52 protein-coding genes and 1 pseudogene (1 of these 53 running past the window's edge) are annotated in these 57671 nt (G+C 39.5%); 12 read left to right on the top strand and 41 right to left on the bottom strand.

Going from position 1 to position 57671, the window contains the following annotated elements; translation table 11 throughout:
* Window positions 1–174 carry part of the coding region annotated (locus tag GJV03_RS13645; RefSeq protein WP_289845651.1) for a CoA-transferase on the bottom strand (this coding region is incomplete at its 3' end). Its footprint begins 30 nt before the window's first position, so 174 of the 204 annotated nt are shown.
* A 251-nt stretch (window positions 175–425) separates the two neighbouring features.
* Here GJV03_RS13645 and pcaU point away from each other — a divergent pair.
* Window positions 426–1250, top strand: a complete 825-nt coding sequence (gene pcaU, locus GJV03_RS13640; RefSeq protein ID WP_154130296.1) for an IclR family transcriptional regulator PcaU — start codon at window positions 426–428, stop codon at window positions 1248–1250.
* 131 nt (window positions 1251–1381) lie between these two features.
* On the opposite strand, the gene GJV03_RS13635 is transcribed toward pcaU, so the two are convergent.
* The 10 genes and pseudogenes from GJV03_RS13635 to GJV03_RS13590 all read right to left on the bottom strand — a co-directional run bounded on the left by GJV03_RS13635 (window position 1382) and on the right by GJV03_RS13590 (window position 15669).
* The gene (locus tag GJV03_RS13635) at window positions 1382–2440 is read right to left on the bottom strand and encodes a carboxymuconolactone decarboxylase family protein (RefSeq protein ID WP_252720711.1); all 1059 of its coding nucleotides are present in this window, start codon (window positions 2438–2440) and stop codon (window positions 1382–1384) included.
* Window positions 2441–3081: 641 nt separating this feature from the next.
* Window positions 3082–4005: a bifunctional molybdenum cofactor biosynthesis protein MoaC/MoaB gene (gene moaCB, locus GJV03_RS13630; protein WP_004819905.1), complete on the bottom strand. Its 924-nt coding sequence runs from the start codon at window positions 4003–4005 to the stop codon at window positions 3082–3084.
* A 389-nt stretch (window positions 4006–4394) separates the two neighbouring features.
* Window positions 4395–4847, bottom strand: a pseudogene (locus GJV03_RS21755) (molybdenum cofactor biosynthesis protein MoaE); the annotation flags it as partial.
* Between the two features lies 1 nt (window position 4848).
* The gene (locus tag GJV03_RS13620) at window positions 4849–5091 is read right to left on the bottom strand and encodes a MoaD/ThiS family protein (protein WP_166783592.1); all 243 of its coding nucleotides are present in this window, start codon (window positions 5089–5091) and stop codon (window positions 4849–4851) included.
* A gap of 79 nt (window positions 5092–5170) precedes the next feature.
* Window positions 5171–6280, bottom strand: coding sequence for a GTP 3',8-cyclase MoaA (gene moaA, locus GJV03_RS13615; RefSeq protein WP_151956565.1), 1110 nt, complete (start codon window positions 6278–6280; stop codon window positions 5171–5173).
* Window positions 6281–6464: 184 nt separating this feature from the next.
* Window positions 6465–7100 (bottom strand): NTP transferase domain-containing protein, encoded by a 636-nt coding sequence (locus GJV03_RS13610; protein WP_056516309.1) that lies wholly within the window; start codon window positions 7098–7100, stop codon window positions 6465–6467.
* A complete protein-coding gene (locus tag GJV03_RS13605) occupies window positions 7097–9892 on the bottom strand; it encodes a nitrate reductase (protein WP_154130293.1) in 2796 nt (931 codons plus the stop codon). The genes GJV03_RS13610 and GJV03_RS13605 overlap by 4 nt, the downstream gene beginning before the upstream one ends.
* A 97-nt stretch (window positions 9893–9989) precedes the next feature.
* Window positions 9990–11615 (bottom strand): nitrite reductase small subunit NirD, encoded by a 1626-nt coding sequence (gene nirD, locus GJV03_RS13600; protein WP_004722164.1) that lies wholly within the window; start codon window positions 11613–11615, stop codon window positions 9990–9992.
* A gap of 92 nt (window positions 11616–11707) precedes the next feature.
* Complete coding sequence (gene nirB / locus GJV03_RS13595) at window positions 11708–14254, bottom strand: nitrite reductase large subunit NirB (protein ID WP_154130292.1); 2547 nt, start codon at window positions 14252–14254, stop codon at window positions 11708–11710.
* Between the two features lie 38 nt (window positions 14255–14292).
* The gene (locus tag GJV03_RS13590; RefSeq protein ID WP_004722167.1) at window positions 14293–15669 is read right to left on the bottom strand and encodes an MFS transporter; all 1377 of its coding nucleotides are present in this window, start codon (window positions 15667–15669) and stop codon (window positions 14293–14295) included.
* Window positions 15670–16100: 431 nt separating this feature from the next.
* Between GJV03_RS13590 and GJV03_RS13585 the strand changes: the two genes are divergently transcribed.
* Complete coding sequence (locus GJV03_RS13585; RefSeq protein ID WP_004722169.1) at window positions 16101–16688, top strand: ANTAR domain-containing protein; 588 nt, start codon at window positions 16101–16103, stop codon at window positions 16686–16688.
* Between the two features lie 3 nt (window positions 16689–16691).
* Window positions 16692–17684, top strand: a complete 993-nt coding sequence (locus GJV03_RS13580) for an ABC transporter substrate-binding protein (protein WP_151956569.1) — start codon at window positions 16692–16694, stop codon at window positions 17682–17684.
* Between the two features lie 179 nt (window positions 17685–17863).
* Here the strand turns inward: GJV03_RS13580 and GJV03_RS13575 are convergent, their stop codons facing one another.
* From GJV03_RS13575 to GJV03_RS13470, 22 genes are all read right to left on the bottom strand, one after another.
* Entirely contained in the window at window positions 17864–18298 is a 435-nt protein-coding gene (locus tag GJV03_RS13575) for an excinuclease (RefSeq protein ID WP_151956570.1), read from the bottom strand.
* Window positions 18299–18313: 15 nt separating this feature from the next.
* Window positions 18314–19534, bottom strand: coding sequence for a beta-ketoacyl-ACP synthase (locus GJV03_RS13570; protein WP_105713038.1), 1221 nt, complete (start codon window positions 19532–19534; stop codon window positions 18314–18316).
* The gene (locus GJV03_RS13565; RefSeq protein WP_004722179.1) at window positions 19534–20259 is read right to left on the bottom strand and encodes a 3-ketoacyl-ACP reductase FabG2; all 726 of its coding nucleotides are present in this window, start codon (window positions 20257–20259) and stop codon (window positions 19534–19536) included. The genes GJV03_RS13570 and GJV03_RS13565 overlap by 1 nt, the downstream gene beginning before the upstream one ends.
* A 13-nt stretch (window positions 20260–20272) precedes the next feature.
* Window positions 20273–20698: a 3-hydroxylacyl-ACP dehydratase gene (locus tag GJV03_RS13560; RefSeq protein ID WP_151956571.1), complete on the bottom strand. Its 426-nt coding sequence runs from the start codon at window positions 20696–20698 to the stop codon at window positions 20273–20275.
* Window positions 20695–21909: a beta-ketoacyl-[acyl-carrier-protein] synthase family protein gene (locus GJV03_RS13555; protein WP_151956572.1), complete on the bottom strand. Its 1215-nt coding sequence runs from the start codon at window positions 21907–21909 to the stop codon at window positions 20695–20697. The genes GJV03_RS13560 and GJV03_RS13555 overlap by 4 nt, the downstream gene beginning before the upstream one ends.
* On the bottom strand, window positions 21893–22489 hold the full coding sequence (locus tag GJV03_RS13550; RefSeq protein ID WP_105713041.1) for a DUF3261 domain-containing protein: 597 nt from the start codon (window positions 22487–22489) through the stop codon (window positions 21893–21895). The genes GJV03_RS13555 and GJV03_RS13550 overlap by 17 nt, the downstream gene beginning before the upstream one ends.
* The gene (locus GJV03_RS13545) at window positions 22489–23793 is read right to left on the bottom strand and encodes an NAD(P)/FAD-dependent oxidoreductase (protein ID WP_056516350.1); all 1305 of its coding nucleotides are present in this window, start codon (window positions 23791–23793) and stop codon (window positions 22489–22491) included. Before GJV03_RS13545 ends, GJV03_RS13550 begins: the two co-directional genes overlap by 1 nt.
* Window positions 23794–23802: 9 nt before the next feature.
* The gene (locus GJV03_RS13540) at window positions 23803–26133 is read right to left on the bottom strand and encodes a hypothetical protein (protein WP_171287890.1); all 2331 of its coding nucleotides are present in this window, start codon (window positions 26131–26133) and stop codon (window positions 23803–23805) included.
* Window positions 26108–26707 (bottom strand): outer membrane lipoprotein carrier protein LolA, encoded by a 600-nt coding sequence (locus GJV03_RS13535; RefSeq protein ID WP_228722807.1) that lies wholly within the window; start codon window positions 26705–26707, stop codon window positions 26108–26110. Before GJV03_RS13535 ends, GJV03_RS13540 begins: the two co-directional genes overlap by 26 nt.
* 57 nt (window positions 26708–26764) lie before the next feature.
* The gene (locus GJV03_RS13530; RefSeq protein WP_105713043.1) at window positions 26765–27184 is read right to left on the bottom strand and encodes an acyl-CoA thioesterase; all 420 of its coding nucleotides are present in this window, start codon (window positions 27182–27184) and stop codon (window positions 26765–26767) included.
* The gene (locus GJV03_RS13525; protein ID WP_105713044.1) at window positions 27174–28733 is read right to left on the bottom strand and encodes an aromatic amino acid ammonia-lyase; all 1560 of its coding nucleotides are present in this window, start codon (window positions 28731–28733) and stop codon (window positions 27174–27176) included. The genes GJV03_RS13530 and GJV03_RS13525 overlap by 11 nt, the downstream gene beginning before the upstream one ends.
* 2 nt (window positions 28734–28735) lie before the next feature.
* Window positions 28736–29662 carry an acyltransferase gene (locus tag GJV03_RS13520; protein ID WP_105713045.1) on the bottom strand — a complete coding sequence of 309 codons (927 nt, stop codon included), beginning with the start codon at window positions 29660–29662 and terminating at the stop codon, window positions 28736–28738.
* Window positions 29655–30410 (bottom strand): glycosyltransferase family 2 protein, encoded by a 756-nt coding sequence (locus tag GJV03_RS13515; protein WP_105713046.1) that lies wholly within the window; start codon window positions 30408–30410, stop codon window positions 29655–29657. The genes GJV03_RS13520 and GJV03_RS13515 overlap by 8 nt, the downstream gene beginning before the upstream one ends.
* A gap of 10 nt (window positions 30411–30420) precedes the next feature.
* On the bottom strand, window positions 30421–32109 hold the full coding sequence (locus GJV03_RS13510; protein ID WP_151956573.1) for an AMP-binding protein: 1689 nt from the start codon (window positions 32107–32109) through the stop codon (window positions 30421–30423).
* Between the two features lie 11 nt (window positions 32110–32120).
* Window positions 32121–32672, bottom strand: a complete 552-nt coding sequence (locus tag GJV03_RS13505) for a septation protein IspZ (RefSeq protein ID WP_004722203.1) — start codon at window positions 32670–32672, stop codon at window positions 32121–32123.
* On the bottom strand, window positions 32669–32917 hold the full coding sequence (locus GJV03_RS13500) for an acyl carrier protein (protein WP_004819854.1): 249 nt from the start codon (window positions 32915–32917) through the stop codon (window positions 32669–32671). The genes GJV03_RS13505 and GJV03_RS13500 overlap by 4 nt, the downstream gene beginning before the upstream one ends.
* Before the next feature lie 9 nt (window positions 32918–32926).
* Window positions 32927–33187, bottom strand: coding sequence for a phosphopantetheine-binding protein (locus GJV03_RS13495; RefSeq protein WP_004819853.1), 261 nt, complete (start codon window positions 33185–33187; stop codon window positions 32927–32929).
* Entirely contained in the window at window positions 33171–33998 is an 828-nt protein-coding gene (locus GJV03_RS13490) for a lysophospholipid acyltransferase family protein (protein ID WP_004722208.1), read from the bottom strand. The genes GJV03_RS13495 and GJV03_RS13490 overlap by 17 nt, the downstream gene beginning before the upstream one ends.
* Entirely contained in the window at window positions 33992–34615 is a 624-nt protein-coding gene (locus tag GJV03_RS13485; RefSeq protein ID WP_004722209.1) for a beta-ketoacyl synthase chain length factor, read from the bottom strand. The genes GJV03_RS13490 and GJV03_RS13485 overlap by 7 nt, the downstream gene beginning before the upstream one ends.
* A gap of 808 nt (window positions 34616–35423) precedes the next feature.
* The gene (locus GJV03_RS13480; protein ID WP_154130291.1) at window positions 35424–35957 is read right to left on the bottom strand and encodes a hypothetical protein; all 534 of its coding nucleotides are present in this window, start codon (window positions 35955–35957) and stop codon (window positions 35424–35426) included.
* Window positions 35958–36013: 56 nt separating this feature from the next.
* The gene (locus tag GJV03_RS13475; RefSeq protein ID WP_252720710.1) at window positions 36014–36466 is read right to left on the bottom strand and encodes a hypothetical protein; all 453 of its coding nucleotides are present in this window, start codon (window positions 36464–36466) and stop codon (window positions 36014–36016) included.
* Window positions 36467–36583: 117 nt separating this feature from the next.
* On the bottom strand, window positions 36584–37180 hold the full coding sequence (locus GJV03_RS13470) for a DUF4189 domain-containing protein (RefSeq protein ID WP_034614000.1): 597 nt from the start codon (window positions 37178–37180) through the stop codon (window positions 36584–36586).
* Window positions 37181–37644: 464 nt separating this feature from the next.
* Between GJV03_RS13470 and GJV03_RS13465 the strand changes: the two genes are divergently transcribed.
* From GJV03_RS13465 to GJV03_RS13430, 8 genes are all read left to right on the top strand, one after another.
* Window positions 37645–38106 (top strand): hypothetical protein, encoded by a 462-nt coding sequence (locus GJV03_RS13465; RefSeq protein ID WP_056516384.1) that lies wholly within the window; start codon window positions 37645–37647, stop codon window positions 38104–38106.
* Window positions 38107–38933: 827 nt separating this feature from the next.
* Entirely contained in the window at window positions 38934–39485 is a 552-nt protein-coding gene (gene fimA / locus GJV03_RS13460) for a type 1 fimbrial major subunit FimA (RefSeq protein WP_016539504.1), read from the top strand.
* 52 nt (window positions 39486–39537) lie between these two features.
* Window positions 39538–40023 (top strand): hypothetical protein, encoded by a 486-nt coding sequence (locus tag GJV03_RS13455; protein ID WP_105713048.1) that lies wholly within the window; start codon window positions 39538–39540, stop codon window positions 40021–40023.
* Window positions 40024–40042: 19 nt separating this feature from the next.
* Window positions 40043–40744 (top strand): fimbria/pilus periplasmic chaperone, encoded by a 702-nt coding sequence (locus GJV03_RS13450; protein ID WP_004722216.1) that lies wholly within the window; start codon window positions 40043–40045, stop codon window positions 40742–40744.
* Window positions 40745–40749: 5 nt separating this feature from the next.
* On the top strand, window positions 40750–43368 hold the full coding sequence (fimD, locus tag GJV03_RS13445; RefSeq protein ID WP_154130289.1) for an outer membrane usher protein FimD: 2619 nt from the start codon (window positions 40750–40752) through the stop codon (window positions 43366–43368).
* A gap of 11 nt (window positions 43369–43379) precedes the next feature.
* Window positions 43380–44390: a fimbrial adhesin FimH gene (locus GJV03_RS13440; protein ID WP_004722221.1), complete on the top strand. Its 1011-nt coding sequence runs from the start codon at window positions 43380–43382 to the stop codon at window positions 44388–44390.
* A gap of 9 nt (window positions 44391–44399) precedes the next feature.
* On the top strand, window positions 44400–44948 hold the full coding sequence (locus GJV03_RS13435; protein WP_004722223.1) for a fimbrial protein: 549 nt from the start codon (window positions 44400–44402) through the stop codon (window positions 44946–44948).
* A gap of 250 nt (window positions 44949–45198) precedes the next feature.
* A complete protein-coding gene (locus tag GJV03_RS13430) occupies window positions 45199–46293 on the top strand; it encodes an AraC family transcriptional regulator (RefSeq protein WP_154130288.1) in 1095 nt (364 codons plus the stop codon).
* Window positions 46294–46466: 173 nt separating this feature from the next.
* Here GJV03_RS13430 and GJV03_RS13425 read toward each other — a convergent pair whose 3' ends face one another.
* The 3 genes from GJV03_RS13425 to GJV03_RS13415 form a co-directional block, all read right to left on the bottom strand.
* Window positions 46467–47858 (bottom strand): amino acid permease, encoded by a 1392-nt coding sequence (locus GJV03_RS13425; protein ID WP_105713052.1) that lies wholly within the window; start codon window positions 47856–47858, stop codon window positions 46467–46469.
* 99 nt (window positions 47859–47957) lie between these two features.
* Window positions 47958–49523: a CoA-acylating methylmalonate-semialdehyde dehydrogenase gene (locus GJV03_RS13420; RefSeq protein ID WP_154130287.1), complete on the bottom strand. Its 1566-nt coding sequence runs from the start codon at window positions 49521–49523 to the stop codon at window positions 47958–47960.
* 53 nt (window positions 49524–49576) lie between these two features.
* Complete coding sequence (locus GJV03_RS13415; RefSeq protein ID WP_354666862.1) at window positions 49577–50959, bottom strand: aspartate aminotransferase family protein; 1383 nt, start codon at window positions 50957–50959, stop codon at window positions 49577–49579.
* A gap of 96 nt (window positions 50960–51055) precedes the next feature.
* Here GJV03_RS13415 and GJV03_RS13410 point away from each other — a divergent pair, with 96 nt between their 5' ends.
* The gene (locus tag GJV03_RS13410) at window positions 51056–51976 is read left to right on the top strand and encodes a LysR family transcriptional regulator (protein WP_154130285.1); all 921 of its coding nucleotides are present in this window, start codon (window positions 51056–51058) and stop codon (window positions 51974–51976) included.
* Between the two features lie 153 nt (window positions 51977–52129).
* Here GJV03_RS13410 and GJV03_RS13405 read toward each other — a convergent pair whose 3' ends face one another.
* The 5 genes from GJV03_RS13405 to GJV03_RS13385 form a co-directional block, all read right to left on the bottom strand.
* Complete coding sequence (locus GJV03_RS13405; protein ID WP_154130284.1) at window positions 52130–52438, bottom strand: hypothetical protein; 309 nt, start codon at window positions 52436–52438, stop codon at window positions 52130–52132.
* A 115-nt stretch (window positions 52439–52553) separates the two neighbouring features.
* Window positions 52554–53564, bottom strand: a complete 1011-nt coding sequence (locus GJV03_RS13400; protein ID WP_154130283.1) for a fimbrial protein — start codon at window positions 53562–53564, stop codon at window positions 52554–52556.
* Window positions 53561–56134 carry a fimbria/pilus outer membrane usher protein gene (locus GJV03_RS13395; RefSeq protein WP_154130282.1) on the bottom strand — a complete coding sequence of 858 codons (2574 nt, stop codon included), beginning with the start codon at window positions 56132–56134 and terminating at the stop codon, window positions 53561–53563. The genes GJV03_RS13400 and GJV03_RS13395 overlap by 4 nt, the downstream gene beginning before the upstream one ends.
* Before the next feature lie 135 nt (window positions 56135–56269).
* Window positions 56270–56998 (bottom strand): fimbria/pilus periplasmic chaperone, encoded by a 729-nt coding sequence (locus GJV03_RS13390; RefSeq protein ID WP_004722241.1) that lies wholly within the window; start codon window positions 56996–56998, stop codon window positions 56270–56272.
* 79 nt (window positions 56999–57077) lie between these two features.
* On the bottom strand, window positions 57078–57611 hold the full coding sequence (locus tag GJV03_RS13385; RefSeq protein ID WP_154130281.1) for a fimbrial protein: 534 nt from the start codon (window positions 57609–57611) through the stop codon (window positions 57078–57080).
* Between the last annotated feature and the right edge of the window lie 60 nt (window positions 57612–57671).

Raw genomic sequence — 57671 nt, 5'->3', positions numbered from 1 at the left:
GCCATTGCCTGCATTGTTATTGACAATCACCAGATCTTTAACGCCAAGTTCAATCAGCCCATCGATCAGCTCTGCGGGTTGTCCTGCTGTTCCAAAGCCACCAATCATAATGGTTGCACCATCTTTGATTTGTGACAGAACCTCGGTCAATGAGGTGGCGTTTTTATCAATCATCTGACTACTTCCTGTACTATGAATCACTCATTTGTTTCATCCTAGAAACCGATGAAACATAAGTTGAGTGTTTTGTTCGGATTTCTTATCTTTATTCTTGATAAATTTTATATTTACTTCTAGGCTTAAAGACAGAATTTGTTCGATCATCATTTTTTATGTTCGATGATCGAACATTATCCCACTAAAACAGTCTGATTTTGATTGAGTATAATTTTAATGCAATTGGCTTTAAAATAAGGATCTGCGTTATGGATAATGAACACAACAAAACCACCCGATTAATCCATCATGCTGAAAATAAAAAGATCATTCGCCATGAAGATTTTATTGCAGGGATTGCAAAAGGTTTGGCAATTTTGGAATGTTTTGGGCCTGAACGACACCGCTTGAATATCAGCACTGCGGCAGAAAAAACCGGAATGACCCGTGCAGCAGCGCGTCGCCAGTTACTCACATTAGAATACTTAGGCTATTTAGACTTTGATGGACATTACTATTATTTAACCCCGAAAATCCTTAAATTCTCTGGTGCTTATTTAGATGGCTCCCCTTTACCTAAAATTTGCCAACCCTTATTAAATTTATTGACCAATCAAACCTCACTGATTTATTCCGTCATGGTGCTAGATGGTTATGAAGCGATTACCATTGCACGTAGTGCTGCACACCAACAAACAGACCGTGTTAATCCATATGGCTTACATTTAGGTAATCGCCTGCCAGCACATGCAACCTCTGCGGGGAAAATTTTGTTGGCGCATTTAAATGTCGAAGAACAAAAACAGTGGCTGACCCAGTATCCATTAAAGCGTCTTACTAAATATACCTATACTGACAGTGAAGCCTTTATAGAATTACTGCATGAGATTAAAGAACAGGACTGGTGTTATTCCTGTGAAGAACATGAATTGGGGGTGCATGCTGTAGCCGTTCCAATTTATGACTCGAATGCGGTTGTTGTTGCCGCACTCAATATTGTCTCTCCTACCATACGTACAACCAAAGATTATTTAATTACGCATATTTTACCCTTACTGCAAGAAACAGCGCGGGATTTACGCCAAGTGATTTAATGGCTATTGAGATAACAAATTCGAAGGAGTTTCAGTGACGCTTCCCTGATCCATCTATAACGGCCGTGCATTTTAATAGGTCAATTCATCGGCATCAATGCAACTTGAAAATATCATAAATACTTATGGGTTTAATTGTTTTGATTTTTCATACGCTCTGCTAATACTTCTTTGAGTGCGTGAGTTCCATTTATGGCTGATGGGAAACCTGAATAGATGGTCATCAAAAGCATGATTTCTTTTATTTCAGTTTCGGTCAGTCCTATGTTTAGACCCGCATTAATATGAAATTTCAGTTGTGGTTGCGCTGTCCCCAACGCAGTTAATGCAGAAATCGTGGCGATTTGTCTGTACTTTTTGCTTAAACTATCTCTTGAAAAAATATCAGCATAACCATATTCAAGCGTGAATTTTACCAATTCAGGTGAAAAAGTATTATAAGCAGCTTTTAATCGTTCAACTTGAAGACTGTCCAAGTTAGATAATTCTTGTTCACCTAATTTTAATCGATTGGTTGGCTTGGCTTTGCTTGCTGTTTTTCCGATTTCATCGTTAATGCCGTGTTTTTCTCTTTCTAGCAAAACTTCTTTTAAAGCATTCATTGCATTGATGCTACTTGGAAAACCTGAATAAACAGACATTTGTAAAATCACTTCTTTGACTTCGTTAATCGAACTCCCAGTATTTAATGCCCCGTTTATATGAACTTTTAACTGTGGTTGCGCATTTCCCATGGCTGTCAATGCGGACACAACCGCAATTTCTTTGGATTTCAAGTCAAGCCCATCTCTTGAATAGACATCGCCGAAAGCATATTCGATGATATATATTCCTAAATCAGGCGAAATATCTTTTAGGCTATTAATAACTTTTTCGCCTGCTTCTCCATCAATTTCTTTGAGTTTGTCCCAACCTCGTTTATATCTGTTTAGCTGTATTTCATCTTCAGTAGGCTTTGCAGAATTATTGGTTTTTTGATTGCTCACACGCTCTACTCCTAAAATTTGATCACCTGATTTAGTCCCATCAAGATAAAATTTTGCCGACTCAGCCAAGAGCCCATCAATAACAGCTTGTTCAACAGCTACTTTAGAATCGATAGGATGAACAGCAGCTACAGCCTGTGCAGATACGATTGTTCCAAAATATAAAAAAGTTAAAACAATAGTGAATCGTTTGAATAACATCATTTTTTCCTCTTTTTAATATGGTTTAAAATAATGAAGCGATAGTCCCTCTGAGAATAAAATGATTGCTCATCATCGTTTTGTATGGATCTATTGTTGTTCTTGCCCAATATCGACCAAATCACTAAATATTGGACAATTTCATTCAAAGTTAAATGTGGATAAGCTGTTGTCGTTACATCATTGTTATAATCAGCCGAGCTTGGATAGTATCACATGCATCAATGTAATATTTATAATTACTACTCAATAGCCTAATCTATGTTTATAAAATATGGATATTTTTTTTGATTCACTTCATGTAATCACATGCTTTTAATGAAAAATATATAATTTCTTTTATCCAAATCCAAGTTTAATAATTTTTTATTATGTAGAATAATTAAAAATTTAATCACACTAGACAGTGTTCATAATGACAAAAGTGATTTATGGCTGAAAGTGTTTTCAATGTCGAAATAACAAATTCGAGGGAGTTTCAAGGATGCTTCCATGATCCATATACATTACCTGTGTATAGAGTACTAAGGTGAATGGAATAGTTTCAGCACCTAGATTTTGAGTGTGAATTAGTCACTGCAAGGCTTGATCAACTGAGATCAAACCTTTGTCTACCCCTCAATCATAAACGATCACAACCTGATTTATTGATAGCCGCCAACATGTGGAATGTTTTTTTGCACATCAAACAGATGGACCAAGGCTGGTAGAATCGCAATCAATGACTCTTTAGCGCCTTGGCGACTGCCCGGCAAAGTAATCACCAAACTCGTGTCAATATAGCCTGCAATGCCTCGACTAAGTGCCGCATAAGGGGTACGTCTCTGACCAAAACTACGCGAAGCTTCCATTAAGCCGGGGATTTCGCGTTGGAGTAAAGGTTGAATGGTCTCCACCGTTAAGTCTTTTGGGCCTAGTCCTGTTCCACCAACCGTCAAAATCAGCGGATAATGATTTTTTTGTTGTTCAATTAACGCCAACAACTGTTCTGGAGAGTCAGCAATCACTTGATAGTTCACTTGACTAAAATTGGCTTGTTCAAGAATTTCTAAAACATTTTGCCCTGCTGTATCAGGTTTTTTTCCTGAAGCAACGGTATCTGATAAAACAATCACTGATGCAGATAAAGTCTGTTTGAGCGTTCGGGTAAAATGCGATTTACCGCCTTTTTTCAGTTGTAATTTACATTGGTCAAGGCATAAGTCTTCAGGTTCGCAGTGTGGTTTAAGCATATCATATAGAGTTAAGCCTGCTAAACTGACTGCGGTAAGCGCTTCCATTTCTACGCCCGTAGGACCAATGGTTTCAACCGTTGCAATAATTTCAACATGTTGTTCATGTAATTCATATTCGACATCTGCACGATATATCGGTAAAGGGTGACACAAAGGAATCAGTTCATCTGTGCGTTTTGCTGCCAAGATTCCAGCAATACGTGCCGTTTTTAGTGCATCACCCTTTTCAGTATTTCCTGTGCGTAACAGTTCTATGCAATGTGCAGGCGCATATAAAATTCCTGTTGCTACTGCTGTCCGATAGCTATCTGCTTTCATCCCTACATTTTTCATTGCCTGTTCCTGATATGGCGGTATTTTTTACATGACAAAACATACTTTGTGAAGAACACACTTTGTGAAGTTTGCTCGATATGTTTTTACATATGCCATTGATAAATTGTCTGTTCACACTGTTTGCTTAACAACACTTGCTGTTCAGCTTCATGATTCTTTTGTTGACTACTGTATTCTGAATACGTGTGCCCTAAATGTGTAGATTTGGAATGATGTGCAAAAGAATGATTGTGCTCAGAATGTCGATGCGCTGATTGCTGCGCTTGAGAATGATGATGCTGAGGTTGATTGTGCTGAGATAAATGGTCATCAGAAGCGCCATGATCATGCTCACAGTCATGGTGGTGAAATGAATCTTTTTGTACTGAATGATCTTGTTCCACATCATCTTTTCGAATACAACAACCCGCAACATACTGGCTACTGCCATCCAGATAAAATTCTTCTTTCCATACGGGAACCTCATGTTTTACCCGTTCTACTGCTTCTTCACAGGCTGCAAATGCTTCACGGCGATGCGCTGCATAAGCAATCGCAATAATGGCTTTTTCACCGATGTTTAAAGCACCAATACGATGAATAACCCGTACATAAGCCACTGCAAATTTTTGTTGAATCTCTTGCTCAATTTGGCGAATCATTTTTTCTGAAACAGGCGCATAGGCGGTATATTTCAGTGCTTTGACCGCTTTGCCTTCATGATGATTACGTACTGTTCCAATAAAGATGCCAATGCCACCGCATTCAGGAAAGTCTTGAATCGGGTCAAAACTGTCTTGAGTTAAGGCTGTATCCTGAATTCTGTTGAATTGTTTAAGCGTCTGTTCAAATGTATGCATATCAACCTCCCGCAACAGGTGACAGTAAAACCACAGTACTGTCCGCTGTTAATAAGGTCTGACGTGGGATAATCTCTTCGCCTATTGCACATGCACAACGCTCAAGCATGTTTCCTGCATGTGGATAAGCGCGTACCACATAATCCAAAACATCCGAAATCCTCATTTCAGACTCACATTGCAGAGTTAAATCAGTCGGCAGTAAACGTTCAATTGCACCAAAGCATTCAATTTTTACGGTCATGTGCTGCTGGATATCTTTGAATTGATTGGCAATGTTTGCCGAGTCTGGTGTATTTGGAATAGTAAATTGATCTGACATATTAACCTCCAATCATATACATACTGATTTTTCGAGATGATGAATGTTTTGATTTTGGCTGTTGATAAATCTCATCAAAGCCTTGTTTTTTCTGCCAAATATAATCAGACAAAGTATCTTGTAATTGCCTATGCTGTGGCGAATCTAATGTTATTGGCGAATATACAGCTGCATTTGGTGAACTGGTTTGCGCTAATCGGAGAGGCTCTAAAACAGGTGAATCTTGATTCAGTGCCTTAATTTGTGCTTTTAGGCTGATCCCCTTTGGCGCAAATAGACAATTATAAAAATCACCTTGTGCGGTTAAACGCACACGGTCACATGTGCCACAAAATGAATTGGTAATGGTCGAAATGATGCCAATCGGATAACCATCAATAAAATACTGCCGTGCAGGCTCGGAAGACTGTCCTTGCTGTAAAGTGACAACAAAGTCCTGCTGTAATTGAGCTAAAATTTCTTGCTCACTGACAATATTAGTTTGCGACCAAAGACCAGCACCATCCAAAGGCATAAATTCAATAAATCGCACGGTAAAATGGTGTTGAATCGACCAGTGTGCTAAGGGCAAAATCTGATCATCATTGATGCCTTTGATCAATACAGCATTGATCTTGATCTTAAAGCCTGCTTGTTGTGCTGCGACAATGCCCTCTAACACGGGATGTAGTTCTTTTTGAGTCAGTGCCTTAAATTGTGCTGGATCTAGACTATCCAGACTGATATTCAAGTCATCTAAACCCGCTTGTTTTAACTGGCTTGCGTATTGTTTAAGATAGTGTGCATTGCTGGTCATTGAAATACGTTTGAGCCCCAGCTTTCTTAATTTTTGTAGCTCATCAATAAAGTGCACCACACCTTGACGCATTAACGGCTCACCACCAGTGATCCGAATCTGTTCAATGCCATGTCGCACCATAAACTCACAAAACACATAAAGTTCTTCAAAACTGAGTAAATCGTGTTTTTTCATCCATTCAGGATGTTCGGGCATACAATAGACACACTTAAAATTACAGCGATCTGTCACTGAAATTCGGAGTTTACGCTTGCTACGACCATATTGATCGACAAAAGCCGTTCCCACTTCGTATTGTGTCATTGCATTCATTTACACATCCCAAGCACGATTTAAATTCAAGATTGTTTAAAACTTAAAATCTGCGCTATTTTATTGATCTTGAAATTGCAAAAAGTGTTCCAACTTTGATCATTCACCAATGTGTTTAAGCTAAAACCTGCTCGAATTCTCTCAAAAATAGAGATTTGCAAAAAACGAGTCCAAACCAAGCCAATCAATGTAAAAACTTGAGCTGTTGATATTGCTGTAATTCATCCAAAGAATTGATGCTGTGAAAAAACAGTGCATGATTTTCAAATAACGCTTCCTGAGCGTGCAAATCAGAAAAACATGCCTTTAAACTGCGTTGTCCTTGTTCAAGATGAGTGCAGATTTGATTTAAAGCACTGCGCTTTAACAAACAAAATGGATATAAGGCTTTGCCATTGATATTGACATAAGCCACTTGTGCTAAGGGATGACCCGCTAAAGCCATATGTAAGCTTTCAATAACCTCAGGCGGAATAAATGTCACATCACAGGGCACAAAAAGTACATAGTCAGATGTCACATAAGACCAGGCACTTTTTATTCCCATCAGCGGACCATAAAAGCCTTTTTCATCATCCTGATAGCAATACAAACTAGGAATAAGTTTTTGATAAATTGAATAATCACGGTGGCTATTGACCCAGACCTGCGCGACTCGATTTTTTAGTTGTTGGTGGATCTTGATCAATTGAATTTGATCATCGAACTTCTGTAATAGTTTATTGATTCCATTCATACGCCTTGCCTGACCACCCGCAAGAATGACAAGATCAGTTTGTGGATATTGCTTGGCTTTCTTGGGTTTTATAATTCTTTTCATTGTGTAAGCTCCGCTTGACAGGCTTTAATCAATCCGCGAATTTCAGGTAGACATGAACCACAATTACCGCCTGCTTTTAGACATGCAGTCACTTGTTTTTCATGATTGATATTGTTTTCTTTAATGGTTTGAATAATTCGATTTTTGCCTACCTTAAAGCAACTACATACCAATGGCCCTTCACTATTGCCCATCGACATGGCTTGTCCAGCAAGTAACGCTTTACGATGCATCGCACTTAAACGATCACGTTTAAATAAACTGGCAACCCAATCACGATCAGGCAACAAGGCTTTGGGTGCAATATATAAACTTGCAATAAGGCGACCTTCTTTTAACACCACACTATGGCTGATGTGTGCAGTTTGATCTTCCAAGTTCAACCACTCAAAACTCTCATCTTCAAAGGGTAAGAGTTGTTTGAGATGTTGGGTAGTTTGGGTAAAACGACGACGATCCGCCAATTCATAGCGTACTGCTTTGGCGGTCTGAATTTTTGTCCACCACACCGTATTTTCGATGCTATTTTTAACAATGTGTTCATACCCTTCGCGGACATAAAATACCCCTTGCCACTGAGTATAAAATGGCTGAATCATCACAGGGGTATGTTTGAATTCTGGCTCGCCTGAAATTGCATCTACCACTGGATTGACCACTTTGCCAATACGGGCATCCGAAGCAAATTGATCATTCCAATGAATCGGGGCGAAAATTTGTCCACGGCGGATATTGTCACTGAGTACAGCACGCAAGACACAATTGCCCCAAGCCGATTTGATTTCGACCAATTCGCCTTCTTTCAAGCCATATTTCAATGCATCATTGGGGTGAATTTCACAAAAGGGTTCTGCTTTATGGGTGCTTAAATTGGCAGATAAACCTGTACGGGTCATGGTGTGCCACTGATCTCGAATCCGCCCTGTATTGAGAATTAAAGGATATTCAGTATTGCTTTGATGGACTGGATCTATCGCCATCGTGGCAATAAATTTAGCTTTGCCATCTGCATGGCTAAACTGCCCCTGTGAAAACAATTGTGCGAATGCATGCTCAGCCTGATTGCGCATGATCACTGGCCATTGAATGGGCGCCAATTGATCATATTCATCCAATGAAAGATCAGTTAAACCTTGTAAATTGAAATAACGAAAGCTTTGTGTATTTGATCGCGTATTAATCTCTGCGTTTTGATACGAAGATAACTGTGCATGTTCTTTAAAAATCTCGTGGCTATTTGCAAAATCAAAGCCAGTAAATCCAAGCTTTTTAGCCACTTGTGCCACAGCCCACCAATCCGCTTTGGCCTGCTCAGGTGGGTCTAAAAAAGCACGTTGTCGTGAAATACGGCGTTCTGAATTGGTGACCGTACCATCCTTTTCCCCCCATCCCAATGCAGGTAAGAGCACATCGGCAAACTGAGTGGTGTCGGTATCTTTGCAAATATCAGAGACCACAACAAACTCACAACTGTTCAAAGCACGTTTAACCTGATCGGCATTGGGTAGGCTGACCACCGGATTGGTCGCCATAATCCAAATAGCTTTAATCTTGCCACTTTCCACTGCTTCAAAAAGATCAACGGCTTTTAATCCAACCTGTTTGGCAATACTTGGACTGTTCCAAAAACTTTGCACAAGCTGTTGATGTTGTTGATTGTCTAAGTCCATGTGTGCTGCCAGCATATTGGCCAGTCCACCTACTTCACGCCCGCCCATTGCATTGGGTTGTCCTGTCATTGAGAACGGTGCTGCGCCCAACTTTCCAATTTTACCCGTCAACAAATGACAATTAATGATGCTATTGGCTTTGTCCACACCACGTGAAGACTGGTTTACCCCCATTGAAAATAGGGTCATGACTTTTTCAGTTTGGGCAAACTTTTCAAAAAAGAGCTGGAGTTTTTCTAGCGAAATTCCTGTTTTCACTGCAACATCTTGGATATCTGTTTCAGCTTGCGAACTTTTTAGTGCCGTATCTAGCCCTTGGGTATGTGCCTCAACAAATGCGCTATCCGCATAACCCTGTTGATATAAATATTGTAATAGCCCATTAAACAAGCAAACATCTTGACCAATCAGAATAGGCAAATGTAAATCAGCTGCTTCACATGTGGCAGTAAAGCGTGGATCTATCACCACCACAAATAAATCACTTTGCTTTTGTTGTCTTAATTCTTTGGCTTTCATGATGCGTTGATACATCACGGGATGACACCATGCTGTATTTGAACCGACCAAAATCACCATGTCAGTATGTTCAAAATCATCATAACTTGCAGGTACTAGATCCTCACCAAAAGCACGCTTATGTGCGGCAACCGCCGAAGACATACACAATCTTGAATTGGTATCGATATTGGCTGTGCCCAAATAGCCTTTAACGAATTTATTTACCACATAATAGTCTTCCGTCAACAACTGACCCGAAACATAAAATGCGACACTGTCACGACCATATTGCTCGATATAGTGTTGGAATTTAGTGGCAATTAAATCTGTTGCGCTATCCCAATCTGTGACTTGCTGATGGGGATGACGCCCAAGCATCGGATGTAAAACACGTGTGCCCAATCCCAGCGTATCGGCTAAATTACTGCCTTTAATACACAGTTTTCCGTAATTCGAGGGATGATTGACATCGCCAACCACAGACACTTTTGGTCCTAGCGTGGTGTCTTGCACTGTTGCTGTGACACCACAGCCTACACCACAGTAAGGACAAGTGGTTTGTGTGCTTGTGATCTTATGTTCTGTGGAGCTAGGCAGTTCCATTACAGGGATACTATTCATTGCTGCTGTGCTCCTCAATGCTATACATTCACTTGAATATGGCTTTCATTTTTAATCGCCCCCTCCTGTTAAGATGAAGGGGGTTAAGCGATATAAATCAGCCTGCTTTTTTTAATGCAAAATCCCGACCAAATAACAATTTATTGCGAATCGAAGAAATTGGGGTTTGATCAGCAATCAACTCAGCGTACCAAGTGCCATCCTCTGTATCACCAAACAGTACCGCACCAACGACTTTATCCTTTTGAATAATAATGCGTTTGTAGATTTGACGTTTTTCATCATTCAGAATAATGTCTTCGAAATCTTCTAGAGGTTGACTGTTTTCTAAATCAATGCGGCCTGCTGAAAAAACATCACAACCACTGACTTTTAACTGGGTTGGAACAGTCGGTGCTTTAAAGGTCAAACTGCCGTGTTCGGCCAAATGTGATGCACAAATAAAGGCTTGACCCCATAAAGGTTCGACCAAACCAAAAGTTTGGTTACGATGCTCAATACATTCACCCACTGCATAAATACTTGGATCATAGGTTTGCATGGTGTCATTGACCAACACACCGCGATTACAGCGTAAACCCGCACTTTGTGCCAAAGCCATATTTGGGCGAATACCCACGGCAAAAACCACCAGATCTGCATCTAAAAGGGTGCCATCTTTTAACCGAACCTGGGTAACATGACCATTTTCACCGAGTAATTCTTCTGTATTGGCTTCTGTGATGATCGGAATGCCCTTTTGCTCAATTGCTGTTTTCAACATTTGACTGGCTTTAGCATCAAGTTGGCGATCCATAATGCGATCCATCAAATGCAAAACCGTCACATTCATACCACGTTGCTTTAAACCATATGCGGCTTCTAGCCCCAATAGACCACCACCAATCACCACGGCATTGTTTTTAGATTTGCAGTAGTCGAGCATATTATTGACATCATAAATATCACGAAAGCTCAACACGCCATCCAAATCTGAGCCTTTGACTGGTGGAATAAATGGTTTTGAACCCGTTGCTAAAATCAAACGGTCATAGCTCACCACTAGACCTTTTTCGGTATAGACTTGCTTACGGGGACGGTCAATACGTACCGCAGCATCACCCGCAATAAAACGAATATTTTTATCGGCATACCATGAATGGGGATGTAGCATAATGTCGTCAATGGTTTTATCCCCTGATAAGACAGGCGACAGCATAATCCGGTTATAGTTACCCCAAGGCTCCTCACCAATCACCGTCACCTCATAACGATCAGGTGCCATATCAAGCAAATCTTCCAAGCAACGCATCCCTGCCAATCCGTTCCCCACCAGAACTAAATTGATTTTTTCCTGAGCCGTACCATTATTGGTGATATAAGTTTTTTGTGGCGTTGGACTGACCCAGACACGGCCATTTTCAATTTTGCTTGGAAAAACCAATAGTTTTTGATCTTTGTCTTCTAAACAACGGCCTGTTGCTAAACTAAAATGTTGCTTATAAATCGGTGATGCAACTACACGTTCACCTTGTAAATCACCAATAATTCCACGTGACATGACAAAGGCTTTGCTAAATGGGTCTTGGTTGCTCAGCGCATATACACGCTTTTCACTGCCTACCCGAAAAATAGCCACTTGTTGTTGTCCCAGTAATGCGCCTACACCTGTATTGGGCGTAATGTCTTGCAATGCACAAATATCCAGCCAATCGAGTTCATTCATATCTTTTAAAATGGTCATTGTATTTATCCTTTTAACAACGTTGATCAGATCTTCCACGAGACTTGTTTTTAAACTGTGGAATAAGGCCAATAAAGCAAGTGTTCATATGCTTATGCTTCAACTACAGGAATACGGCTCTGATCACGTTCTGATTCAGTTTTTGGGCGAATTTGCCCACGGACTTTGGCAAACTGAATATGTGGATCTTGCTGTTGCTCAGCTTTGGCATTAATAAAGGTCACAAAACGTTTACGTACTTCAGGATCTTCCACCGCAGTGCGCCATTCGTCTTGATAAGTGCCTACCACATGGCTCATTCGACGTTCAAGTTCAGCAGCAACCCCTAAGGAATCATGCACAACAACATCTTTAAGATAATCCAAACCACCTTCCATATTGTCACGCCATACTGAAGTCCGTTGTAAACGATCCGCTGTTTGGATATAGAACATAAAAAAGCGGTCGATATATTGAATTAAAGTTTGCGTATCTAGGTCAGAAGCTAAAAGTTCTGCATGGCGAGGTTTCATTCCCCCATTGCCACAAACATATAAGTTCCAGCCTTTTTCAGTGGCTATCACCCCAACATCTTTGCTTTGTGCTTCGGCACACTCACGGGTACAGCCCGAAACTGCCATTTTTAATTTATGTGGGGAACGCAAACCTTTGTAGCGATTTTCAAGGAAGATGGCTAAACCGACCGAATCATCGACACCATAACGACACCATGTGCTCCCAACACAAGATTTAACGGTACGTAATGACTTGCCATAGGCATGACCAGACTCAAAACCAGCATTGATCAGCTTTTCCCAAATTTCTGGCAATTGATGGACTTGTGCTCCAAATAAGTCTACCCGTTGCCCACCGGTTAGCTTGGTATATAAACCATATTCTTTGGCAATCTGACCGACTGCAATCAAACCATCTGGCGTCACTTCACCGCCTGCCATACGTGGTACAACAGAATAAGAACCATCTTTTTGAATATTGCCTAGATAGTAGTCATTACTGTCTTGCAACCCAGCATGATTTGAGGTGAGAACAAAGTCATTCCAGCAAGATGCCAAGATATTGGCCACTGTAGGTTTGCAAATATCACAACCTAAACCATGCCCATGTTGTTGAATCAAATCATCAAAGCTTTTAATTTCATTGACCCGTACCAAGTGATACAACTCTTGGCGTGAGTAAGCAAAGTGTTCACAAAGATGATTATTGACCGTTACCCCTTGGCGTTGTAATTCAGATTTTAAAACTTGGGTCACTAAGGGTGCACATCCACCACATGCGGTTGCGGCTTTGGTACATTTTTTTAACGCACCTAATGAGGTCGAACCCTCTGCAATTGCACTACAAATATCTGCTTTAGAAACGTTATTACATGAACAAATCGTGGCACTGTCTGGCAATAAATCTACACCACTACCTCCCGCTTTTGCTGAAGATTGTGCATAGCCCGGCATGATTAAACTTTCTGGATTTTCAGGTACAGCCAATCCATTGAGCATCATTTGCAATAAGTCGTTATATTCTTTGGCGCAACCGACCAGTACCGCACCTAGTAATTGGGTTTTCTCTGCATTGACCACGATCTTTTTATAGACCATTGCATCTTCATCGGCATAGAAATAGCTCAATGCATTTGCAGTCATGGCATGCGCATCGCCTACCGATGCCACATCGACACCCATCAGTTTTAGCTTGGTGCTCATGTCTGCGCCAACAAATGTAGGGCAACTTTGTTGCATCACATGTTTTGCCGCAATCCGTGCCATGTCATAACCGGGCGCCACTAAACCATAAATTTTATTGTTCCATAATGCACATTCACCAATTGCATAAATGTCTGCATCTGAGGTTTGGCAGTAATCGTTGATCACGATACCACCACGCTCACCTAAAGCTAAACCACTTTGGCGCGCCAATTCATCACGTGGGCGAATCCCTGCTGAAAATAGAATAATATCTGTTGCAAGTTCTGAACCATCTGCAAACTTCATCACATGGGTGCTATTCACACCCTCTTCTATAGATGAAGTGGCCTTTTGGGTATGGACTTTCACGCCTAAATTTTCAATCTTGGCGCGTAAAACTTTTCCACCCAAATCATCAATTTGTACTGCCATTAAACGAGGTGCAAATTCAACAACATGGGTTTCCAAGTCTAAATCACGAAGCGCTTTGGCAGCTTCCAAACCCAACAAACCACCGCCAATGACCACACCCGATTTTGCCGATAAACTCGCTGCCCGAATCGCATCCAAGTCATCAATGGTACGGTAAACAAAACAGTTGTTACGGTCGTGACCTGAAATTGGTGGAACAAAAGCATAGGAACCCGTCGCAAGCACCAATTTGTCATAGCTAATCACATCGCCATGATTGGTGGTGATGGATTTATTGCAGGTATCTATATCAGTAGCTTTGGTGTTTAAGCGCAGGTCGATACCATAAGCATCGGCAAAGTCAGCACGACAGAGGGTTAAATCTTTTGCAGACTTCCCTGTAAAATATTCAGTCAAATGTACACGGTCATAAGCTAAACGGGGTTCTTCTGCCAAAATCGTGATTTCAACTTCATCACCTGCATGTTCCAGCACAGATTCAATAAATTTGTGCCCAACCATTCCATGACCAATCATCACTAATTTCATATCGATTCTCCTCGATTGTTTTTGCTCTTGTTATTCAATTAAGTCGCACTGTTTTGTTTAAGACTTACAGCATTTTGTTCCATGCTATTTCGCTCAAGTACCGCAGCTTCAAATAACTTTTGCTCTTTCTCTTTATGTTCAACCGAAAAACGGATCATCAATACACAACTTGCAGCAATCACCACCAGACCACCTAAAACCATCAGCGTCGTTTGAATATCCAACATGCCTTTTAATAAGAAACCAGCAGCAACAGCACCGACATTACCGCCTGCACCGATAATGCCAGCCACACCACCCAAAGCATCGCGATCAATAAATGGAACCAGTGCATAGGTCGCACCGCAAGCCATATGGGTAAATAAAGCAAATACTGTCATGACCAAAATCGCCAGAATTGCAGTATTCATTTGAGAAAAGACAATCAGAAATACGCCTTCTAACAGGATCATGGCAAACAATACTTTAGTACGACCATCGAGACCTTTTTTAGTCGCCACCTTGTCTGAAACAATACCGCCAAGTGCACGGGCAAACAGTGCCAGTAAACCAAAAATCCCTGCGGCCATACCCGCTTCTTTTAAACCAAATTTGAAATGATCCACATAGTACATTGCGACAATGTTGTGAATAAAAATTTCGATACCAAAACAAGCAGCATAAGCACCAAATAGAATCCAGACACGGTAGTTTTTTGCAGCATGTATTAAAATCGCCATACCACCTTTTTTATCACTGCCTACATGCAGACCTTGCGCACGAAGTTCTTTAAAATCACCTTGTGGGCAATCTTGAGTAAACTTCCAATACATTGCACCGACGATTAACATCATCACACCAGGTACAATCAGCGCAATTCTCCATCCCATGGCTTGTTCAACACCAAACATCACCAATGCAGCAAGCATCAATGGCATCAAGGCTTGAGTTGCTCCACCACCCGCATTGCCCCAACCTGCGGTGGTTGCATTTGCAGTTCCCACCACATTTGGCGCAAACATAATACTGGTGTGATATTGCGTGATGACAAAGCTGGCACCAATTGCACCAATCAATAGACGGAAAAATAAAAAGGATTCATAACTATTGGCAGATGCCACACCAAATACAGGGATACTGCCGATAATCAGTAATGCGGTATAGGTTTTACGAGGACCGTATTTATCGCATAAGGGACCGACAATCAGACGTACTAAAATCGTGATGGCAACCGCGGCAATATTGATATTGGCAATTTGATCTTTAGTCAGATGGAATTCACCTGCAATAACAGGCATTAACGGCGCACAGGCAAACCATGCAAAGAAACAGACAAAAAAGGCGAGCCAACTCATATGGAAGGCTCGCATTGCTGCGCTGCTAAAATTGAAAAGATGAATTTTTGTCGCTTTTTTCGCATCTAAATTTGAAGACATAGCTTCGATCTCCTGAACTGAACGCATATAAGTTGCTGTTATGCACGAGGCATATCAGTAACGATCAGAACGGACGTCGTTGGCCGTCTTACAAATTTTGAAAGTCTTCTTTGACTTGGATTAAACCAATGCATAGTTCATGCCAGTTTTATATTTTGGCTATATATTTTTTTATTTTGCTTGAATACTCAGTACTTATGATTTAATGGTCGTGCATAAATAGCGCAATCAACCATCATGTTTTCTGTCTGTGTGGATAAAATGTAAATCATAAAACTGCATGTTTAGGAGGCAAATTGCGTCAATAAAGTGCATCACTTTTCTTTAACATCCTGCGACTATGATTTTAAACAGCAAATTTAATCCGAGATATTGGCATCTAAATTGCTTATATGCTGAAAGTTCATGTCAGGACAAATCTGAGTAGCGACATGCCAAAATTAAGAATTGCCCTGATCGATGATGATATAGAGCGGGCATCTTTTATCAAATCATCTTTGATCGAACATGGTTTCGAGGTGGTCGCATGCCTGATGATTGACCATTTAAACAGTACAGATCTTCAACACTTACATGCCGATGTGATTTTGCTGGATATGGACCATCCACATCGAGATATTATTGAAAGCTGCGTAAGTCAGTTTGATTTGCCCACTGTGCTTTTCACTAAAAACTCGCAAAAAGACACCATCAAAAGTGCCATTGAAGCAGGTGTAACTGCCTATATTGTCGATGGTATTGATCCTGAAAAACTGGAAAGTATTTTAGAAATTTCGATTGAGCAATTTAAAAAACATAAAAAACTCTTGAAAGATCTCAATGAAACCAAATGCAAACTAGCAGACCGAAAAGATATTGAAAAAGCCAAAGTGATGCTGATGCAGATGCATCAAATTGAAGAAGAACAAGCCTTCAGTTTGTTACGAAAAAATGCCATGAGTCACCGTATCACCATGGGGGAAATGGCAAGAAAGTTAATCGATGCTCAAGCCTTGCTACAAGCTAATTTCAAGGAATAAACAATGAACACACTTGAAACCACGGACATTCAATTAGGCTATATTCCTTTGCTGGATTGCACTGCGATACTTTGGGCACAACATCAAGGCTATTTTACCGAGCAAGGCCTCAATGTTACGTTGGTGAAAGAACCTTCATGGGCCAGTTTACGTGACCGTTTAGCTTTTGGTATTTTAGATGCCGCACATTGTCTTTCTGCCATGCTTCCTGCTGCTGCAACAGGCAATGATCAACTGGGTATTCCCTTACAAACCTCATTGGTGTTGAGTACCAATCGTGCATTTATCAGCTTGAGCCAAAAATTGTGTTATGAATTAAAAATTCACATGCAAGATAGCGCTCAAGAGTCAGCAGCAAAAGTGGTTCAAGCCTTAAAACAAGGCGATAAAATACAACTGGCCCATGTGTTTAAACAGTCCATCCACCATTATTGTTTAAGAGAATGGTTGGCTTTGGCAGATCAAGAGCTAGCCAAAAAATATCAACCATCCACACTGCCCCCTTCCTATATGGTGGATGCGATTTCATCACAACTCATTGATGGATTCTGCGTCGGTGAACCTTGGAATATCCAAGCGCAGATTGAAGGTTATAGTTATGTGATTGCCGAGAGTAAACAGATTATTCCTGAAGTCGCGGATAAAGTTTTGGCGACCACCCATGAATGGGCAAACAAACATCCGAATACCTTAAATGCATTGCAGACGGCGATTCAGCAAGCACAGCATGATTTAAGCACCTTGCAATCACTACAACCCATATGGCACATGTTGGAAGACAGCGAGATTATCCGCTTCAACTGTTCACATTTGGTGCATACCTATGCGTTTCATAAAATACAAAATATTATTCGCTCTTTTGGTACACAGGACCGACCTAAATCAGATGATTTTGAATGGATTATTCAACAAATGTGTAAATGGGATAACTTAGAACTGGATACGGCACAAATCAAAAATATTTCGACACAATGTACGGGACATTTAAATGAATAGGCTGGTGATTTAAATAAACTTAACTAAAATCAATATTTATTTAATCGGTTTGTTAATTGAGTATCAAACGAATGAATTTTTTAATCGTAAACTATTATTTTTAGAATAGATTCAAAAGTATGAGCCAATATCCATATCTTATTCTAAAAGATTACTAGACATTGGCACATGTTTACAGCTTAGAATTTAACGATATCGCCTTTTAAAGCCACACTCGCAAGTGCTGTACCTTTATAACATTGATATGTGGTGGTGTTTTTTGATTCATTTGCTTTGAAATAGCTCACAATATTGGTCACTGCATTAGCACCTTTATCTTTTGCTGCGCTTTGCAATTGGATTAATGCTGAACGTAATACATGATCACAAGCCTTTTCCGCAGACTTTCCAAAACCATTGGTTTTTTTATTGCTAACAACCGCTTTTTCTAAAACTTGACCGCCAGATTTAGTTCCAGCAAGATAAAATTTTACCGATCCATCTAAAAATCCATCAGCCACAGCTCGATCTACAGCTTCTTTAAAATTGAGATTATGGACAGTGTCCGCAGCTTGTGCAGAGGCGATTCCAGCAAAGCATAAAGTTGAAACAACAACCAAGTGTTTAAATGACATCGTTTTTTTCCTCTTTTAAGTATGTTTTAAAATAATGGAGGTGTTGATCCCTCCGAATGCAAAATTATTGGTCATGATGGTTTTTGCATTCATATCTCGTGGCTCTCGCACGATATAATCCAAATCACCACATAATGGGTCAATTTCATCCAAATTTAAAGTATGGATAAACTGTTGGCGTTGCAGCATTTCTATACTCAGCCAAGCTTCGATTGCACCACATGCACCAAGAGTATGTCCAAAATAACTTTTTAATGAGCTGATCGGTTTTTTACCAAATATACGTGCAGTGGCTTGAGTTTCTGCAACATCGCCTTGATCTGTCGAAGTCCCATGTGCGTTAATATAATCAATCTCTTGCGCAGAAATTGCGGCATCTTTAAGTGCCATGCGCATACATCTTTCCATCATTTCTGAATTTGGACGAGTGACATGCTCACCATCCGTATTGCTGGCATAACCGATGACTTCTGCATAGATTGTTGCACCACGTGCCAGTGCATGTTCATATTCTTCTAGCACTAAACAGCCAGCACCTTCACCAATTACCAAACCATCACGATTTTTATCAAATGGACGTGGTGTTTTTTCAGGTGTATCGTTCATCCCACTGGTGGCTAACAACACATCAAATACTGCTGAACCTGTCGCGCTGAGTTCCTCAGCACCACCCGCAAGCATCAGCTTTTGTTTACCTAATTTAATCGCTTCAAATGCCTGTCCGATGGCCATTGAACCTGAAGTACAGGCACTTGATGTGGGTAAGGTTAAACCTTTTAAACCAAAATAAACCGTCATATTCACAGCGCTGGTATGTGACATCATTCGGATATACGTGGTCGCGTTTAACTGACTCATGTCGTTGTCTATGAGCATTTTCCCAAACTCTTTGACTGCATCGACACTCCCCGCAGAGGAGCCAAAAGCAACCCCAGCATCGCCACTTTTCAAAATAGGATGATCGATCAAGCCTGCATCTGCCAATGCTTTTTCAGCACAAATCACCGACATCAATGCAACTCGTCCCATACCTCGTGTCACTTTACGATTAAAATGTTTAGGGATCTCAAAGTGCGCTACTGGGCCTGCAATTTTGCAACGTAGATCGGTATAAATATCCCAATCAGGCATCACACGAATGCCATTTTTTGACGCTTGGAATTGGGCAAAAACTTCATCTGCCGTTTCACCCAGTGAAGTGATTCCCGACATTCCCGTCACAACAACACGTTTCATTAAATCAGTCCCCCATTCACCGAAATCACTTGCCGAGTAATATAGCTTGCGTGATCAGAACAGAGAAAGTTCACCGTATGCGCCACTTCATCGACCTGTCCCATACGTTGTAATGGAATCATTTTTAAAGCATGTTCTTTTACTTCTTCTGTGACCATTTCCGTTTCAATCAATCCCGGTGCAACGCAATTCACCGTAATTTTTCTTTTTGCCAGTTCTAAAGCCAAAGCTTTGGTCGCACCAATCAATCCCGCTTTTGCCGCACTATAATTGACTTGACCACGATTCCCCATAATGCCAGAAACAGAAGAAAGCGTCACAATACGCCCGCCTTGTTTTAGGCGAATCATCGGCATCACTAAAGGTTTTAATACATTATAAAAACCATCCAATGAGGTTGAAATTACTTCATCCCAGTCATTGTCGGTTAAAGCTGGAAATGCGCCATCATGGGTTAAACCTGCATTTAGCACCACACCATAAAATGCACCATAAAGCTCGATATCTTGTTCCAGTATCTGTCGGGTGTTTTCACGTTGTGTGACATCAAAAAGTAGCGCATAACTGTTTTGCCCCAAAGCTTGGATTTCAGCGACCACTTGCTCAGCATCAGCACGTCTAGAACGTGCATGCACCACCACATCAAATCCAGATTTTGCTAAAGCTAAAGCAATTGCTTTGCCAATTCCTCGACTAGATCCCGTCACTAATATTCTTCTCGACACACTTAATTCCTACTTATTGCTCAGCTTTCACAGGTGGTTCATAAACACTTAAAATTGCGCTAATTTTATGTTCTTCATAGCTTATTTCACAAGAGAATTGTGCCAAGCCTTCATGTAAATATTGTTGTTCAGCTCGAATGGTCAATGTTTTACCAAATTCAAAATAAGCCAAAGGTAAATTTAATTTGCGTGTTCCGAGCAAATAACCAATTTGTGGCGTTTGCCCCATTTTTTGTCCTTTTGCTCCAGCAAAGGCACTAATCGTTTGTGCCATGAGTTCAATAGTACTCCAAGTCGGCAAACCATGTTCATCACTAAACATCAATTCAGGTGTAATGGTTAGGTTGGCAAGTGCAAAATTCTCACCTAACTCAAGCAGTTGATCAACAAAAACCATCGGTTTTTCATGCGGAATAAATTGAATAGCATCTAAACTCATCTGATTTCAGTTCCAAAAATAAGGCTGACATTACTACCGCCAAAGGCAAATGAATTACTCATCACAAAACGCACAGGATCAGATTGAGCAGTTTGAGTTAAATCATCCTGTTCAACGTAATGCTGATCATCCAATTCAGGGTCAATCATGCCATTTTGATGAAGGGGTAACCAGTTTTGATCTTTAAGCACTTGCGTACAAATATAGGCTTCCAATGCACCCGCAGCACCCAAGCAATGTCCGGTTTTATGCTTAGTGCTACTTAATGGAACAGCATAGTCCTGAAAGACCTGTCGAACTGCTTTAATTTCCATATCATCATTGTGCGTGGTTGCGGTGCCATGCAAATTAAGGTATTGAATATCTGAAGCTTTTAACTGTGCCTGATCCAGTGCTTTTTGCATTGCAGTTGCAGCACCTTTGCCTTCTGGATGCGGTGCAGAAATATGCCATGCGTCCATAGACTCCCCCGCAGAAATCAACATGACCGGTGCTCGTTCTTTACTGAGTAAAAACAAGCTTGCGGCCTCACCAATATTGATCCCATCACGCTGATATCCACATGGGCTACAGATACCTGCACTCAAATTTTCCAAGCTATTAAAACCATTTAAGGTCAGTTTAGCGAGGGTATCTACGCCACCCACCAATACAGCATCGGCAAGGTCTGCATTAAGCAAACGTTGCCCACTGGCAAAAGCTTTGGCACTTGAAGAACAGGCCGTAGAAATCGTATACGCAAGACCATCCCAGCCCAAATAGATTTGCAAAGCTTTGGCGAGATTACCCATTTCCTGTTTTTGCTGTTGAATCACGGTCTCAGTTTGGCCTTGAAAGTAGGCTTTTAATAAGGGTTCATTGTCCGAAATACCTGACGTTGAGGTCCCAACAATGATTGCAAGCCGCTTTTTATCAAACTTAGCCACATAGTCACGTAACTGAGATTCACATTGTGCAAGCGCAGTTAAGGCAAAACGAAAATTACGCGAGTCATAGTTTTGCAGCGCAACTGGAATATCGCTACATAACGGATGTGCATAAGCACCCACCCATACAGGCTGATCAAAAATCAAAGATTTATTCAGTGTTAAACTGTTTTCCAATGAGGTCAATTGTGCCTTGACCTGTTCAGGATGATCACCTAAAGCAGATAAACTGGCTGAACAATGAATGCCTACAGCGGGATAATTTAAATCAATCTTTTTTGTCATTTTTTTGCAGATCTTCCACTTCACTTTGCTCTAATGAATTGTCTTTCAAAGTATTTTCCACAGGACTAAAGATCATTTGATAAGGAACTTGCAGATTATCCAACTCAATATGATCAGCACGCGTTTTTATCGTTAAAACATTTTTTTGATCGATCTCAATTTCAGTCTGATCAACGCCCTGTTTCACTTTAACATTTTCTAAATGATTTTTTGCAAAATCAGGATAAGTTGCAAACAGAATATCTCGAACCACAAAATCAAAGGGTAACAAACGCATCGGTTTTATCCTTTCATGCACCTGCACTTTTTGACCATCGAAATCCAGTCTAAACAGTTGCTGTCCAGTTAAGCTTAATGCAAACATTTGCAAGTTTTTTGCCTGTTGTTCTTGGTAGAGTAAAAAGCTAAAACTTTGATTTTTCCAGACGACTTCAACTTGATCTTGACGCTGATAATGCGCCAAGGCTGGATCAGCAGACCAAACCACAGGAACCAGACCTTGTGGCTGTGGATACATATTTTGACAGGCACCAAGCACTAACAACAGACTGATGCTCATTGCTTTTAACCAAATTTGCATTATTCGCTCTCAAGTATTTTGCTCTGTTCCAGATCCTGACGACAATACTCAGCCAAGGTATTTAAGCGTTGTCGTGCATTGCGATAGATTGGATTAGTTTCATCCCAAGCATAACCCGCCAATAATGACGCAATCATACGACGGATTTTTTCATTTTGATTTTTTGAAAATACCACATCTTGAAACTCACCGTCGTACCATGCTTCTACATACGCGCGAAATACTTTGATTCCTTTACGCAAAGGTTTTTCATATTCTTGCATCCAGTCCACTTGCCCACCTTGTAAGACTTGATCGACTAAAGGTACCGCCAAACTTGAAGACTTGAGTGCAATGGTCACCCCAGATGAAAATACAGGATCTAAAAATTCACCCGCATTGCCCAGCAAAGCAAAATTGCGCTGTGCTAAGGTTTTAACATTTGCTGAATAGCCCACCAAAGTACGGATTGGCGTATCAAACTTCATATTACGCAGAACATGCGACAAACTCGGTTCATCTGCAAGAATATCTTTAAATAAAGCCAATAATGCTTCAGGCTCATCAGAGATATAACCATAATGATCAAAGAAATCCTGTTCAGCAACAATCCCAAATGAACAGCGACCATCCGCAAACGGAATTAACCAATACCATCCACGATGATCTTTTTCATGTACCGTAATCAGGATTTTATTTCGGTCGAATTCAGGATCATCCAAGATCCCATCTTCAATATGACTAAACACCGCACGGCGTACTGGGAAATTTGAAGGGCTTTCCAGATCTAGAAGTTTCGGCAAAATACGACCGAATCCACTGGCATCCAGTAAAAATTTAGCCTGAATTTGATAGATATTTTCCTGCTCATCTTTAACCGTTAATACAGGATGATCAAGCTCTACATCAACTGCAACAACCTCATGTCCAAAACGAATTTCAGCCCCATATTGTTCAGCTTGCTGTGCTAAAAGATGGTCGAAATTGGCACGTCTAATCTGCCATGTCGTTCCAGGACCTTCACTAAATTTTTGAGTAAAATCGTAGTAGCTGCGTTGATGACCACGTAAAAATGCTGCCCCATTTTTAAATTGAAATGCATATTCTTCAACATGTTCACGTACTGTTTCTAATAAGCCCGCCTCTTCTAAAAACACCATACATTGTGGCAAAAGTGATTCACCGATCGAAAAGCGAGGAAAATGCTGCTTTTCAATGATCACCACTTGATAACCTTTGTGTCGAAGCAGTGCTGCTGCGGAACTTCCCGATGGTCCTGCCCCGATGATCACCACATCTGTTTGTTGTAAATCTAAACCCTTCATGTATTCACCTTAATGTTCAGTTCTTTGACTGATTAATTGATTTTGATTTAATTTTGAGTCTGCCGGCGTAAACAGCGTGGCATAGATAAACGAAAAAATTACCCCAAAAAGGACCGTTAACCCAAAACAATGTATTGCATAGGTATGGCTTAACGCCAATAAACCGAATCCCAACAACGTCGACATCATACAGAGAAATAATGCCATCCCGACCACATGCGGATGATCGTGCCCTTGACGGTAGAAAATGGCGTAATCCACACCAATCCCTAAGATGAGAAAAACCCCCATTACACTAAATAGATTAATCTCAACGCCCATCCATGCCTGTAATGCAAAAGTGCTCATCAACGCCAAAGTCACAGGCACCATCAAAGCGAACACCGATTTAATCCCATAGATCAGCATTAAACCGATCGCTAAGGCAATTAATGCATAGACAAAAAGATATTCAGCTTGGATACGATGGTCTTGAAATAAGCTCGATAAATTATGTACAGGACGAACCAGCTTATTCTGCTGATCTTGCAAAGCCTCTACGGCTGTTACATCTTTTATGCCTTGAATCAAAATCAATCTTTGCTGCGGATTAACCTGTAAAAATGCCAAAGGGTGGGCAGCAAACTGATCTAAATTTAGCAATGTTTGTTGAGACAATCTTGCTTGCCAACTCAGGACATCTTTCGGATCAAGTTGCATCGCGCTTGCATATTCCACCAGTACTGATTTTGGAATTTTCTGTAGCGCTTCAACATTCTGCTGTTGCTGTTCCAGCGAAGGAATCGTTTGCCCGATTGCTTGAAACCCGTCAATTTTGCCCTGTTGTTTTAACTGAGAAAGCGCATGGATTAAGTGTTGTTCTTGCCTTGCAAGATCCTTTGCTGAATTTGCATAAATTGCAAAATAATCACTGCCCTGCGCTTGCCCAAAACGCGAACGGATATATTGATCTTCCTGCTTTAAATGTTGATCCATGCTTTGCAAATTACGCACATCATCATTACTTTTGATCAGCAGCAAACTTGATCCTGAAACCACAAAGATCACAAAAATCAACAGATAACGCTTTGTTGCGTGCGCTAAAAAATAATTACGCCATGTGCCAATAAAGCTTAATCTGCGTATTGCTGGTTCAGCATTTAAGGCAGGTAAACGCGGTAGTAATAATAGACTGGTGATCCCTGCAGCAGTTAAGCCCACCATTGAAAATACGGCAATCTGCTTAAAGCCCGGAAAAGGTGTAAAACTTAAAAATAAATAAGCCAGCAATGTGGTTGAAAGCCCGATCAACAAACTGGGTAAAATCGGCTTTAATACGGCAAATCCATTGAGATGTCGTTGCTGTGATTGCATCGCCATAAAGTAAAAGGAAAAATCGACACATACCCCAATCAGACTTGCACCAAAAACCAAAGTCATCAGATGTATTTCGGAAAATATCCAGTGGGTTACCGCAAAAGCCACCATTGACCCTGTGGCAACTGCAATAAACTCGGTCAACATCGGGCGAATAGAGCGGAAACCAAACCAGACCAAAAGCAAGACACCGATACTCGAACCCACGCCGATTGTAGAAATTTCATTCTTTGCAGATTGGGTACCAAAATGCGAAAAAACAATTGTTCCAGTCCAGTGCGGTTTCACCCCGATCTTGCTCAATTGCTGATTAACATTAGTCATCCATTGGGCAGTTTGTTCTTGATACTCAATATCATAAGGACTTTTTAAAAGTTCTAAATTAAATAGTCGAGAATAGCCTTGCTCATCAGAAATTGTGGCAAAACCATCTTGTATTTCGATATTTGAATGCTGTTGCAGGCTTGCAAGCCCCATGGCATAACGTGGAAATAATAACAATGGATCTTGTTGAAGCAAGCTTTCAGTGATTGGCATGCCCGGACTCATGATTTGCATCAAACTTTGTTCAGTCAGTGCCGCATAATCTTGTTGTTTTAAGATTGCTTGATCTTGCGAACTAATTAAGCCTGCATGATGTGCATATAAAGTCTTGGCAAAATCTTCAGTATCAACTTGCGCTTTTAATGGCTTAAACAAATTCGACTGTTGGACACCAGCCCTTAATATCTGTGTTGCTTGCTCAATTTGTTCAGATGATTTTGCATCAATCACCAAGAACACTTTATTGTTCAATTGCTCACTGACATAGTGTTCGGTTTGCTCAAGCTGTTTGTCCTGCTTTACTTTTGGCAGTAAAGCAAAAATATTGGTCTGGATGTGAATGCCTTTTTGCATCCATGTAAATCCCAGCCCGATCGCAATGATGACTAAAAATATCAACCAAATTGCAGTGAGTTTATTTTGCCAATTGGAAAAGTGCATTCTCAGACGCCGATAAAGTTTGAGGTTGAGCCGTCTGCTGACTAAAATTAATAATCGTCATATTATTGGCTTGTTCAGTAATCACAATACGATTGACATAACGTCCACCTTGCGCATTCACTTTGACAAACAATTTTTTAAACAACGCGCTTTTCGGGGTCAATGTGACATCCCAAGCTGATGTTGTGTAATTGGCTGCAACCACATTAAAATTTTTGGCTAAGGCAGTTTCATTACCTGCCATTAACTGTAAAAACATAGTCGCCACTGAACCATATTGACTATTATCAATCTCAAGTTGACTCATTGTTCGCTGGGTTTTTTGTAGCAACTTCTTTGGGGTAACAATCAAATCTGCTTGAACAGGTTTTTGAATCTGCCAGATCACCCCTTGGCTTTTGGAAAATAAAACCTGCCCATTTGAGCTAAAAGTTTTATTTAACGAGGTAAGCTTTTTTTGCTGCTCAAAATGGGCGCGAACTACAGGTGTTTGGGAAAGCTGTTGAAAAATTTGCCCAACTTTAGAACTTTCCGCATAACTTGCCAATGGAAGTGCCGTCACAACCATAAACATCATACTGGTGATGATCAGTTTGATTTTATTTTTAAAATTCAACATTTTTCATGCCCCCTATTGGGTCTTAAATTCAGACCATGCATACAGGCGGTCTAAAAATATTTGTGGTGACTGAAAGCACATTTCTCGAGTTTCTATCTCAACTGCCACCTGACTGGTAAAACCTCTGGTGAGGCGTTTACCTGATTCTGCATCAAAAATCTGGTACTCGATTTTCAAACGGTTTTCCCATTCTTTTAAAGTCGCACGTACTCGGATATGCTGCCCAAAAATAATACCTTGCGCATAACGGACATAACTTTCAATCACTGGCCACGCATAACCTGAATCTTTCATTTGATTATAGTTATAGTCAAATTGATCCAGCAATTTGCAACGTGCAATTTCAAAATATTTGAGATAATGCCCATGCCAAACCACATTCATGATATCGACATCATGAAATGGAACATCAATAATGACATCAGCATACATCAGCGTTCTCCTGCTTGTGCTGCAACAGATTGCAGTTTAACAGGCTGAGATTTTCAAGATGATCGACAATCGCTTGCAGTTCTTTTTGCAATGGACGATCTTCTTCAACAAAATGAAATTCTTTCAGTACCCATTGTCTAAATAGACCCAACACTGGGCTTAATTGCTGTGCCAAACCTCTCAGTTCAATTGCTTGAACCGCAGCACAGCTCAATGCAGCAATCACTTGTTCAGTCAATAAAATCACCCGACTAGCATCACGTGCGGCAATCGTGCCCATACTGACTTTATCTTGATTATGGCATTCGGTTGAACGTGAAAAAATTGAAGCAGCAAGTGTTTGCTTAAGTGCTTCGGCAGTCCAAGCTGACACCCCTATCTGTACGGCTTTAAAGCCATGATTGAGTGGTAAGCGATCGGTTTTAGCACCAGTCAAATTACGTGGTAACCCATGATTCATTTTATGATCGACCAACTGTGCAAGCTGACGATCCATCAAATCAGCAATATTGGCAATCATAATTTTTAAGCTATCCATAGCCTGTGCAATATGTCCACCATAGAAATGTCCACCATGTAACACGCGTAAATTGATCGGATCAATTAAGGGATTATCATTACTTGAGTTCAATTCATTTTCAATAAATTGTCTAAGCCAAGTTTTAGAATCTTCAAATATTCCAATAATATGTGGTGCACAACGCAGCGAATAACGATCTTGCAAACGTGGACTTTGATGCTCTGTTTGTACTTTATCGTTTAACCATTCACGCAGTTGCTTGGCAATCTCCTGCTGACCTGCATGTGGTTTCTGAGCAAATAACACCTCATCAAAATGGCTTGGATTGCCCTCTAATGCCAACACATTTAATGCTGTAATTAAAGTACTTGCCAAACTAATCTGCTCAGCTTTTTTATAATTTAAACAGGCCATTGCGGTCATTACCGCAGTACCATTCATAATGGCAAGTCCCTCTTTGGGTCTGAGTGCCAAAGGCTGTATCGCATATTCAGCATAAACATCCGCAACTGCAACGATATTACCTTGATAGTAAACATCCCGTTCACCGACCAATGCCCCTGCAATATAGGACAATGGGGTTAAATCACCACTGGCGCCGACTGAACCTTCTGAAGGAATCACTGGAATAATATTTTCATTGAGCATCCAAACCAAACGCTCAAGTAAAGCATGTGATACCCCTGAATAGCCACGTGCCAAAGAGCATAATCGAGTTACCATCACAGCACGAGCAGTGATCAAGTCCAGATTTTGCCCTAAACCACAACCGTGAAAACGAGATAAATGCAAAGGCAACTCATTGACCTGATGTGCAGGCACTTCAACCAAACAAGAATCGCCATAACCTGTGGTTACCCCATAGATGACGCCTTCTTCTTGTAATAATTGATCGAGAAAATCAGCACCTCGTTGAATCAATGCCTGCCAACTTTCAGACTTAGGCAGCGCCACTTTGAGCTGTTGATTTGCGACAGCAACAACCTCTTCAATTGAAAGTGGTTTTTCTCCGATGACAAGTGTCTGCATTTTTATTTGTTCCAAAAATTATAAAAATTAAACCATTGATAAGGTGCATCTACGCAATGCTGTTCGACCAGTTGAACATAGCGTTGTATGACTTCAGCTATGGCTTGGTTGCGGGTTTGTCGCGGAAAATTAAGTTTTTGAGCGATTGAATGGATATGCACATGAAAGTTGTCTTGCTTGCGATAACAGAAAACCGCCAATATCGGAACTTTCAGTAAACTCGCTAAAATCCAAGGTCCTTGCGGCCAAGCGGACTCATCAGCTAAAAATTTAAGATTTTCGACACGTTGCGATTGAACTGGAACGCGATCTGCTGCCACGATGATCCACTCACCCTGATCCAGTTTCTCCTGCAAAAGAATCGCAGTATCAACGCCAAGTTCATCAACCGAAATCAGATGCACATCGGCTTTTTGATTGAGCTTTTTAAGAAATTCATTAAATTTACTGGCATGCTTTTGATAAACCAATACATTGATTTTTTGCTGATGATCAGATTTGATCGCACGTAGCAGTTCGATATTGCCAAAATGCGATACCACAATGATCGCACCTTTTTTATAATTTTCCCGAAAATGCGCATGCCCATGCAAAATCAGCTTTTCTTCTGCGACTTTTCCCAGCCAGCCTTCAATTTTATCCAAAATGCACTCACCAAATGTCATCAAATGAATATACGAATGACTCATATTCGGCTGATATGAAAATGGTGACTTTTCTTGAGCAAAATGATGCAACTTTTGTAAATAAAGTAATGAAGCCTGACGCGCTGTACGAGAAAAGATCCAGTACCACATGATGATGAAATACAGCACCAGCTTACACAAAAAACGCCCACCAAAACGATAAAAGCAAAGCATTAACATCAAAGGTAACATTCCACCCTTTTCTTTAAGCTCACTCCATCGTTTTGTATGTGATTCAGTCATGTGCTGAACCTTTGGTTTTTTGTGCCAACAGTTTAGGTAAGCGAATCAACATGCCTGCAAAAAGTCGCGCATGTGCTTTACTGAGTCCTAAATTATCTTTCCACAAATTAAAATGTGAAATACCTTGTTCTGGATAAATCACAGCAGTAGGTACGTTGATAAACTGAACTTGTTCCCACTTTAGACGCACTAAAATTTCACTGTCAAAACCCATGCGTGGTTGGAATTTTGCTTGATTGAGGACTTGAATGGTTTGATCAAGTGGATAAATACGAAAACCGCACATACTATCTTTGATTTCAAGTGACAAGCTATTAATCCAAACCCAGACATGGGTGACATAACGACCATACAAACGCTTTTTCGGCACCGTTTCATCAAAGATCGGCTGTCCCAAAATCATTGCTTGAGGATGTTGTGCTGAGATGGTGATAAATTTTTCAATATCCTGCCAATCGTGCTGCCCATCTGCATCAATTTGTAAAACATGTGTCCAGCCGAGATCTTGTGCTTGATATAAACCTGTCATCACGGCCTGACCTTTGCCCTGATTGGTCGCATGCTCAACCAGATATACATTTTTATGCTGCTGCGCCAATTCTTGCAACAAGGTCGAACATTCAATATCACTACCATCATTGACCAAAACCACTGGCAAACCATAAGGGTGAATATAGTCCAGTAATGCTTTGATATAATGCGGATGGTTATACACAGGAATCACAAAACCCAATCGATATTGCTGCATCATCTGTCTCCTAAGCGTTAACCGTAGTAGCAAAAACCAAACGTCCTGATGCTAAAGACTGTTCAGCCTGCTGCAATTGAAAACTGATTTTATCTGCTTTACGCTCAAGTTTAAGCAAAACCACGGCATGCGGTTGGATCAATTCCTGAAACTTAATTTGTTCCAATGCTGTACACCAATCTAGATCAGCCCAGATCTCTTTAGCGAACTTTTGAATAAAAGCAATTTGCCCAACACCAGGATAAATCGGTTGACCAGGAAAATGCCCATTAAAAGCAGCCAGTTCAGGAATAAACTCTAATTTAAATTCTGCGCTATTGGCATCAATATGCGATGCTAAAACCACGGGTAAATTTAAGTTTTCAAATAATGATTTCATATAATTTTTATTGAGCTTTGATTGGGAGTTTTTCGGTAATTGGCTTAAAAAACGCCACTGCCTCGGTATCGCAATATATTCCAATTTATCTGCAAGTTGTTGTTTTATTTTTGCGACAAATGCACGCTTATGACTGTGTCTAAGTTCTAATTGAGCTTGTTCAGACAATACCGCCACACATGCCAAAATTTGTCGATGATCCTTTTCAAAGATCAATGTATGACATTCACTGACTTCTGGCAATTCAACAATACCACTTTCAATAGAATCAAGACTTAAACGCTTTTCTTCAAGCTTAACAATACGGTCTAAGCGACCTTGAAGCTGAAACTGACTTTTTCGATCATCAGGCACAGACACTTCGACTTTATCTGCGGTATAGATCCAATCATTGATATACGCATGTTGAGTCAAGACACCCAGTTCACCTGCATCTGTAACGCTAATTTCGACATCTGCAAACGGCGTCCAAAGCGCCTCATCTTGTGTGCGATAAGCAATGCCACCCGTTTCGGAACTACCAAAAATTTCGGTGATACTGGCATTGAGCAGTGGACGCACTCCAGCATCTAATTTACCACCTGAAGAATAAACCACTGAATGCTGTTCAAGTAATACATCAGAGGTCCAACGTTTTAAAAGTGCTGGGCTGGAAACCACATAATGATTTGAACCAAAATGATCGTGACTTAAATGCTGTAACTTTTTTTGTGCTTCAACCACATCTTCAGGAAATGCCAATTGCGGATTATAAAAAGCTCTGCCACTGGCAAGTGGCCAAAGTAATTTAAACAATAGACCATAAATATGTTGATGACTGACTGTAGCAAGCGCCAGTGCATTTTCTGCTAGATCAAAACTTTGATCTAAACCTTGTACTTCATTAAGCAGCTGTTTTAGGGTGCGCGGAATCTTTTTAGGTTGCCCTGTAGAACCCGAAGTATAAAAAAACACTGCTGCACGATTTAAAAATGCATCATTTAGATCAATGTGTTGAGTATCTTCAACCACAGGATTAATCTGTTTATATTGTCGTTCAATAAAATAAATATTCTGAGCTGCTAAGCTTTTTTCCAAATCACGCACACGATTTGGCGGGAGAATAACCTGTTTATCCGCAAGCAAAACTGCAAAAAATAACACTAAAAAATCATAACTGTCATTTTGCCACAAGGCCCATGCACTTTCAGTGGATTGTTCAATGTGTGTTTTTTCACTCAACACTTCCTGCCAAAATTGGGAAAATGTTTTGACACTAAAATCAGAGGTGATACACAGACATTTTTCAGCATGAATGTGGCTTTGAAAATGACACAACATAAGCGTTTATTTTAACTCGTATGATTTTTAGCTTGATGAATTTTTCGCAGTACAAATTCACCTGCAAATAACAAACCCATCAAAAGATAAGAAATAAAACCATTATAAAGTACCCACATTTGGGTACTGCTAAATAACACTGTATAAAGCGCAATACAGGCATTTAAAATAAAAAAGCCACACCAAACAATCGTAACTTTTTTGGTCCAGATCACCCCAGACTCGGGCAAATCAGGTTCAACCAAACGTGCAAAACGCTCAATCATTGAGGGTGGTTTGATTAAGGTGGTCGCAAAAATTATCAACGCGCCCACACTCATCAATACTGGATACAGCTTTAACCAAGCATGATCTTTTAAAATCAAACTCAGCCCACCACAAATAATGGCAAACCAAGTTAATGGCCACATAAGATCACTTTTTTTAAAAAATAAGCGTGATCCACCGAGCAGAACCAACAAAGCACTCACCCAAATAAAATGACCATGCGCTAGGCTGTAGCCCACGATAAATGGGTAAAGTAGAAATAAGACGGTGACTCCACTGCGGATCAAATGCTTCATTCTGCAGACATATTTTGAATCACAACCACAACATCTTGCACTGTTCTGACATTTTTAAAATCTTCAGGTTTAACTTGCTTACCGGTTAATTCTTTAATTTTAACAACTAAATCAATAGCGTCGATGCTATCAACATCCAGATCAGAATACAGGTTTGACTCAAGCTGAATATCAGCAGGTTCAATTTCAAATAGTTCTTCCATCCACTCACGTAGATTTGTTAAGACGATTTCTTCAGATAACATAACGACCTCTTAAGCAGCGCGTTGCGCTTCAACCAAGTCCACTAAACTTTGCACAGAGGCGAAATGTTGCTTGGTTTCCTGTGATTCAGCATTTAAATGAATGTTATAGCGTTTTTTCAAAGCTAAACCTAATTCTAGGGCATCAATAGAATCCAGCCCTAATCCATCACCAAAGAGTGGTGCATTGGTATCAATATCTTCAATTGAAATATCTTCCAATGCCAGCACATCAATGATCATTTCTTTTAACTCATCAGCAAGATTGCTCATTTGTAGATAACTCTTGTTTAATTAACGCTTGATTAAATAAGTTGTGCAAAAAATGATTGAGCTGTTTCACCTGTTTTGAGTTAACAGCAGCATCATCCAATATATCGTGTACATGTACCGCATCTAACACTTTAATCTGAATGTGAAATGGTTCATTTGGAATGTGATACCACTTTTCATTTTTGGTCAGTGTCGAGGGCGTGCATTCTATCAAAATCGGACGAATTGGAACATTCGCTCGAATCGCAATATTTGATGCACCGCGTTGGAACTCATTCAGTGAGGCACCTCTTTCTGTTCGTGTCCCTTCTGGAAATATCAATAATGAGGCTGCATCTTTTTCTTGGAGTTTTTTAACGCAGTCCAAAATAAATTGCTCAGATCCCTCATTTAAAATATAACCTGCACTACGTACTGGCCCCAATGTAAATGGATTGCGCCAAAGTGCTTTTTTTACAATACAGTTGGCCTTTTCCATTAAGCCAATCAAAATCACCACATCAATCAAGGTTGGATGATTTGCAATGACTAACTCTTGACGGCTATGGGCCAGCTTTTCCAAGCCTTCGACCTCATAGGTCATGATGCCCAATTTAACCATCATTTCAGTAAAGCCTTTAAAGCTATATTTAATGGCTTTTTGCGCACGATCTTGTCTTTTTCTTGTATCAAATGTGCTCACTTTCACCAATGGTGCAACCACACCACCAATCACAATTCCGCCCAAGCCAAAACTTGCAAAACTAAAACCTGTAGCACCAACACGCCAAGCGTAATTTAACTTTTTCTTTACTTTATTGATATTTAGCATTTGACCCAAGCACCCTTTTCCTTCAGGTTTTGATTTTGCCAAAACGCATTAAAATCTTGAGCTTCTAAATATTTGCTTTGTTGCGGTTGCAGATTTTCTACAGCGATTTTTAAATTGGCATTTTCTAAACTGACCACTCCAGCCAATGAAAAAGCTTTAAAATTCTGATACTCATCGTATATTTCAGGCAATGCTTGGTCATAATAAATCACCAAGGCATTTTTAGCATTGTGGTGTGTTTTTAAATAAGCATAAGCTTCTATTAAAGCTTCAGACCATGATGCTGCCAAACTGGTCGCGAGCGTATCATCTTGACAAAATATAGAATACAAACCTGAAACTGCATTATGTACGGAAGTTGAAAAAAGTGTCGGAGATGGGGTCTGGTCTGAAAGGACATCTTTTAAAATTTTAAGTGTTTTTTCTTCATCGCCATATTGTGAGCTCCAAACAATATAGTCGACCTGAATCCCCTGCAAACTTTGAATTGCACTATTCAGTGCAATTTTAGCAATACTTGATAACCGTCTACGTTGCATCGCAGGAATTTTTTCAAGTGCTAAAAATGTATCACCATCTTCGCTCAAGGTGAGCCTAGAAATATTTAATTGAAGCATGTTTTATTCATCAACATCAGCTAATTTAATTGGCTTAAAAAGCCTTCTTTAGACAAATTATAACATTTGAATAACAATAAATACAAAAAATACAATTGAACTTTGTCCAATAATTAGTTCCTTAATTAAAAGATCCTCTTGCAACACTATTTTTTACTGCAACAGTTTATTCAATCCCATTTCATCAAGTGGCGTATTATACTTATAAAACTTATTTTGAAAGCTTGTTTACTGTTAATTATCGCTAAGTAATGCTATTTTTTTTAAATGTCTATGTTGATGGCATACTCAGGGTTTTATACAGAATATTAACTCGAAATAATACAGTATTTTGAACAGTCGATTGCTCTCTAAACAACATATCTTTGCTACAACAAACCTAAGCTTTGAACACAGCTATTTATACAACACTAGATTGTAATTTTCCTGTAATTGCTGATTTTGAATCACAATGAATATTTTAATTGGTTCTCAATTCTTTTTTTATACTTTTGAATCCTAGATGGTTAGTCCTACCGTGGGGGCGACATGGATGTCGCCGTTGGGCGGGGGTACAGGACGTACCCCTCGCCAAACATGAGCAAAAACAAAGCACGGCTTTGTTTGTAGCGCAAGGTTTGGCATCCCCTACGAAAAGTGAGGCATCGCCTACGCAAAGATATTTAAACTTTGAAGGTAAGGTTTGGCATTGCAAGCTTTTTGATAATCAAACAATTTATTTCCCAATACAATTGATTTAATTAAAAATATTAATTAAAAGAAATTATTTTCTTGTATATGAGTTTTTTTACAGGTTGACTATAACAGATCAGCCTGCTGCACTTTCCGCAACCCATTGTGAAAATTTACTTGGAACACCTTTGGTATTTTCATCAAAGCCAAAGAATTTAACACCATCTTCAGTATCTGAATAAGCCGCCATGACTTTTCCTGTTTTAGTATTGATCGCAATGACAGCCTTACTCGAACCCGCCCCACGTGGGTCATAACCACTGCCTACCAGCCAATCACCCTGACGCTGCATTGCACTGGATACCACTAAAGCTGAAGTGAGATTTGCATATGATTTACCAACTAATTGCTGAAAACGAGCTTTCCAAGGTGCTGCCTGTATAACGTCATGTGGGTGTTTACCATCTGGTTTCGCCATACCCGTTGTTGGAACAGGACGTGTACCGCACTTGCTTTTGATTTCTGACTCATAGCCGATATTACCAACTTCTTGCACATCGATAGTACGCCCAACCTTATCGGCACAGTCAGCCCATTGTTGTGGTGTTTTTGCCTGTGCAACAATTGGCGTGATCAGCATACCCGCCAATAAAAAACTAATAATTTTCATGATTTATTTCCTTTAAACTTTAAATATGTATTTAACATCGCGATAACAATGGTCTTTTAATAACCTGAGCTTTTAACCAGTTTAGGGGTATCTGCTTTTTGAACTGATAGCAATTTTGCCAGATCAGTACCATCACTTTCGCCCTTATAAACCGCATATTCTCCAACCGTTACAGTTGCATGTCCTGTATAGCCAATATAGCCTTCCTTGGGTCTTTTGTTGAGTTTCAATGCCTGAGCTGCCTGTTGAGTATCATTGAAACAAAACCAGCGTGAACGGCGATCATCCGGCTTACGCGGTATCAACTGATCTGAAGGCGCACTGGGATGAAAACAGATAACATCACCTGCCACTTCATCATCAAAATAATATGAATATTCTCCATTCACTGTAATTTGACCACGATATTGATCAAATTCCTGTGTGCTTTTTTGCAGTTTCAAGGCATCTGCATGTGCAAACAAGGGCAAAGCTAAAATACTGCCCAGTAAAAAACTAACCGCTTTCATCATTTTTATCCTTTAAAAAATTCGATCTTTTATTTAAAAATATGGCTGGTACTTTAAATGCTTATCTCAGATTTATCACAATGTGCGCGATATTGCTTAAAGCAAAACCGCTATGCATTACCACCAATAAAATATACTGGCGCCCGGCTCGTAATAAGTACTACATGCTGAGTAAACCACTTTACACTCTTGCTTGTTTTTACTTTGACATTCATAAGCAGCTAATGCTTTGGCGCCTGCGGGCGTACGATCAATTCTAATCACAGACTCTTGACCACCTTGAGTCGGATCAGCCAAGGCAACACATTTATTGTTATAGGTAAAGATGACTTCACAATTTTTACCTCCCTTTTTTTGGCAATTTTCCAAGGCTACTTTTTTAGCCCCACGTTCGGTTCGTGTCGCTTGGGCATAACCTGTAGGTCGAGAAGGTGCTGCCTTATCTTCAGCAATCGCGCCCCAACGTTTTTCCCAAAGTGAGGGTTCCCATTTATATGTGCCACCACCGCCACCACCATTACTACCGCCACTTGGAATCGGTGCACACCCTTGCAGGCCTTGCCCACCAATTGGATAATAACCAGGAGGACAATTGCCCTCTGCGGCCACATGGCCTGACCACATCAAAACAACAAACGCCAGCACAAGCGTGTTTGCAATCCCCATGAATTGTTTAAAATAGTGTTGCTCTGTGATCGTGAATGTTTTAAACATAATAAAAGCCCTCATGGCCAATAATCATTAACAAATTGAATGATTACTATCCAAAATAACAAACAATATATGATCAATTTTCTGATTGATGGAATGTTAATATTATATCTAACGTTCAAACTTAGATTAAAACTTCTACAACTTTTTTCTGCAAGTCATTTTTATTCATTAAATTTTCTCTAAGCATTCCCATTAAGATTAAATGCAGAGCAGCTAAACACAAACAATTAAATCATGTGAAAAATCAATACAAAAACATGTTTTAAAATAGCAAAATACAGATAAACTTAACCACATCATCCTTAATTAAATCGCCAGTAAACATGCAACACGATATGATGACCAGCCGAAGTTGTGAAAACAATTCAACTGAAGCATTCCATGTATTGGCTAAAAGCAGACTGACCGATTTGAATAAAGCGATAAAACAAAAATCGTAATGTATTTACATAGCAAGGAATAAAATGAAACTGACAAGGATATGTACTTTACTGATATTGCCCATCGTATTAACAGCATGCCAATCCAGCACGGTAAATAAGCTGATAAGAGATCTGCCCTCTCCTGATGGACGTTTTCATGTGGAAGTTCTTCAGTGCCGAGCCAATGATGTAATGTTTGGTGGCGCAACCCAAGTTCAGATTTCAGTTCTGAAAAAAGGTGAAACTGAAAAATGTCGTTCATTTATTCATGCTTTGGCGCAATTCGATGTAAGAACCATCGACTTTGGCGCAAAGGATAATGCTTTGCATATAGCGTGGCTGTCAGACACTGAACTTAGTGCGTGGCATCGTAGTTTTGCAACATCTCAAGGCAAGAATTATATAGGGCCTGATGTACAACAAAGTCAGGCTAACTCTCCAATTAAAGTGATTTTCTCGCCTTTGGCTGCGCAAATTGGAATACCATCTCAAATAAAAAAATAAAGCGCTATACACAATCAACCGTTGTATAAATCGTCTAGTTTTAATTGCTGTTGTTATGCAGCAGAAGCTTATAGGGTAAGTCTGGCTTCCAAACTATAGTCAAACCATCTAATTATTCACACAAGTGATTTGCATCAAGTCATTGAACATAAATGAAGCTTATGTTTTGAATGAACTTTTATAAACAGTTGGTTATCAATTCATTTTTTGTACTTTTGAATCCTAGATGGTGATCATATCGTGGGGCATTGAAAACTTGATCTTCATACATCTATTTCTATGCGATGGTAAAAGTTTCATAGTTGATAAAGCTTAACTACATTTAGAAATCACTCCAAAGCTTCATTTGCAAAACTCTATTAAAAAACAATGATCTTGACGGAGTCTTGCTGAATTTTATTCAATTCCAGAATCAGCCTACCTCAGACAGTTGCAGATGACATTTCCGAATATCCTTTTTCATCAAGAATTTTTATCAAACTCAGCTTAGATCTACTCATTCAATGAGCATTTTTGATCAAAAACCCGTACTCACTTATATCAATAATAAGCAACAACACTGTACACAGCACAGCTAAAAACAAGCACCCAACTAATCACATTAATTCATATACTTTTCATAAAAAATGATAAGGGCGTCAAATACAAATTAATTATGCACAAAATACAAAGTTATCTATTGTGATGTACGTCACTATAACCCTGCATTTATTTAAGTACATTACTATTTTATTAAACAGTGCGACTAAGTGTAATTTATTGAAATCATAAAAAATGATTTTAAATAAATATTAAAAATCAACCTTCTAAAATGAATGGGTTTTACTATGAAATTAGCTCTATTAAGTACTGCAACATTATCTGCTTTAACGCTTTCTGTTTCAGCTTTCGCTGCTGATCCTGTAACTGTTAACGGTGGAACAGTACATTTTACTGGTGAAATCGTAAATGCAGCATGTGCTGTAAGTACAGAATCTTCAAATCAAACTGTTGATTTAGGTCAATACCGTACTGCACGTTTAGCTGTTGCTGGCGATAAAACAACTCCAGTACCGTTCCAAATCAAACTTGTTGACTGTGATCCAACAGTTCAAGCAACTGCTGCTGTTGCATTTTATGGCCAGTCTGTAACGTCTAATGCAAACTTACTTTCAGTTGCTGCTGGTGGTACAAACTCTACTGCTGCAACAAATGTAGGGATTGAGATTGCTGATGACACTTCAAAAATCTTAGGTGTTACTGGTGCTAGTTTCTCTACACCTAAAACATTGATCACTGGTGATAACACACTTCAATTCAGCGCTCGTTATGTAGCGACTGGTGCATCTACACCAGGTCAAGCAAATGCTGATGCAACTTTTGTAGTGAAATATGAATAATTTATCTACTTAAGATAATTATTAAATATTTGATTACATGAGCTTATTTACCATGAAAAAGTATATAACCCTGATTGTTGGAATATTAGTAAGTACTCATATTTACGCAGAAAGTTATGTATTTGGTGGAAGAGCTCATTTTCAGGGAGTTTTGATAAATCAAAGCTGCTCAATCTTGATTGAGAATAATGCTGCTGTATCTATTAAAACTCCCAATTCTCCAATTCAAATCAATTTTTCATTATGCCCTGTAAGCATCTACGACAATCTCGCCATTGGTCTATCTGAACAAAATAAGCCAACCCATGAGATGTTTTATACAGATCCAAAAGCAAGAAATGATTTTGATATTAATAAAGAATTAAACATTCAAGATTTTGAACAGACCCGTCTGGATCAGAAATTTATTCGACAAATTGATCGACCTGAACGTTATGACAGTTTCGCTAAAAATAGGATTGGTATTCTCCTCAACCAAACCTCAGAAAAGCCATCCGCTCAAGCATCGAATATTTTAATTTCTGTTTTTTATCCATAAATGAATTCTAAGGACTTATATGAAACTGAACTTATTTAAAAATGGTGTTCTTAGTATAACCTTAGCCTGCTTAGCATCCACCAGCTTAGCCAATAACAATATTATTGGGGGTATATCACTTGGGGCAACTCGTGTTATTTACCCAACCGATGCCAAGCAAGTTTCATTAGCGATTGTCAACAGCAACAATAAAGAACGCTTTTTAATTAACTCGTGGATTGAAAATAATCTAGATGAAAAATCAAAAGATTTTCTGATTACTCCTCCCTTATTTGTCGCAGAAGCAAATAGCGAAAATACATTAAGAATTGTCAATGTTGCCACCAACTTACCACAAGATAGAGAGTCGGTATTTTGGGTCAATGTCAAAGCAATTCCTTCGATTGATAAATCGACTTTGATTGACAAGAATATTTTACAACTTGCTGTTTTATCTCGAATCAAACTGTTTGTAAGACCGATAAATCTAAAAACTAAACCTGAAGCCGCATTAGAAACACTTAAGTTTTCAAAATCAGCAGAAGGAATCATGGTGAATAATCCATCTCCATATCATGTTTCTTTTGTGAACGTTTTTGTTGATAACCAAAAAGTGCCAAATGTGATGGCAAGTCCATTTGCCCAAACAAAAATTTCAGCAACTTCAGGCAATAAGCTGAGTTATCAAACGGTCAATGATTACGGTGGTTTAACGGCCAAAGTTGATTTAGAACTGAAGTAATAATTATGAATAGTCTATTTTCAATGCCATACAGTGTTGTATGCGTAAGGAGAAATATCAAGCGATATCCAGTGGGTATCGCAGTGACTATGCTGATTTCAATCGTAGTCCCAAGAACCAGTCATGCAGAACAGGTGTTTAACCCTGCATTTTTAACAGATAACTTATCCAATTCACAAATTTCTGATTTGAGCAGATTTGAGAAATCGACCCATCAATTGCCTGGTGTTTACCGGGTTGATGTGTATGTCAACGATCAATATGCGTTTACCCGCGACATCAATTTTATTGAAAAATCAGGCATTCAAGATACGACCGGTTTATTTCCGTGTTTAGACAGCAAAACATTGCAAGGATTTGGAGTCAATATTGCCCAATACGAGCAATTGTCTAGCTCAAACCCACAATGTGTGGATTTTATTTCAATTATTGAAGGTGCAAACAGCCACTTTCAATTTGATAAACAAAAATTATTGATCAGCTTGCCGCAAGCTTCTTTACGCAACCAAATTCGCGGCTATATTCCACCCGATCAATGGGATGAAGGGATCAACGGCTTTTATACCAACTATAATATTTCGGGTTATGACAACTCTAAAACAGATACCAACAGTTTATTTTTACGTCTGGATAATGGACTCAATATTGGCTCATGGCAGTTCCGACATTCAGGCAGTTTTAACGCCAATTCACACAACGGTAAAACCACAAATCAATGGAATAATTTAAATACCTATGTACAAAAAACCATTATTCCTTTAAAAAGCCAGCTGGTAATTGGTGACGGTTCAACAAGTAGCGAAATTTTTGACAGCTTTGGTTTCCGTGGCGCACATTTGTCGACTTCTGAGGCAATGTATCCTGACAGTCAGCAAGGCTATGCGCCTACCGTTCGTGGGGTTGCAAAAACCAATGCAAAAGTGGTGATTAAACAAAATGGTTTTGTGATCCATCAGGTAAATGTCGCACCCGGACCATTCCTTATCCAAGATTTAAATCCAACCTCAATCAGCGGTGACCTTTTGGTTACGATTGAAGAAAATGACGGTTCGATTCAAAGCTTTCAAGTTCCCTATTCAAGCCTTCCTGTTTTACAACGTGAAGGACGCACAAAATACAGTCTGGTGATTGGTGAGTACCGTAGTGGATTGGATTCTCAAGATAATCCGTCCTTGTTACAGGCAACTGCAATTCACGGTTTAAAAAATGGTATTTCCGTTTATGCTGGGACGCAATTGTCAGATAAATATAAGAGTGCATTGGTGGGTCTAGGCGCCAACCTAGGAGATTATGGGGCTTTGTCTTTTGACCTTACCCATGCGGACAGTGAGTTGGCAGATCAATCCTCGAGCAGTGGACAGTCTTTGCGCTTTTTATATTCAAAATCATTATTAAGCTCTGGAACAACTTTCCAGTTATTGGGCTATCGATATTCGACCAAAGGTTTCTATACCTTAAATGATGTTGCTTATAATCGTATGAGTGGTTATCACATTTCCGAAACTCAAGACGGAAATCAAGCCAATACACCAATCATTACGGATTACTACAACTTATATAATTCTAAAAAAGGTCGCTTTGAAGTCAATATCTCGCATTCACTTGGAAACTATGGTTCTTTATTTGTCTCAGGCAATCAGCAAACCTATTGGGATACCAACAAAAAAAATGAATGGGTTCAAGCGGGTTATGCAAACTCATGGAAAGCACTGAATTATTCATTCTCAGTCAGCCGTAACAAATATTCTGAGATTAATCAAAGTGACACCATGTATGCCATGAATCTGTCCTTCCCCTTGGATAAGTTATGGCCGAAAGCGAATTTCCGTAATCATCCAATCCAAAATGCATATAGCACTTTTTCGACCACACAAAATTCAAATGGTAATGAGTCCTATATGGCAGGTTTAAGTGGCACTTTACTGAAAGATCGTAATTTAAGTTATAGCATCAATCAGGGACAAGTCAGTAAGCAAGGTGATATTGGTTCAGTCAGCCTAAATTACAATGGTAGTTACGGTACGATAGGTGCAGGTTATAGCTACGAAAAGAACTCAAATCAATTTACCTATAACGCATCTGGCGGTATTTTAGCGCACCGTGATGGTATTACCTTTGGTCAGCCTTTAGGTAGCACCTCAATTTTGGTTAAAGCACCCGGCGCCAAAGGTGTAAATATCGAAAACTATACCGGCGTTAAAACCGATTGGCGTGGATATGCCATCGTTCCTTATGCCACTGAGTATCGTGCCAATCGTGTTGCACTCAATTCAAATACTTTCAGTAATAATCTCGAAATCAGCAATAACGTTGAAAATGTCGTCCCAATCAAAGGGGCAATTGCCAGAGCAACGTTTAACACCAGTTTAGGTGTACGAGCACTCATCACCTTATCCCATAACGGCAAGTTTATACCGTATGCAAGTAGTGTGATCGAAAAGGAAAGTTCAGCCACCAGCATCGTTGCAGACGATGGCCGGGTTTATTTAACTGGGCTTCCGCTCAAAGGTACTCTGGAAGTGAATTGGGGCGAATCTGCTGAAGGAAAATGTTTGGCAAACTACGATATTTCAGACATGGACCTCAGCAAACCCGTTATTCAATTTGATCTTGAATGTCAATAAGGAGAGATCATATGAAATTTAAGCTTTTAATTTCCAGTATGTTGCTGCTTGCTTCAGCCCAATCTTTTGCAGTTGTCTGTTGGAACAGTAAAGGGAATGGTGTGGTGGATGACGTTTTTTATGATCTATCCAATAGTTTCAGCAGCTCGAATAATGCTGTAGGTAAAATTGTAGAGCTTAAAAAGAATTTTTCTTCGCAAGTTTATGGAACTTGCCCGGCTCATAATTCCAATATTAGTCGAAATAGAACCATGCGTAGTTATGTTTCCGACCTCTCTGTGATAGAAACGATTGATCGATATAAATACTTACCGATCAACGACTATCTGGTCGGTGCCATGAAAATTACCGATAGCTTTGCGGGGGATTTTTATCCTCCTGCAAATTATGTACAGATGGGTACAGATCCCAATGTAAGTAAAGGCCAACCCTTTGGTATTTGGGATTCAAACTTTACCTTCCGCCTCAAGGTGATTAAACCCTTTATTGATTTTGTGCCTATCCCGAAAAAAACCATGTTTACCGTTTATGTGACAACGGGTTCAGCAGATCCATTAAGTATCCCTGTTTATAAGATCAGTTACAGCGGTTCTATTTCGGTTCCACAAAGCTGCAAAATTGGCACAGGTGACTTTTTAGAAATTAAGTTTGGGGAAATCCCAGCCTATGCCTTTAGTCAGGCGGGTCCTGGCAATAAACCCAACAATGTCAATAAACAGAGTCATACCTTAGCGATTCAATGTACCAATATTGATGCCCAAGCAATGCTGACACTTCGGCTTGAGGCTGAAAAAGCCACTGGAGATATGATGATCTCAGATAATCCAGATATTGGCTTTAAGATGTCAGATCAAAATGACAATGTGTTGTTGCCCAATAATATCAATAGTGTGATTCCATTTAATCTTAAACAACAGCCAGCAAATGTGACCATCAAAGCTTGGCCCGTCAGTATCACTGGAAATAAACCAGAAATTGGTCCGTTTAAGTCTAGAGGATATCTCAGAGTGGATTTTGATTAGGAGACAACAATGAAAAATAGAGCAAGATATATGGCTGCTGCCACAATAATATGTTGTTTAAATATTCATCAGCTCTCTCATGCTCAAAATACCAATGTAGAGCTAGGTCGGGTGAATATTGAGCTTTCAGGAATCGTGACGACAGCAACCTGTGGCGTATTAAGTTCTGAACAGGATAAATATATTCAGCTTGGAAGCGTTGCAAGCAAAGACTTACCTAATATCGGTAGTCAATCAAAACCAACCCCGATTCATTTTGAGATGAGTAACTGTCCCCCGAATGGATCTGTGACCATCACTTTTGAAGGGCCTCGAAATAACGAAAATGCTGAACTTTTAGCGCTCGATGCCTTAGCCAATAAAGCTGAAAATATTGCCATAGAAATCCGAGATCAAGATAAAAAAAGATTGCCTTTAGGCAAGAAAAGCGAAGCTTTTAGCACAGACATCAATGGCAATGTTTCGGCACTCTTTTATGCAAATTATATCGTGACCAAAGCACAAGCCCTCGCAGGGATTGCAAATGCAAATGCTCAGTTTTCTATTCAATATGATTGAGCATATATCACGATTTATTATTGACGGTTAATACGATTGAGTATTCAAACTTTTTAAAGCACAGGGTTAGGAACTCATCCTTTTCATTTGAATGGCATAAAAAATAGCGGAGGACTTTATCTATTTTCATCATTCAAATTTCCACATTGCTTTAAAGAAAAATGAAGACCTCACACATAACGACAAATCTTTGATTACTTTAAATAAAAAATAAATACACAGAAACATCGAATGAATATTGGGAGAATTCATGAAAACTTTTTTTAAAATAAAAAGTGTTAATAAAGGAATGGCACTTTTATTAGACGATTTCTGTAAAAAAAAAGGCTTAGATGTTTCAAGCGATGCTGAATATCCACTCAATGATCAGCTACCGTTTGGCGAATGGCTCAAAAGAATAAAACAAATCAACAAACAATATCCCAAAGTGGGTATTGGATTAGACATCGGTGCTTTGGTTCAGCCCAAACATATCGGCATCGTGGCTTATATGGCTCAGTCGAGTGATACATTATTTGATTATATTGAAATACTGTCTCAATACGAAAAGCTTTGGTTTAATTATATTCCCAAAAAAGTGCTTATTGAGGAAAACCACTTTTCAATCTCATGGGATAAACCTGCATATTTACAAGTGGGTTTATATCTAGAAGAAACCACCATCGTTGAAGAAATACAAGTGTCTAGCCTTTTTCACCACTTACAACAACTGACCGATTCAGATGCAAGTGTTTTTCATTGTCTAGAACTTGCCATACCCAAACCCAATGACACAAAAAAATACCAACAACTGTTCAATTGCCCGATTAAATTTAATACAAAGCAAACTCGGATTGTCATACCGAATTCTCTATTGGAAACCAAATTAAAATATTATGACCCTATTCTTTTAGAAATATTGTTGAATCATGCCAACATATTACTCAGTAAAATGCCTCAGGAGGATTCTTTCTTAGAATTGGTTAATCTGAGTATGCTACAAGCACTTGAAAATAATAATGTGCAAATTCACTCTATTGCCAAATCATTAAATATTTCTGCGAGAGCACTACAAAAATATTTAAAAAATAGAGACCTTTCATTTAAAGAAATCCTCAGTAATATTCGTCAAAATCTAGCCAAGAAATATCTCCAAAATCAAAACTTATCCATCACAAAAGTTGCCTTTTTACTTGCCTATAAGGACCAAACCTCATTTAATCGTGCTTTTAAAGCTTGGAACGGCGTTTCTCCTTCTACGTGGAGAAAGCAAAATATCAATAAAAAATTAGATGTAAATGAAAAGCATACTGTAAATGAAAGCTTTGAAACTGAGCTCAGTACACATGATGTTCAACTCAGCTAAAATAAGCCAAATCTCGCTCAAATAACCTAGAACATCCAACTTAAGTTATTGTTTTCTTTTTATAGACTGGCATGATGAAAGCAAAAGCCCAACATAAAAAACAAACTTTGTAGTGTTGGTTTTACCCTTAACCTACAAAGTTTGCTGCTTGTTCTGAGCTGTTCAATGATGATTTAATCCAAATGGACGGCCATACGCTTCGCGGTTTTATTCTTGCGTGTCACCATCAGACCACAAATCACCACAATGGAAGTTACCCCTAAGGACAAAGTCGTTTCATAACTATATTGAGGCGATAAAAACATATAGCCCAATACACTCATAATCACCACGATGACAAACCACGTCAGCCAAGGAAATAACCACATTTTAAAGGTCACTTGAGCGCCTATTCTTTCCAGTTTAGCTCTTGAGCGTAGTTGTGACACAGCAATGACTAAATAAACCACCAAGGCAATTGAACCCGTTGTTGAAAGTAAAAATCCAAAAACTTGCCCTGGGAACATATAATTCACGGCGCAACAAATCAGTCCAACAAAGGTTGAAGCAAACACTGCGATCGTTGGTACACCTGCATCATTAATTTTAGTCACAACTTTCGGCGCTTCTTGACGTGCACCCAATGCAAACAGCATCCGTGAAGAGGTATATACAGCCGCATTCATACAACTTGCCACCGCGATAAACACCACCATGTCCATAATCAATTTGGTTTGCGGCACATTGAGGCTGACCAAGACATACTGAAATGTCCCTAATTTTTGTAAATCAGGCGAACGCCAATCGACTAAAGCCACTGCTAGAAAAATCGAAACAACAAAGAATAAAATAATACGATACAGCACTAAATTGGTGGCACGTTTAATTTTCTCTTGTGGATTTTTAGACTCTGCCGCTGCAATCGACAGAATTTCAACACCAAAAAATGAAAACGCCGAAATTAAAATAGCCGAAAGAACGCCACCCATACCATGCGGCATAAAACCGCCATTTGAAAATAAATGCCCCACACCACTGACATCGCGCGCCAAAGGCCAAAGCCCAAATACAGCCGATGCACCAATCACAATAAACAGCAGTATCGCAACCACTTTAATTAAAGCAAACCAAAACTCAAACTCACCAAAACTTTTAGTACTAAAGAAATTGGCTAAACTGAGTAAAATAATAAAAGCAAAAGCATAAATAGCACTGGAAACTTGAGGAAACCACGCATGTAAAATTTCAGCACCAGCAATTGCTTCGATGGGAATCACTAAAACCCAAAACCACCAATACAACCAGCCCACAGTAAAGCCTGCCCAAGGCCCAATTGCTTTACGCGCATAGGTAGAAAATGAACCTGTATCTGGTTGTGCAACGGCCATTTCACCGAGCATACGCATCACCAGAAAAACGATAATACTGGTAATAATATAAGCCAGTACAGCCGCAGGACCTGCTTTGGCAATTGCAGCTGAAGAGCCGACAAATAAACCTGCACCAATAACGCCACCGATACTAATCATCGTGATATGTCGGTTGGAAAGTCCTTCACCTAATTTTGTTGTTTTAACACCATTCATATTTTATTCCTTAAAAATACTTTTAAAATCGTGATTTACATTATTAAATCCTTATTCAAAAGAGAGAAAATCGATGACCTTCCCTCTATACAGCAAAAATTAATCTAAAGTGGGCATTGAAAACTGCTTGGCTTCACGAACGTGTGTAGATGGCCAACGTTGGGTAATGGTTTTACGGCGCGTATAAAAACGTACTCCATCTGGCCCATAAGCATACAAGTCACCAAATAACGAACGCTTCCAGCCACCAAAACTATGATATGCAACAGGTACGGGCAATGGCACATTTACACCGACCATTCCCACTTGGATATGATGGGTAAAATAGCGTGCGGCTTCCCCATCACGGGTATAAATACAGGTACCATTTCCATACTCATGATCATTGATTAACTGCATCGCTTGTTGCATGGTTTCTACACGAATCACCTGTAAAACAGGACCAAAAATTTCTTGCTGATAACTGGTCATGTCTGATGAAACCTGATCAATTAGCGTCGGGCCAACAAAAAATCCAGTTTCATAGCCGATAGGTTTGGCATCACGACCATCGACAACGATTTTAGCACCTTGCTGTTCAGCACTTTGGATAAAAGCTTGAACTTTATCTTTATGTGCTTGAGAAATGAGCGGTCCAAAGTCATTTTGTTGATTTGCATAATGACCAAACTTGAGTTGTTGCATTTCTTGGCTAAGTTTTTCAATCACCAGATCAGCAATTTCATCGCCAATTGCCACTGCAACAGACAAAGCCATACAGCGTTCACCAGATGAGCCAAAAGCTGCACCTAATAATGAGTTCACCACATTATCGATATCTGCATCAGGCATGATAATGGCATGATTTTTTGCCCCACCTAAGGCCTGACAGCGTTTGCCTGCCGAGGTTGCTGTGCGATAAATATATTCAGCAATCGGGGTTGAACCAACAAAGCTGATCGCTTGAATGTTTGGATGATGTAATAAGGCATCCACTGCTTGTTTATCACCATTGATGACGTTAAACACACCATCGGGTAAACCAGCCTGTTTAAGTAATTCCGCCAAATATAATGCTGCTGATGGGGTTTTTTCAGAGGGTTTTAAAATAAAGCAGTTCCCACAAACAATCGCCATTGGAAACATCCACAATGGGACCATTGCTGGAAAATTAAATGGTGTAATCCCAGCAACCACGCCTAAAGGTTGAAATTCGCTCCATGAATCAATATCTGGGCCAACATTTTTTGAGTATTCACCTTTTAAAAACTCAGGTGCACCACATGCATACTCAACATTTTCAATTCCGCGTTGTAACTCGCCCTGTGCATCATGACAAATTTTTCCATGTTCTTGTCCAATCAACTCACAAAGTTTTTCAGCATTCTCTTCTAGCAGTTGTTTAAACTTAAACATCACTCGTGCACGTTTAATCACAGGGGTATCACGCCATGCTGGAAAAGCCTGTTGTGCAATTTGAACCACCTGATTGACCAATGCAGTATCGGCAAGCGCAACTTCTTTGCTGATCTTGCCTGTTGCTGGATGGTATACAGCTTGTGTTCTTGAGGTCTTGGTTACAAGTCCCCCTTGAATAAAATGCCCAACCAGCGTGATCGGTTGTACTGCTTCAGCTGTCTCAGTATTAGACAACTCGCCACCACTAAAATTTTCTAAATTGTTCATTACCTTTCCTTGTCTATTTGTTCCGTGTTTATTTGCTTAGGGACTCATCCTATTTATTTCACTTGATAAAGTGCCTCGCCTACAGCATTCATTAAACGGGTTAATTGTGCTTCTGTGGTGTTAAACATTGGGCCAAACTGAAGGGTATCGCCGCCAAAACGCACATAGAAACCTGCTTTCCACAGCTTCATTCCAATTTCAAAACCTCGAATCGTGGCATCACCATCACGCGGTGCCAATTGCAACGCACCAATCAATCCGCAGTTACGGATGTCGACAATATGGGGGGAACCTTTTAATTCATGGACAAGCTTTTCAAAACTTGGTGCTAAGTCAGCAGATTGAGAAATTAAATTTTCTTGTTCAAGTACATTCAGCGTTGCTAGAGCAGCGGCACAGGCAACAGGATGGGCCGAATAGGTATAGCCATGGGTGAATTCAATCGCATGTTCAGGTAGGTCTTGCTGCATAAATGCATTGTAAATTTCACGGCTTGCCACCACCCCACCTAACGGAATTGCGCCATTGGTAATCTGTTTAGCAAAGGTCAAAAGGTCTGGTGTAACCCCAAAATATTCTGCCGCAGTCCATTTACCGATACGCCCAAAGCCAGTAATCACCTCATCAAAAATCAGTAAAATATCGTGTTGGTCACAAATTTCTCTCAAGCGTTGTAAATAACCAACTGGTGGCACGATACAGCCTGCTGAACCTGAAATAGGCTCTACAATCACTGCTGCAATATTAGAAGCATCATGTAATTCAATCAGCTTGAGCATTTCATCTGCCAGCTCAACCCCACCCGTCTCAGCACAGCCTTTGCTAAAACTTAAATGCGCCTGTAAGGTATGAGGCAAATGATCCACATCCATCAATTGACCAAACATTTTACGATTTCCGCCAATACCGCCTAGACTGGTCCCCGCCACGTTTACACCGTGATAGCCACGCGCCCGCCCAATCAATTTGGTTTTGCTTGGTTTGCCTTGAATACGCCAATATGCACGAGCCATCTTGATCGCAGTATCCGCAGATTCTGAACCTGAGTCGGTAAAAAATACGTGTTGCAGTTTTTCAGGCATCAGCTGAACAATTTTTTCAGCCAATTGAAAAGATAAAGGATGTCCAAATTGGAATGCAGGTGAATAATCTAATTTTGCCAATTGCTTACTCACAGCCTGTTGGATTTCAGGCCGTGTATGCCCTGCACCACACGTCCATAGCCCTGACAATGAGTCATAAATCTCACGCCCAGTACTGTCAATTAAATACGATCCTTTAGCACCCACGATCATACGCGGATCTTTATGGAAATTACGATTTGCAGAAAATGGCATCCAATGGGCTTGATAATTTAAGTTCATCTGCACATTTGACTGACTGGCTTCCAATGCGTCATCGCGGTCATTTGATGTATCGATATCAAACATAAGCACTCTTCTTGTTTTGTGGTTATCTCTTGAGTGTACAAAGCGCGATAGTTTTGATAAATTCAAAATATCTTGAGTTTAGATATAAAAAAGCAAAACTAAATGAAACCTAAAAAATTAAACCAAGTCACTGATTTTGATATAAAGTTACTTAAAATATTTAAAACAGTCTGTGATTGTCACAGCTTCACTGCTGCCGAAAGTATCCTTGGGATTAGTCGTTCTGCGATTAGTTTACATATGAGTGATCTGGAAAATCGCTTAGGGATTCGCCTCTGTCAGCGCGGTCGAGCAGGCTTTTCCATCACCGATGAAGGTCGGGAAGTTTTAGAATATATTGAGGTACTGACCGCTTCGATAGAGGACTTTCGTGCCAAAATCAATCAAATGCATAATCAGCTCAAAGGTGAATTTAATATTGGGATTATTAATAACTTAGTCACGATGCCCAGTGCTTATATCACCAACACATTGGCACAGCTTGCGGAAGAAAATACTGAGGTGGTTATTAATATTAGTATGAGCACACTGTCAGATATTGAGTGTCGTGTTTTGGACAATCGCTTACACGCTGGGGCGATTCCTTTGGTAAGTCCATTGTCAGGTCTAGATTATTTTCATTTATATAACGAAGAGTCTTCACTCTATTGTGGACAAAACCACCCGCTCTTTCAGCATTTAGGTGAAATAAGTTTAGATGACTTAAAACGATGCAATACAGTTCTTCCGAATTATGCCATTACCCCTGATGCAATGAAGTTACATCAACTGTTAAACTGTTCAGCGACAGCGAGTGACCGAGAAGGTATCGCATTTCTGATTCTTTCAGGAAAATTTATGGGTTTTTTACCCGATCATTATGCGAAAAAATGGGTTCAAGATGGTTTGATGCAACCCATTTTACAAGAGATGATGCATTACAGTACGCCGATATGCCTGATTACACATAAAGGGAAAAATTACAATATTATCTTAAAAACCTTTATGGATATATTAAAGAAAACCGTTCAACCGATAAAATAATATACAACCATTTAAAACATTTTAAAATTTGGTTATTTTTAATACGAGTTAAGATATAATCCGACTAAAATAATCAGATTATATTTTAACTTACTACGCAGAATATTATTTAATTTATGCTATATCAACAATATATTGCATAGCTTAATTGATTTAATAATAATCTACCACCAATATTTTATGCTGATCACTTTCCAAATCTTGAATTTTTAAATGCGCCATACTATTGGCTTTTTTATCAACTAAGCTATTGAAATTAAAGCTATCTATTGTTGTGGTTTTTCTCAACACATCAATCGTATTATCAATCGCTTTGCAATTAGAATTATTAGAATCCTTTTCACATGTAAATTCTACAATCTGCCCTTGAAAATGAATCTCCTCTGCATAAGTAGCTAAACTTAAACTCGATATCGTTGTAAATGTTATTAATAAAAAGGATAGTTTTTTATTTAACTCCATCTCATTCCCCTCTAAAGAAATGGTGTAGTTAATTAATTACATAACCTTATTATTAATACAAGATTTTCCAAGCAATAAATAAAAAAATAATTTTAAAAAATATGATTTACGTCAATTAATCATATTCAATTGTGACGGTTGCCATAGCTCGGACTTTTCCGGGCATCACTTTGGTTGCAGTCTGATAGTAACGCGCAGTCATTGGCACATTGTATTGAATATTATCATTTGACTTTAACGTACCTAATTCCAGCTTGTCATTTTTAGCAATCACTTTATTAGAATTTTTATATTGTGAAAGCAATTGTACGCCAACACCTGATGCACTGCTTCCTGCGGTATTCGTATTTGCAAGTACATTTTGAGTACTACTACTCACAGCATCATAATCAAAGCTTAGGCTGATTTTATTACTTTCTTCATAACCGCTAGGGTTTTTACCGCCATTACACAAAATATTGAGATCAAAGGCTTGCTCACCTTGAGTTGAACCCACACCTTTAAAATCAACCTTATTTACAGTTGGCAACGTCACAGTTTTATTAATATTTCCCAATATTTCACATGAAGAAGACGCAATAGTAATTGCATTCCCATATACCGTACTGGTTAACCAAGGTGGGCTTTGACGTTCGCCGGAACGGTAACTACTATATGTGCCTGGAACTAGTGCACCAGATCCTGTTGATGTCGCCGTTTTAACAATTTCAACAATAAAAAAACCTTCTGCCAGAACACGTCTGCCACTCGCACTTCGTGTGTAAGGATAATAATCGGCAAAACCAGGAGCTGTTGGCGCTTCTCGGTATAAGCGAATACCAATTCCATCAATATTGGTGTTATAAACCGAATTACCGATAGGACTAAGTGAATAGTTTTGAGTTAAAACAGCGCCAAGTGTGCCATAACTACCACAACTATACGTCGAACCATTGGGTCTAATTGGAAAAGAGGCTTTGCGTAAAACCTTTCCGACAGGATCACTTGGTCTCACTACAACACGACCAACAGACATGCTCACATCAACAGTAGAAAAACCACGATCTGGTATACATGCAGCATATGTCCCTGAACTCACAGTCCCAGCAATGAGCAAGAGAATACGATTTAAAACTTTACCGTTCATTGACATACACCTTCCGCCATAATCATATTTTGCTTTTTGTCTGCTGCTTGCGCAGAAACATCATATTGAATGTGGCATTGCTCGTTAGCATTTTCGCCCCATTTCACTGTAACTGAGTCTGCTGTAGTATTGGTTCTTAAATAAACCATACTCCCTTGAGCAACCATTCCAATATTTTCACCTTTTGTATCAAATACTTCTGCCGCAAAAGGTAAAGTTTCACCATTTTGTTTTTTACTACGAATATAAATTGCTTTACCAATTTTCGTCGCAAAACTCACTTGTGAAATTGAACCTGCATAGGGTGCGATACGCTGACTTGTACCATCTAACTCTACATCTGTCGACATGCCTTGAGGGTCAAGGGTAATGTCATTTAAACGATATGGTGTTACATATGGAATCACCGCATAACCAGATTTATTAATACTTAAACCTGTCGCATTATTCACTTTAGCACCGGCAGCTTCAGGTGCATACACCAAGACCATGGTTTGCCCCTGATCTGGTCCAAACAAGACACCTTCAGGATGAGCAACAATATTACCACGTGCAGTTAACATTGCTTGTTGATAACCGTCAGCCGCACTGAATGATCCGCCAACAGTCGCGTAGTTGGTGCGATACTGAGCATTTAAATTGGCGCTTGGATTATCACCATAGCGTGTCGATACAGATGTACCATAGTTAAAACGATCGCCAACAACGCCGCTCACACCGACAGTCGCATTATCTTGTGTCATAATCGAGTTAAGGTTCGCTGAGCTTTTCTTAAATGAAAGTGGTAAGGACATGGTCAGCATATACTCAGTATCACTATTGCTGATACTTGTGGCATTGTTTTCAACAATACGTTTAATTGCCGACAAACCATAAGTCAAACCACGATAGCTGTTGCTATAACCGACTTGATATTGACGGGTTGTTTCCTGACGATTCCAGTAATCTACCCACGAACCTGTTGCATAAATGTTGCCAAAATCACGTGGTAAACCCTGATTCAGGGTGATCTGAAATTCACTGCGCTGTTTACCTACATGAGCTGAACTAATACCTTTATTGTCGAGGTCTTGTACCAATATCGCATCACGTAACTTGTAAAAGTTTTCTGTAGAATAGCGATATGCAGCCAAAGTCAAATTGGTATCTGTTGGGGTAATTAATTTACTATAGCTAATTCGGAAACTTTGCCCACTTTCACTTTTACGACGTTCAAAATCTGCTTGTGAATGCGTCACATCGAGAGCAATTGCACCAATCGGTGTTGCAAAAGCACTGCCCAATGTCACTGCTGAATAGTCTTCTGAGAACTGCACACCACCATAAGCCGTGATCGAGTTATTAATACCGCGTTGATACTTCCCTTGTACAATAAAAGGATCTAGATCTATATCTTTATCGCGGAATTGACCCATTGACACAGAATAACGGCTCATTCCTGGACGTAGCATTTGTACAACAGAGGCGTAAGGAATTGAATAGCGTTGAATCTCACCATTGGCTTCTAAAATAGAAACTTCGAGTTCACCACCAAACCCTGTCGGATAAAGGTCATTGATTTCAAAACTCCCCGGTGCAACGGTTGTTTGATAAATCAATTGACCTTGCTGACGTACTTCAACCTTAGCATTGGTTTTTGCATTTCCGCGAATACGGGGTGCATAACCAATCATACTGTTGGGTAACATGCGGTCATCACTAGAAAAATCGAAACCACGATAGCCAAATGAATCAAAGATTTCACCATCGGTAAAGCTTTCACCTAAAGTCAACACGCCACGGTATTGCGGGAAAGCGCGTTGTACATAGGTGCTAATCGCATCATAACTCGATTTAGATTGATTATCTGTAGTCGTGCGGTCTTGCCATTGCCATTGACCATTATGGCGCAATTGCCAACCTGCCAAATTTGCACCAGCGGTTACCGAAGTAAACGCATTTGTGGTTTCTTCCCCACCTTGGATTTTATTAAATGTTTTATATGCACTGGCATTATAAGAAAGAAATGCAGCATTGATCCCACGATCCCAAACACTTGGGTCGACATAGCCTTGCGCATTTTTTTGCATCGCAACTTGCGGAATCGAAATATCGACACGTAAGCGTGAAGTATCAAATTCATAAAAAGAATCTTCAACCCACTGTTCGATTTTCTGACAACCTGTCAAAGCAAAGCTTTCGCCTTTTTTTAACACCTCTGCTTTAACGCCATATTCTAATAATTGGTTTGAGCTAAAGCAGGTAAAAGCATTTTGATTATTTTCAGTTGCTTTAAACACCATACGGTGTTTACCAAACCAGTTACCATTGACATAAATATCCACATTATAGTCACCTGGTAACACAGGATTGCCATATTTAAAGCGATTTACATCTATCTTTTTGGCATCGCCAATTAAAAAAGCCGAATCAAATTCTGCTTCTGCAGCAGTCGGAGACTTTTCAGCCTCTTTTAAGTCAGTTTCAGATGCATTAACTAAAGCAGGAATGCTGAGCGTAATAACCCCACAAGCCACATAGTAACTGATATGTCGCTTGATCCACTTGTAGCTTTGTTCATTTTTTTGCATAAAGAAGTCTGCCTATCAACAAATGAATAGGTTTTTTTACTCGCTTACTCTCAGATAAATGAAATGATTAAATCATCATTACGAAGGTGCTTTAAATTTCTTGTATTGAAGAAATTTAAAGACTTGATCAATCTATTAAAATTTAATATTTCGCTCTACACGACCACCATAATCATTGATTGTGGTAAAGGTCATCTTAGCGACATTGGAATTTTTTAAACTCACCGTTCCATCAGAAAATGGTTTCAACATTAAACCTTGTGAAATCAAATCAACGCGTTTGCCTGATTGATCTTGCATAATAGAAGTCAAGGTAATATGAAATGGTGTTGGGTTTTTTACGGTTAACTGAGTACCGTTATTGCTCCACTGTAATTTTTCAGGTGCCAAAGCGACATCTTCTTTAAGTCCAGCTGGGCGATAAAAAAACTTTATACGCGATCGAATCGCAAGTTGTAAAAAGTTATCTGGTACAACATTCTGATCTTTCGCAGAAGGCTTTGGTGGGATATCGAGAATATTTAACCAAAATAGCGTTTCTTGAGTTTTACTTAACTCATTTGCATTCGGCAAACTGGTAATACGTAAAGACTGCCCTTTTTTTGCTTCCACACGCGATATAGGCGGTGTAATCATAAAAGGCGCTTTCGATTGATCTGGAGTAGATTTTGCATCTCCCTCATCAATCCATGCTTGAACCAATGCAGGATTATTTCCGTTATTACTTACCTGTAAAGTAATTTCACGTGCATCAGATGGATAGATAACACGAGTACCATGAATGATGATTTCAGCATTCGCTGCACCAAACGGAATTAAAAATGCGAGTAAACCTTTTTTAAGAAAGGAATGATTCAAGAACATAACGATTATCTCTATATCTAAAATAAAGTAAAAGAGCTAGGTTGCTAGACAACCTAGCTCCGTACCATTCAATAAAAAATTATTGATAGATAATAGTATATTGAACAGACGTTGTTACTTTACCAGCAGCAGATGCATCAGTTGCATAATATTCAGCATAGTAATTAAGATCAGCTGCACCTTTGTCTGCAACGTCTACCCATTGAGAGTTAGTTTGCGTGCCAGAAGCACCAGCAGCAAGTACAGGAATGAATTGGTTATTTGAACCTAACAATTGAACTTGAACGTTTTTCGCGCCAGTTGCATCTGTGTTGTTTAAACGACCAGTACCAAAATCAACTGTTGAACCTGGTTCAAAATAAGTTGCAACTTTGCCTTCAGAGCAGTTAGCCAAGTTGATTGTGAATGGCGTACGGCCCGCGATATCACCAGTTTTAGCAAGAGTTTGCTTAGAAACTGTTGGAAGCGTTACTGTGAAATCTTTACCTTGTGGAGTCACGATATCACAAGTTTTGTCAGTTACTAAACCGTTGATTGTGATTGTACCATCTGCTGCGAAAGCGCTAGACATTGCTAAAATTGAAACTGATGTTGCTAAAAAAATATTTTTCATACCAAGTATCCTATACAGACAAAAAAATGATTCGTTTTGGTCGATGGGTATTATGCACAC

Origin of the sequence: Acinetobacter sp. RIT698 (assembly GCF_009668065.1) — a bacterium.
Taxonomy (GTDB): domain Bacteria; phylum Pseudomonadota; class Gammaproteobacteria; order Pseudomonadales; family Moraxellaceae; genus Acinetobacter; species Acinetobacter guillouiae.
Note: the sequence above shows the minus strand (reverse complement) of the source record. Positions and strands in the feature narration are given on the sequence as shown.

Coding starts and splice junctions, on each gene's coding strand:
- pcaU (WP_154130296.1), top strand. CDS start 426: ATGGATAATGAACACAACAAAACCACCCGATTAATCCATCATGCTGAA.
- GJV03_RS13635 (WP_252720711.1), bottom strand. CDS start 2,440: ATGATGTTATTCAAACGATTCACTATTGTTTTAACTTTTTTATATTTT.
- moaCB (WP_004819905.1), bottom strand. CDS start 4,005: ATGAAAAATGTAGGGATGAAAGCAGATAGCTATCGGACAGCAGTAGCA.
- GJV03_RS13620 (WP_166783592.1), bottom strand. CDS start 5,091: ATGACCGTAAAAATTGAATGCTTTGGTGCAATTGAACGTTTACTGCCG.
- moaA (WP_151956565.1), bottom strand. CDS start 6,280: ATGAATGCAATGACACAATACGAAGTGGGAACGGCTTTTGTCGATCAA.
- GJV03_RS13610 (WP_056516309.1), bottom strand. CDS start 7,100: ATGAAAAGAATTATAAAACCCAAGAAAGCCAAGCAATATCCACAAACT.
- GJV03_RS13605 (WP_154130293.1), bottom strand. CDS start 9,892: ATGAATAGTATCCCTGTAATGGAACTGCCTAGCTCCACAGAACATAAG.
- nirD (WP_004722164.1), bottom strand. CDS start 11,615: ATGACCATTTTAAAAGATATGAATGAACTCGATTGGCTGGATATTTGT.
- nirB (WP_154130292.1), bottom strand. CDS start 14,254: ATGAAATTAGTGATGATTGGTCATGGAATGGTTGGGCACAAATTTATT.
- GJV03_RS13590 (WP_004722167.1), bottom strand. CDS start 15,669: ATGTCTTCAAATTTAGATGCGAAAAAAGCGACAAAAATTCATCTTTTC.
- GJV03_RS13585 (WP_004722169.1), top strand. CDS start 16,101: ATGCCAAAATTAAGAATTGCCCTGATCGATGATGATATAGAGCGGGCA.
- GJV03_RS13580 (WP_151956569.1), top strand. CDS start 16,692: ATGAACACACTTGAAACCACGGACATTCAATTAGGCTATATTCCTTTG.
- GJV03_RS13575 (WP_151956570.1), bottom strand. CDS start 18,298: ATGTCATTTAAACACTTGGTTGTTGTTTCAACTTTATGCTTTGCTGGA.
- GJV03_RS13570 (WP_105713038.1), bottom strand. CDS start 19,534: ATGAAACGTGTTGTTGTGACGGGAATGTCGGGAATCACTTCACTGGGT.
- GJV03_RS13560 (WP_151956571.1), bottom strand. CDS start 20,698: ATGAGTTTAGATGCTATTCAATTTATTCCGCATGAAAAACCGATGGTT.
- GJV03_RS13555 (WP_151956572.1), bottom strand. CDS start 21,909: ATGACAAAAAAGATTGATTTAAATTATCCCGCTGTAGGCATTCATTGT.
- GJV03_RS13550 (WP_105713041.1), bottom strand. CDS start 22,489: ATGCAAATTTGGTTAAAAGCAATGAGCATCAGTCTGTTGTTAGTGCTT.
- GJV03_RS13545 (WP_056516350.1), bottom strand. CDS start 23,793: ATGAAGGGTTTAGATTTACAACAAACAGATGTGGTGATCATCGGGGCA.
- GJV03_RS13540 (WP_171287890.1), bottom strand. CDS start 26,133: ATGCACTTTTCCAATTGGCAAAATAAACTCACTGCAATTTGGTTGATA.
- GJV03_RS13535 (WP_228722807.1), bottom strand. CDS start 26,707: ATGTTTATGGTTGTGACGGCACTTCCATTGGCAAGTTATGCGGAAAGT.
- GJV03_RS13530 (WP_105713043.1), bottom strand. CDS start 27,184: ATGTATGCTGATGTCATTATTGATGTTCCATTTCATGATGTCGATATC.
- GJV03_RS13525 (WP_105713044.1), bottom strand. CDS start 28,733: ATGCAGACACTTGTCATCGGAGAAAAACCACTTTCAATTGAAGAGGTT.
- GJV03_RS13520 (WP_105713045.1), bottom strand. CDS start 29,662: ATGACTGAATCACATACAAAACGATGGAGTGAGCTTAAAGAAAAGGGT.
- GJV03_RS13515 (WP_105713046.1), bottom strand. CDS start 30,410: ATGCAGCAATATCGATTGGGTTTTGTGATTCCTGTGTATAACCATCCG.
- GJV03_RS13510 (WP_151956573.1), bottom strand. CDS start 32,109: ATGTTGTGTCATTTTCAAAGCCACATTCATGCTGAAAAATGTCTGTGT.
- GJV03_RS13505 (WP_004722203.1), bottom strand. CDS start 32,672: ATGAAGCATTTGATCCGCAGTGGAGTCACCGTCTTATTTCTACTTTAC.
- GJV03_RS13500 (WP_004819854.1), bottom strand. CDS start 32,917: ATGTTATCTGAAGAAATCGTCTTAACAAATCTACGTGAGTGGATGGAA.
- GJV03_RS13495 (WP_004819853.1), bottom strand. CDS start 33,187: ATGAGCAATCTTGCTGATGAGTTAAAAGAAATGATCATTGATGTGCTG.
- GJV03_RS13490 (WP_004722208.1), bottom strand. CDS start 33,998: ATGCTAAATATCAATAAAGTAAAGAAAAAGTTAAATTACGCTTGGCGT.
- GJV03_RS13485 (WP_004722209.1), bottom strand. CDS start 34,615: ATGCTTCAATTAAATATTTCTAGGCTCACCTTGAGCGAAGATGGTGAT.
- GJV03_RS13480 (WP_154130291.1), bottom strand. CDS start 35,957: ATGAAAATTATTAGTTTTTTATTGGCGGGTATGCTGATCACGCCAATT.
- GJV03_RS13475 (WP_252720710.1), bottom strand. CDS start 36,466: ATGAAAGCGGTTAGTTTTTTACTGGGCAGTATTTTAGCTTTGCCCTTG.
- GJV03_RS13470 (WP_034614000.1), bottom strand. CDS start 37,180: ATGTTTAAAACATTCACGATCACAGAGCAACACTATTTTAAACAATTC.
- GJV03_RS13465 (WP_056516384.1), top strand. CDS start 37,645: ATGAAACTGACAAGGATATGTACTTTACTGATATTGCCCATCGTATTA.
- fimA (WP_016539504.1), top strand. CDS start 38,934: ATGAAATTAGCTCTATTAAGTACTGCAACATTATCTGCTTTAACGCTT.
- GJV03_RS13455 (WP_105713048.1), top strand. CDS start 39,538: ATGAAAAAGTATATAACCCTGATTGTTGGAATATTAGTAAGTACTCAT.
- GJV03_RS13450 (WP_004722216.1), top strand. CDS start 40,043: ATGAAACTGAACTTATTTAAAAATGGTGTTCTTAGTATAACCTTAGCC.
- fimD (WP_154130289.1), top strand. CDS start 40,750: ATGAATAGTCTATTTTCAATGCCATACAGTGTTGTATGCGTAAGGAGA.
- GJV03_RS13440 (WP_004722221.1), top strand. CDS start 43,380: ATGAAATTTAAGCTTTTAATTTCCAGTATGTTGCTGCTTGCTTCAGCC.
- GJV03_RS13435 (WP_004722223.1), top strand. CDS start 44,400: ATGAAAAATAGAGCAAGATATATGGCTGCTGCCACAATAATATGTTGT.
- GJV03_RS13430 (WP_154130288.1), top strand. CDS start 45,199: ATGAAAACTTTTTTTAAAATAAAAAGTGTTAATAAAGGAATGGCACTT.
- GJV03_RS13425 (WP_105713052.1), bottom strand. CDS start 47,858: ATGAATGGTGTTAAAACAACAAAATTAGGTGAAGGACTTTCCAACCGA.
- GJV03_RS13420 (WP_154130287.1), bottom strand. CDS start 49,523: ATGAACAATTTAGAAAATTTTAGTGGTGGCGAGTTGTCTAATACTGAG.
- GJV03_RS13410 (WP_154130285.1), top strand. CDS start 51,056: ATGAAACCTAAAAAATTAAACCAAGTCACTGATTTTGATATAAAGTTA.
- GJV03_RS13405 (WP_154130284.1), bottom strand. CDS start 52,438: ATGGAGTTAAATAAAAAACTATCCTTTTTATTAATAACATTTACAACG.
- GJV03_RS13400 (WP_154130283.1), bottom strand. CDS start 53,564: ATGAACGGTAAAGTTTTAAATCGTATTCTCTTGCTCATTGCTGGGACT.
- GJV03_RS13395 (WP_154130282.1), bottom strand. CDS start 56,134: ATGCAAAAAAATGAACAAAGCTACAAGTGGATCAAGCGACATATCAGT.
- GJV03_RS13390 (WP_004722241.1), bottom strand. CDS start 56,998: ATGTTCTTGAATCATTCCTTTCTTAAAAAAGGTTTACTCGCATTTTTA.
- GJV03_RS13385 (WP_154130281.1), bottom strand. CDS start 57,611: ATGAAAAATATTTTTTTAGCAACATCAGTTTCAATTTTAGCAATGTCT.